Below are 55,833 nucleotides of genomic sequence, written 5' to 3' on the forward strand. Positions count from 1 at the left end.
AGGCGATCGTCGCCGCCGAGGACTCCCGCTTCTACCAGCACCACGGCGTCGACCCGAAGGGCGTGGCCCGGGCCTTCGTGGCCAACACCCGCTCCAGCGGGGTCTCCCAGGGTGCCTCCACGCTGACCATGCAGTACGTCCGGATGGCCCTGCGGGACAGCGCGACCACGCCCAAGGAGGTCCAGGAGGCCACCCAGCAGACCAGCCTGCGCAAGGTCAAGGAAATGCGGATGGCGCTGGACCTGGAGAAGGAGATGAGCAAGGAGCAGATCCTGGAGCGCTACCTGAACTCGGCGTACTTCGGGCACCGGGCGTACGGCATCTACGCGGCCAGCGAGATCTTCTTCTCCAAGACCCCCAAGGACCTCACCCCGGTCGAGGCGGCCACCCTGGCCGGGCTGGTCAAGTCGCCGTCGGAGTACGACCCGGCCGACTCCGACCAGAAGGAGGCCACCGGGCGGCGCAACTACGTGCTGGACCGGATGAGCCAACTCGGCTACCTCTCCCCCGACTCGGCCGCCGCCGCGAAGTCCGAGCCGATCCGGCTGAAGCTGACCAACCCGCCGAACGACTGCGCGGCGGTGCCGGACAAGTACAACAGCTGGGGCTTCGCCTGCGACTACCTGAAGAACTGGTGGAGTGCGCAGCCCGCGTTCGGGGAGAACCGGCTGGAACGGATGGACAAGCTGCGCCGGGGCGGCTACCGGATCGTGCTCAGCATCGATCCGAAGATCCAGGAGGCGGCCGAGAAGAACGTCGGCGCCAAGGAGGGCACCGGCAGCCCGTTCGCCAACGGCATCGTCGTCGCCGAGCCGGGCACCGGGCGGGTGAAGGCGATGGCGGTGAACCGGACGTACTCGCTCGACCTCAGCGAGAACCCACAGAGCTCCAACCCCGAGGCCGGGCCGAAGGTGAAGGCCAACTACCCGAACACGGTGGCGCCACTGCTCGGCGGCGGCGACCTGCCGGGCTACCAGGCCGGATCGACGTTCAAGATGTTCCCGATGCTGGCCGCCCTGGACTCCGGGATGACACTCTCCACCTCGTTCAACGCGCCTTACCGGTACAAGTCAGCGGTCTACGACGGCTGGGCGCCGTCCAACGCCAGCGGCGCCATGACCGGGCAGCAGACCATGTGGTCCGGCTTCGGCAAGTCGGTCAACACGTATTTCGTGTGGCTGGAGGAGAAGGTCGGCGCGGACCGGGCGGTGCGGCTGGCCGAACAACTCGGATTGCGCTGGCGCACCGACGTCGACCGGGAGCAGGCGTCCCCAACGAAGGTGAAGAAGTGGGGCGCGTTCACCCTGGGCGTCTCCGACGCCACCCCACTGGAGATGGCGAACGCCTACGCCGCCGTCGCGGCCGACGGCCGCTACTGCGAGGCGATCCCGGTGTCGGCGATCATGAACCGGGACGGCACGCCGGCCACGTCCGTCACCCCCGGCGGCCTCCACCGTGAGGTGGCCAAGCCGCGCTGCCGGCAGGTGGTCAGCGCGGACGCCGCCCGGGCGGCCACCGACGCCGCCCGCTGCCCGACCGGGGACACCCCGGCGCGCGGAGGCTGCGGCGGCTGGTCCACCGCCGACAGCGTCCGGGGTACGGTCGGCCGCCCGGTGGCCGGTAAGACCGGTACCACCGACAGCACGCGGTCCGCCTGGTTCGTCGCCTACACCCCGGAGTTGGCCGCGGCCAGCTTCATCTCCGACCCGGACAACCCGTTCAACGCGGTGGGTGACGGGCAGTCCCAGATCCCGATCGCGGCGGTCGCGGAGACCCTGCGCGACGGACTGAAGGGCCAACCCACCCGCCAGTTCACCCCACCGTCGGACGCCATCGTCGGGTGACCGGCCCAGGGAGGGTCAGCGCAGGTCTGCCGCCACGAACGACCACAGCTCAAGATCGACCCGGCCGCCGCGGACGAAACCGGCGTTGCGCAGCAACCCTTCATAGCTGAAGCCGGCCTTCTCGGCGACCCGGCGGGAGGCCAGGTTGCCGGGAGCCACCCGCAGCTCGACCCGCTGGAAGTCGTGCTCCAGGATCAACGCGATGGCCACCGCGTCCACCGCCTCGGCGGCCAGGCCGAAGCCGCGCGCGTGCGGGGCCATCGCGTAGGAGACCTCGGTGAGCCGTGCGCCCCAGTCGGTGCGCCGCGTCCACAGCGAGCCCACCACCTGGTCATCCTCACGACGCAGCACCGCGTAGTGGTCCCCCTCGCCACTGTCGCGGCGCTGCCGGGCCAGATCGGTGCACCAGGCGTGGCCGTCGATCGGGCCGGAGTCGTCGGCCAGCGGCAGCCAGCGCCGGGTCAGCTTGTCGGCGAAGATCTCCCCGGCCGCCGACGCATCCGCAGCGGTGAGCCGCCGCACCTCGGTGCGCGGGGTGGAGACGGTCAACGCCGGGAAGCGGCGCACCGCCACCTGACCGATCACGCCGGCACCCCGCCGGGCTGCGCGGGCACGCCCTCGGTCGCCGGGTCGGTCGCCGCCGCGGCGACCAGCCGGGCGGCGGTCGCCGGGTGGGCGGCCCAGTGCAGGGTGAGCTGGGAGGCGTGCACGTTGCGCCAGACGAAGCCCTCCGGCGCGCCACCGTCCCAGCTCCACGCCGGCCGCTGACCGGCACGCGGGGTGAGCACCGCGCGATGCTCCTTGTGCCCGATCAGGATCGTGCCGGTCGCGGCGACCACGCTGTCGGTCTGAGCGGTCGCCTGCCGGTAGCCAGCCACCAGGCCGTCCCGGCTGACACCGACCGCGTCCAGCACCCCGCACATCGGCAGCCCGTCCATCTCCCGGGCCAGCCAGAGCAGACCGGCGCCCTCGGCGACCACCGGACGCCCGGTACGCGCCAACTCGGCCACGGCGATGCAGAGCCGCCGGTTGGCCGACAACTGCTCGGCGTACGCCTCGGGCAGCCCGCCGCCGACGACCAGCGCGCGGGTGCCGGCCGGCAGCGCCTCGTCGCGCAGCGGATCGATCGTGACCACCTCGGCGCCGGCGGCCCGCAGCAGCTCGGCGGTCTCCGGGTGGCTGAAGCTGCCGCCCGGCCCACCGGCCAGCGCCACCAGCGGGCGGTCCGCCAGGACCGGCACCGAACCGAGCGCCTCCTCCGGTGACCATGCCTCGGCGGGCAGCGGCGGGGCGGAGCGGGCCAGACCGAGCAGCCGTTCCAGGTCGACCGTGGCGGCGACCGCCTCGCCCAGCCGGCGGACCGCGCGGGCGGCATCGGCGGACCCGTCGACGACCGGTGCCACACCGTGCCGACGCGACGGCAGCACCGCCGGCAGGTCCTGCCGGCGCAGCGCGCCGTAGACCGGCACGCCCACGTCGTCCAGCGCCTCGCGCAGCATGCCCTCGTGCCGCGAGGACGCCACCCGGTTGAGGATCACCCCGCCGAGCCAGAGCTGCTCGTCGTACGAGCGGAAACCGTGCACCAAGGCGGCAACCGACTGCCCCATCGCGGCCACGTCGACCACCAGCACCACCGGGCTGCGCAGCGCGGCGGCCGCGGCGGCCGTGGACTCCTGCTCCGGGCGGCCACCGACCGAGTCGTACAGCCCCATGCTGCCCTGCACCACGGCGAGCCCGGCGCCCGCGGCGCCGTGCGCGACCAGCGGGGCGAGCCGGTCGACGCCGACCAGCCGGGGATCGATCACCCGACCGGGCCGACCGGCGGCGAGGCCGAGATAGGCGGCGTCGACGTGGTCCGGGCCGAGCTTGAACCCGGCGACGTCGACACCCCGCTCGGCCAGGGCGGCGAGCAGCCCGATCGCCAGCGCGTTCTTGCCGTGCCCGGAGGACGGCGCGCTGAGCACCAGACGCGGCACGACGGTCATCATCGACTCCTCGCGGGGGCGGCGGGTTCGCGCGACGGCCGACCGGGGGGCCGGTCCGTCCGCGTGACGATACCCGCCCGGCCCGACGCGCGAGCGCCGCCAACCGGGGGCGGCTCGACCGTTCCGGCCCGGCCGAGGTCAGTGGCCCCGGTCATACGGGTAGCCTCGGTGCCGTGTACCGGTTCCTGCTGAGCCCACGTTGGCTGGGCGCGTTCGCGCTGACCCTGGTCGCCGCAGCGGTCATGGTGCTGCTCGGCAACTGGCAGATGGACCGCTACCAAGGGCGCACCGAGATCAACGAGCGGATCGACGCCGGCCTGCGGATGGCCCCGGTGCCGCTGACCGACGCGCTGCGCGCCCCCACCGGCGGTGCGGGAACGGCCGGCCCGGCCCCCGCCGAGGACAGGGTCTGGACCCGGATCACCGCCACCGGCCGGTACGACCCGACGAACACCGTCCTGGTCCGCGGCCGGACGGTGGACAGCCGGGTCGGCTTCGAGGTGCTCACCCCGCTGGTGCTCCCCGACGGCACCGCGCTACTCGTGGACCGTGGTTGGATCCCGCCGGCACCGGGTGGGGCGACCGCCCAGCCGCAGGTGCCCGCCGCACCGACCGGCGACGTGACGGTGGTCGGCCGGGTGCACGAGACCGAGAGCGGCGCCGGCGCTGTCGACCGGCGCGACGGTCGGCTGGAGACCCGACGGGTCGGCGTGACGCGGCTGGCCCGCGAGCTGCCCTACCCGGTGTACGGCGGTTACGTGCTGCTGGACGAGCAGACCCCGGCCGCCGACCCCATGTTCAAGGCGGTGCCGGTCGGGCACGCCAACAACTGGCAGAACCTCGGCTACGTCGTGCAGTGGTGGCTCTTCGCCGTGATGTCCCTGTTCGGTTACGGCTGGGTGGCCCGCCGGGAGGCCCGCCGCGCCGCCGGCATCACCCCGGCCCCGCTGGACCGGGCCGCCGAGCCGACGCCGACGCCGAGCCCTTCCGCCTGACCGCCGGTCAGCCGGTGGCCCGGCCGGCGTGGATGGCGCGGACGGCGTCGATGGTGTCCGCCTCGGCGGCGGACTTGTCGTCGCGATACCGCACCACCCGGGCGAACCGGAGCGCCATGCCGCCCGGATAGCGCGAACTCGTCTGCACCCCGTCGAAGGCGATCTCCACCACCTGCTCGGGACGGACCCGGACCACCCAGTCGCCGCGCTCGACGGCGAGGTCGAGGAAGCGTTCGGTCTGCCAGCGCAGCAGCTCGTCGGTGAGCCCCTTGAACGTCTTGCCGAGCATCACGAAGTCACCGGTGCGCGGGTCGCGGGCGCCGAGGTGCAGGTTGGACAGCCAGCCCTGCCGTCGGCCGTTGCCCCACTCCACGGCGAGCACCACCAGGTCGAGGGTGTGCCGGGGCTTGACCTTGACCCAGGCCGCGCCGCGCCGGCCGGCGTCGTACGGGGCGTCCGGCGCCTTGACCACGACGCCCTCCTGGCCGGCGTCGAGGGCGGCGGCGAACGCGGCCCCGGCCTGCTCCGGACCGTCGACCTCCATACGGCCGACCAGCAGCGACGCGTCGACCGCGCCAGCGAGCGCGGCCCACCGCTCCCGGCCGGGCAGGTCGATCAGATCGTCACCGTCGAGGTGCAGCAGGTCGAAGAAGTATGGAGTCAGCACGGCCTGACCGGTGCTGGCGGCGGCCGCGAGCACCGCCGGAGCGACCGGTGTGCGCCCGGTGGTGCTGGGCGTGGTGCGCCGGGCGGCCCGGCTGGAGGTCTGCTGGAACGGCAGCGGGCGGCCGGTCTCGTCCAGGCCGATCGCCTCGCCGTCGAGCACCAACTCTCGACCGGGCAGGGCACGGACGGCGGCGACCACCTCGGGCACCCGGGAGGTGATCTCGTCGAGGCTGCGGGTGAAGACGGCTATGTCGCTGCCGGAGCGGTGCACCTGGATGCGGATGCCGTCGAGCTTCACGTCGACCACGGCCGGCGTGCCGGTCGCGGCCAACGCCTCGTCGACCGAGGGGGCACTCTGGGCGAGCATCGGCGCCAGCGGCCGGCCGACCCGCAGGCCGAACCCGGCCAGTTCGGCGGCGCCCCCGGCCAGCGCGGCCACCGCCACCGCGCGCAGGTCACCGGCGAGCAGTAGGGCCCGACGGACCACCGCGACCGGCACCTCGGCGGCTCGGGCCACCGCGTCGGCGAGCAGCCCGGCCTGGGCGCCCTGGCGCAGCTCGCCGCTGAACAGATTGGTGAGCAGCCGTTGCTCATCGGTGGTCGCCGCTGCGAAGAGGGCGCCAAGCAGCGCCCGGCGCCGGGCCTGCGAGCCCGCGCCCTGCACGGCGGCGATCTGCTCGATGGCCGCGTCGACGGCGGCCACGGTCAACGTCGGCTCGGCGGCCGGCGGTGGCAGGTCACGCAGGCTCGCGTAGCCCACCCCGGTCTGTCGCTGGCGCAGCTCACCGGCGAGATAGCCGGCGCCGGGCTCCACCTCGGCCGGATCGAGCCGGCGCAGCGCGTCGGCGAGCAGCTCCACCTTGGCCCGCCGGCCGCTGGTGGCGCCCACGGCGGCGGAGGTGGCCGCCAGGTCGATGAACCGCACGGACCTCATCCTGCCAGCCACCTCCGACACCGCCCGGGCATTGCCGTGCCCGGGCGGTGTCGGCAGGGTGCCGCCACCCTGCTGGGTGGCGGATCAGGCGGAGACGGGTTCCTCGATGCGCAGCCCCCGGGCGCGGACCTCGCCGGCGACCCGGGAGAGCACCGAGTCGAGGGCGACCAGGGCGGCGGAGAGCTCACCGAGCTGTTCGTTGAGCGTGTCCTCGGACCACGCGGAGACGTCGACGTCCCCCAGCGCGCTGACGGCGGCCCCCAACCGGGCCATCACCTCGTTCGTACTCATGTTCGAAAGGCTATAACAGCCCCGCGCCCGACACACCGCAAACTCCCAGATCAGACCGGAAGTTACGGTTCCGACACCTAGCTCCCGTTCGTGCCCGCCGCGGCCACCTTGCCCAGCAGCAGCGCCTCGGCGAGGCAGACCCGGGCGAATTCCCCGAGGTGCAGGCTCTCGTTCGGCCCGTGCGCGCGGGCGTGCGGGTCCTCCACACCGGTCACCAGGATCGCGGCCTTCGGGAACATCTCCTGGAAGGTGGCGATGAACGGGATCGAGCCGCCGACGCCCATGTCCACCGGATCGGTGCCGTCCCAGGCGGTCCGGAACGCCGAGCGGGCGGCGTCGAACATGGGCCCGGACGCGTCGATCACGCACGGGTCGCCGTCGTGCTCGAAGCTGACCGTCACCTGGGCACCCCACGGCGCGTGCTTCTCCAGGTGTGCGCGCACCGCCGCGTACGCCCGCTTGGGTTCGTCGCCCGGAGCGAGCCGGATGCTCAGCTTCGCCTTCGCGGACGGGACCAGGGCGTTCGGCGCCTCGCCGGTCGACGGGGCGTCGATGCCGAGCACCGCCAGCGCGGGCTTGGTCCAGAGCCGGTCGGTGATCCGGCCGGTGCCGATGAACTGCACGCCCTCGGCCAGCCCGGCCTCGGCCCGAACCCGGTCCTCGGGGTAGTCGACGACGGCGCCCTCGCGGCCCACCAGCCCGTCCACCGCCACGTCACCAGCGTCGTCGTGCAGGGTGGCCAGCAGCCGGACCAGCGCGGTGAGCGCGTCCGGGACGGCACCGCCGAACATGCCGCTGTGCACCGCGTGGTCCAGCGTGCGGACCTCGACGAAGCAGTTGACGATGCCGCGCAGCGAGGTGGTCAGCGCCGGTATGCCGATGTCCCAGTTGCCGGAGTCGGCGATCACGATGACGTCCGAGGCGATCTCGTCGCGGTGCTCGGCCAGCAGCCGCTCCAGCGAGTCGGAGCCGTACTCCTCCTCGCCCTCGATGAAGAGCACCACGCCGACCGGCAGTGCGTCCCCGTACGCGCGCAGCGCCGCGATGTGCGCCATGATGCCGGCCTTGTCGTCGGCCGCGCCCCGCCCGTAGAGCCGGCCGTCTCGCTCCACCGGCTCGAACGGGTCGGACTCCCACAGCGACCGGTCGCCGACCGGCTGCACGTCGTGGTGGGCGTAGAGCAGCACGGTGGGCGCGCCGGGCGGGGCGGCCCGACGGCCGATCACTGCGGGCTGCCCGCCGGAACGCACGATGTTGACGTCCAGGCCACAGCCGCGCAGCAGCTCGGCGACCGCCTCGGCGGAGCGCTCCACGTGCGAGTGGTCGAAGCCCTCGAAGGCGATGCCGGGGATACGGACGAGGCGTTCCAGGTCGGCCCGGACTCCGGGCATCTCCCGCTCGACGGCGGCCCGCACCTCGGACTCGGACATGATCGGTGTGGTCATGACCGGCATCGTATGCCGGCCTTACCCCGACGTGCCGGCCGAGCCCGTACCCTCACCGCCACCCGGCGAGCCGGCACCCGCCGGAGCGCCCGGCGCGGCCCGACCGGCGCGCTGCGCGCGGCCGGCGGCCTCGGTGGCGGCATCCATCCAGGAGCGGGCCCGACCGGCGGTGCCGCCCACCCACTCGCCGACGTCGCTGGCGCCGTCACCGAGCCGACGCAGCAACCCGACCAGCGGGTCGGTGGACCGGCTGAACTCCTCCCGGTACGACTCGGCAGCCGCCTTGATCTCCTCCGAGACGCTGGTCGAGCCGTCGTCGTCGCGGCGCGGGTAGTCCCCGGCCAGCACCCGCCCGTACGCCCCGGAGTCGATCCACTGCCGCAACTGGGCGGCCCGTGCCACCGGTGCCGGATGGGTGCTCCAGGCAGTCATCCGGACCTTGTGCAGGCTGTCCCGCAGGTCGCCGCCACCGGCGTACTCGGCGGCCTGTTCCAGGAAGGCGGTGGTGTCGATCTGGGACAGGTCACCGCCTCCGGCGAGCTTCATCAGCAGCCGCAGCGCGGCGGCCGGGTCCTGCCCGGCGAGCAGACCGGCCCGGTCGGCGGACAGCTCCGCCTTACGCCACCACTCCAGCATCGCCGCGATGATCGCCCGCAGCGCGAACGCACCGACCGGCAACCAGCTCAGGTTGGCCGCCCACCGGGTGAGGATCATCAGCATCGTCTTGTAGACCGCGTGCCCGCTGCCGACGTGCCCCAACTCGTGGCCGAGCAGACAGCGCAGCTCGTCCTCGTCGAACTGCTGGACGCAGGCGGAGTTGAGCACGATGAACGGCCGGTCCAGGCCGACCGCCTCGGCCCCCAGCCAGGGCGACTGGGTCACGTACAGCTCGGGCAGCTCCGCCACGTCGAGCGCCGCGGCGGCCTCCGTGTAGCGCTGCCACACCGCCGGATACTGCCGGTGGTCGACCCGGATGCCGGAGGCCAGCACGGAGAGCCGGAAGCCGCGTTCGTTCCACATGCCGAAGAACGCCCGCAGCACGTCGTCGAACCCGCGCAGCTCCCGCAACGCGACCAGGGCGCCGCGGTCGGCCGGATGCTCCCAGGCCCGTGAGCTGATGCCGGTCAGGGTGATCCGACGCCGTGCGGGCGTGTCCGTTGCCGACATGTGGCTCCCCGTTCGCCGTGCCCGACCTTTCCCGCATCGTGCCCCAGCCGGTGGCCGGCGTCCATGCCCCGCTCGGGTCAACGGGTGCGCACGTAGTACCGCTCGGCGTCGTGCGGCAGCGTCGGCGCACCGTCGACCACCAGGTCGACCCGGGTGACCGTGTCGTCGGCCTCGAAGTGCGCCCGCTCCACGGCGTGCCAGCGGCGCAGCTCGGGCAGGATCTCCGGCCCGTCCCGGGCGACCGCGCGGGCCAGCCGCAACGGCGCGGGCGCGGTCACGAAGACGGCCAGGGTCAGCTCCGGCCGGACGAGGGCGCGCGCGGCGCTGACCCCTTCCAGGACCAGCACCGGTGCGGCCGGCACCGGGACCGGGCGGGGCAGGAAGCAGCGCCGGACCCAGCTGTAGCGCCGGTAGGCACCGGGCCTCCCGGCGCGCAGCGGGCCCAGCACCTGCTCGTCCAGGCGCGGCCAGAAGGTGAGCTGGTCGTCCCAGCCGTCCAGCAGGTCGTCGGTGTGCACCACCGGCGGCCGATCACCGCCGGCCAGCACCGCCAGGGCGTCCGCGAGGTGCGCGGCGAACCGGCTCTTGCCCGCGCCGCTCGGCCCGTCGACCGCCACCAACCGGGTCCGCCCCAACCTCGCCGGGCCCGCGAGCACCCGGCGGGCCAACTCGGCGTACGCCTCGACGACCACCACGGTCGACCTGCCGGTCAAGTGGCCCGATGCCTCCTCGACGTCCTCGGCCCTATCGGACAATCCCTCGACATCCGCGGCCCGATCGGCCATTCCTCCGACGTCCCCGGCCTCATCGGCCAATCCCTCGACGTCCCCGGCCTCGTGGCCTGGTGCCGGCCGGCCGGTTTCGGAGGTCAGCGCGGCCTCGCGTGTTCCGGCCGCCTCAGGGCGGGATGGTGGATGCCGTCGACGAGCGGGCCTCGGCTGGCGAGTTCGTACACGACCGAAGTATGCCGCCGCCGCCACAGGTCAGGGTGATCGACTCCAGATCGCTGACATCGCGGTATCCGCCGTGAGGGATACCGCGATGTCGGGGAAACCGAGTCGATCACGCGGAATCAGCGGCCAGCGTGGGCCGGCCTGACACGTCCGGCTGACGGCCATGGCCGGGCACCGTCACGTCCGGGGGAATTGGGGCGGCGACGGGTGACGCCGCGACCGTTCGCCGCCCGGGGTGGCACCCGAATCGGCATGATCGGGTGGTGCTCCGAGACGTGATGAGCCCCGGCATCGACGCCCTGCTCGAACAGGCCCGCGCCGGGCTGCACCGACTGACTCCGCAGCAGACCGTCGAGGCGGTCCGCGGCGGCGCGCTGCTGGTCGACACCCGTACCGAGATGCAGCGCCGCGAGCAGGGCGACCTGCCCGGGGCGGTCGTCATCGACCGGACGGTGCTGGAGTGGCGGCTCGATCCGGCCAGCGCCTGGCGCATCCCGGAGGCCACCGCCTACGACCGGGAGATCGTGCTGGTGTGCCGGCAGGGTTACAGCTCCAGCCTGGCCGCCGCCAGCCTGCAGACCCTCGGGCTTCGCCGGGCCACCGACATGATCGGTGGCGTCGACGCGTGGCTCGCCGCCGGCCTCCCCACCACCGACCGCCCGGCCGACATCCGCCACTGACGTGGCTGTCGCCGTCGGCGACCCTCCAGACCGCCCAACCAGCAGGCCAAGGCACGCCCGGCCCGGTCAGGCCAAGGCACGCCCAGCCCGGTCAGGCCGGTGGCGGCCCGGGTGGGATGAAGGGGAGGCCGGGGGGTGGCCCGGTCTCGATGAGGCGCCAGAGGGCGTCGGTGTCCAGGTACTCCTCAACCAGGTCACCGAGCAGGTCGAGCGAGCGTTCCCGGGCGGCGGCGAAACTGCTGTCCGGAGCGACCCGGAATCCGGTGCGTCCGGCCAGCCGGGCCGCCTCGGTGAGGAATCGGCGGCGGAACCCGTCGGATTCGAACGTGCCGTGCCAGTGCGTGCCGTGCAGGGCGCCGAGCACCGCACCCTCGCCGGTGCCGTCGGCCACGGTCAGTAGCGGGGCCAGGGCGGGATCAGCGTGGGAGACGTACCCGTGGTGGATCTCGTAGCCGCGCACCGGCAGGTTGTCGCCGGCGGTGCCCACCGACTGCCGGACGGTCTTGCGCGGGTCGAAGGTGATCTCGATGGGCAGCAGGCCGAGGCCCGGGACGCTGCCCTGGCGGCTCTCCACCGTGTCGTGGATCGCCCGGCCGAGCATCTGGAAGCCACCGCAGATGCCGAGCAGCGGCTTACCGGCCGCCGCATGGGTGGCGATCGCGTCGGCGAGGCCGGTCTCGCGGAGCCAGGCGAGGTCCGCCACGGTCGACTTGGAACCGGGCAGGACGACCAGGTCAGCGGCGGCCAGCTCGGCCGGTTCGACGGTGAGGCGTACCCGGACGCCCGGCTCGGTGGCCAGCGCCTCCACGTCGGTGGCGTTGCTGATTCGGGGCAGCCGGACGACGGCAACGTCCAGCCACTCGGTGCCGTGCGGGGCGGCCGGTCGACCGAGCACCCGCCCGTAGGCGAGCGAATCCTCGGCGTCGAGCCACAGGTCGAGCGCCCAGGGCAGCACCCCGTACGTGGGGCGGCCGGTCACCTGCCGCAGCATGTCCAGCCCCGGCTGGAGCAGGCCGAGGTCACCTCGGAACTTGTTGATCACGAAGCCGGCGATCAGCGCCTGGTCGGCAGGGTCGAGCAGGGCCACGGTGCCGAACATCGAGGCGAACACGCCGCCCCGGTCGATGTCGCCGACCACGATGGTGGGCAGGTTGGCGTGCCGGGCAAGCCCCATGTTGACGTAGTCACCGGCCCGCAGGTTGATCTCCGCGGGGCTGCCGGCACCCTCACAGATCACCACGTCGTACGCCGCACGCAACTCGGCCAGCGCCGCGTACGCGGTCTCGGCCAGCCGGGGACGCAGTTGCCGGAAGGTGCCGGCCGTGATCGTGTCGACCGCCTCGCCGAGCAGCACCACCTGGCTGGCCAGGTCGCTGCCCGGCTTGAGCAGCACTGGGTTGAACCGCAGGTCCGGGGCGAGCCCGCAGGCGGCGGCCTGCATGGCCTGGGCCCGGCCGATCTCGCCGCCGCGCCCGTCCGGCCCGACCACCACCGCCGAGTTGTTCGACATGTTCTGTGCCTTGAACGGCGCCACCTTCACGCCCTGCCGGTGCAGCCAGCGGCAGATGCCGGCGGTGAGGACGCTCTTGCCGGCGTCGGAGGTGGTGCCGGCAACCAGCAGCCCGCCGCTCACCGCCCGCTCCCCTGCCTCGCCGCGACGACTCGCCAACCGCGCGGCCGCGCACCGGCACCGCCCGATCCGTGCCCACCAATGGCGGCGGACAGCCCGCGCCCACCGCCGCCGCCCGAGCCACGCCGGCCAACGCCGTCAACCGGCCCGCGCCGGCCAACGCCGTCAACCGGCCCGCGTCGGCCAAGGGCGGCAACCAGGCCGCGTCGACCGATGGCGCCGGCCAGGCGCCCGACGGTCAGCGGGTAAGCGGCGGCCAGCCCGAGGGCGGCCAGGCCGACGGCGCCGGAGATCTGGGCGGCCCTCTTCAGGTGGCGCGCCTCGGGGCGGGGGCCGTCACCCAGGAAAGGGCGCACCTCGGAGCGCCCGAAGTAGACATTGCGGCCACCGAGGCGGACGCCGAGAGCGCCGGCCATCGCCGCCTCGCACTGACCGGCGTTGGGGCTCGGGTGATCGTTGCGGTCACGCTGCCACACGCGCCAGGCCTGCTCCCGGTTGCCGTTCGCGACCGGCGAGACGGCGATGGTGAGCAGCCCGGTCAGCCGCGACGGCACCAGGTTGAGCACGTCGTCCAGGCGAGCTGCCGGGGTGCCGAACCGGGCGTAGCGCGCCGACCGGTGCCCGACCATCGCGTCGAGGGTGTTCGCCGCGCGGTAGCCCAGCAGCCCGGGCAGGCCGGCAACCGCACCCCAGACCAGCGGGGCGACCACCGCGTCGGAGGTGTTCTCCGCTACCGACTCGACGGTGGCCCGGGCCAGCTCCGACTCACCGAGGGTCGACGGGTCCCGGCCGCAGAGATTACCGAGGCGTCCCCGGGCGGCGGGCAGGTCGCCGTCACGCAGCGTCTGCCCCATGACGGTGGCCTCCTGTCGCAGCGTGCGACCGCCCAGCACGGTCCAGGTGCCGGCAGCGACGAGCACTGCCCGGGTGACCGGCCGATTCCGGGTGGCTGCCGCGGCGATCGCACCGAGCAGCACCGGCCCGCCCACCGCCAGCGCGGTGAACGCTGCACCGGCCGTCCGGTCCGGCCGGTAGAGGCGACGCTCCAGCGCACCGGCGGCCTGCCCGAAGCCGGCCACCGGGTGCCACCGGCGTGGGTCGCCGAGCAGCCTGTCCAGCGCGTACCCGGCCAGCAGCCCCACCGCGTTCGCCACCGGCGCTGTCCGTCGCACGCGCACCACCTCCGGCCGGCCAGCCTAGACGAGCACCCCGTGAACCAACCCGGCCCGCCGCATTCCACGAGCCCATCGGCAGGCGCGCCCCAATGCGGGCCGCCGCGCCCACGAGCCGGCCCAGCACGCCCGTGAACCGCCCCGGCCGACGCGGACGAGCCCCCGCCCTTGCGGTCACGCGGGGTGACGACGCCGGTCGCGTCGCCACCCCGCCCCCGTCGTGACGTGCCTGCGAACCACCAGCCCACCGACGCGGCTCTCTCGCACCGGTGGAACCGCCATCCCGGCCACCGTCCGGGACAGCCCGGGATGGACCCGTCCCAGCCGCCGTCCACGACAGGCTGGGACGGTCGAGCCGAAGGTCACGCCGGCTGCGGGACCCGCCCTCGGCCACGCCGCCCCCGACCGGACGGCGCGGGCTCCACCTCGTCCGGCACCGGGCCCAACTCGTCATCCCGCTCGTCGTCCAGGTCGTCGTCGTCCGTTCTGGGCGGGAGGGCCAGTTCGTCGTCGTCGGCCCCGCCCTGCACGCCGCCGCCGCCGACGGGAGCGCCGTGGTCGACCGGGCCGGCATCGGCGAACGGGCTGGTGTCGGCGAACGGGCTGGTGTGCGGCGTGCCGAAGTCGGACAGCTCGAAGTCGTCGTCCAGCGGACGGTCGTCGGGCAGGACGGGCGCCTGCCCGGCCGGTACCGGCTCGGTGGGCTCGCCGTGCACGCGGCTCTCCGCGTCCGCGTCCTCCAACGTGCTGGTCGTCGTGCTCGGCCGGTTGCGCAGGAACCGCGCCCGCCCCCGGGACAGGTCGTGGCCGACGGCGACCGCCTCCAGCTCGTAGAGCGTGCGGTGGTTACCGGCGTCATCGGTCCAGTCGCGGGTGTAGAGCCGGCCGCAGACCACCACCGGGTCACCGACCATCACCGACGCAGCCACCCCTTCGGCGAGCTTGCGCCAACAGTTGACGCGGACCCGCAGCGAGTTGCCGTCAACCCAGCGGCCGGTGTCCCGGTCGAGCCGGCGGGCGGTGGAGGCGACCTTGAAGTTGGCCACCAGGGTGTTGCTCTGGGTGGTACGCCGCCACTCGGGCGTTGTCAGAACATTACCGACAACTGTTACATAGGTGTCGAACATCGTCCCTCCAGGGATCGGGGGCCTGCCAGCGCGAGTCGACTCGGCACGAGCCTGAGCGGTCTGGACCGCCGTCGCCAGCACCCCCACCCGGGCCTGTGGATGACGAAGCCACCTGATGCTCCTGTAACGCAAGCCAGGCTGGTCAGACCCCTGCGAGGGCTGTGGATGACGGGGGTCGGACGCGTAGGGATTCCAGGATCAGCGGATAGACCTGACGTGCGATGTAGCGCTTCAAGCATCGGGAGATGTCTCTGTTGCTGAGCCCTTGCTCCCGGCGTCGCTGGACGTAGGTCAGCGTCTCGGCATGGCAGCGCATCCGGTTGATCGCGACGATGTAGAGCGCCCTGTTGGCCATCCTGTCCCCGCCCCGGTTGAGCCGGTGCCGGTCGGTGCGACCGGAGCTGGCCGGGATGGGAGAGACACCGCAGAGCGCGGCGAACGCGCCCTCGTCGCGGATGCGCTCGGGGTTGTCGCCAGCGGTGATGAGCAACTGCGCGGCGACCTCGGGGCCGACGCCGGGCAACTCCATCAGCCGCGGCGCGGCCTGCTGGAGCAGGACCTGCAGGTCGAGGTCGGCGGCCCGGATCTCACGGTCCAGGTCGATGATCCGACGCGCCAGCCGGCGTATCGCCGTCTTCGTCGCCGCGATCGGATCGGTGAGGTCCAGGGCCGGCCGCAACGCGGCAGCGGTGATGATCAGCTCCGAGTTACGCAGTTCCAGGAACTGGGTCCGCAACGGCTCCGGGGCGGTGCGCACCATACCGACCAGGGCGTTGAGCGCCGCGGTGCGCGACTTCACCGCCGAGGTGCGGGCCACGCGGATAACCCGGATGGCCTCCACCTGCCCGTCCCGGTTCTTCGGGGTGGTGGACGCAGTGCCGGCCAGCACGGCCCGGGCGGCGGCTTCGGCGTCGATCGGGTCGGACTTGCCGCGCTGGCGGCGCATCTTCCGGTTGGGCCGGTCGACCTCCACGATCTGGATACCTTGCGTCCGCAGGTAGCGGGCCAGGCCGACGCCGTAGCTGCCGGTGCCCTCGATCCCGATCGCCCGCACCGGGCCGTGGTCGCTCATCCAGGCCAGCAGGGCCCGGTAGCCGGCCACCGTGGTCGGGAACTCGCGGTGGCCGAGCATCCGGCCGGCCTCGTCGATGACCGAGGCGGTGTGGGTGTCGGCGTGGGTGTCGACGCCGCCGATGACCTCGATGTGGTGATCTGTCATGGTGGTGGAGCTGTCCTTCCAGGTGACCGACCGGGGCAGCACGCACCGTCGGGCGGACGGACAGCACGGTGATGGGACCTCTTCCACAGGCTCCTGTTAAGTCACACCCGTCCGTCCGGCGCGTGCACCCGGCGCGGCCGACAAATCAGGGCGAAGACAGCCGGGGCGTCAGGTGGACAAAGAGTCAAACCAGCGCCGGGAGCACGACGATCATGGCCGGTCGGGTAGGACGAAGCATCTCACCGTGGACAACGCCCTGATCACGGCCCGGTGTGGTACGGCCAACCCACTCGGGCGGCGGACGGCGGTTCCGGGTCCGGCCGAACTGGGTATGGACTTGATCAAGGCACCACCGACAGCTCCACGTCGACGAGAGGTCAGCGCCATGATGATCACCACCATCGGCTCCGCAACCGCTTCCGAGGCGCGGCGATGAGCGCCGTGGCGAACCCGGCCACCGTGGCGGAATGCCTGCGGGTTGGCACCGGGTTCTCGCAGGGCGACCGCACCTGGATCGCCGAGCAGTTCGCCACCCTCGACGCCCGGCTGGCTAGCTTCCACGCCGACGCCACCGAGCTGGAGGTGTCGGTGAAGGACCGGGAGGTCCGGGGGCAGAAGGTCACGCTGGAGTGCTGGGTCGCCGGCCGCCAGAAGATCGTCACCACCTCCGCCGAGGAGGACCTGCACGCCGCGCTCAACGACGTCCGTGACGACCTGCGTCGGCGACTCAACGACGCCAAGACCCGGCAGGAGCCCCGGCACAACAAGCACCTGCGCGACGTCAGTCAGCCGCAGGGCCAGGTCGACCCCGCCGAGGAGCCGGAGGCCCTACCGGCCGCCGACCCGAGCCGCGCCGACGCGGAAACGGCCTAACCTCCCCCCGCCCCGCGATCTTGCACGTCTCGCGCCTTCCGCGCGGAGGCAACAAGTGCAAGATCGCGGGGCGGAGAGGTGCACGCGGGGCGCGGGGCTACCGCTCAGTAGGTTGCCGGCGTAGCGTCGCAAATGTGGAACCGGACGTGTTGGGGCCGCCGTACGAGCGGCAGACGATCGACCTGGGCACCGACGACGAGGGACCGGTCGTCGCGACCCTGGTCCGGCGGCGGGCCGAGCGCCCCACCGGGCGGGCCGTGCTCTACGTGCACGGCTTCGTCGACTACTTCTTCCAGACCCACCTGGCCGACTTCTTCGCCGAACGGGGCTGGGACTTCTACGCCCTCGACCTGCGCAAGTACGGTCGCAGCCTGCTCCCGCACCAGACCCCGAACTTCTGCCAGGACATCAGCGACTACTTCGCCGAGCTGGACGCCGCCGCCGAGATCATCCGCAAGGACGACGGGCACGACACCCTTCTGGCGATGGGCCACTCCACCGGCGGCCTGATCATCTCGCTCTGGGCGGACGCCCGCCGCGACGCCGGCACCGTCGACGGGCTGGTGCTCAACAGCCCCTTCTTCGACCTGAACGCCCCCTGGGCGGTGCGCCGACCCCTCGCGGCCGCCGCCTCCCGGCTGGGCCGCAGGGCGCCGCACCGCATCCTGCCGCTCGGGCTGGGCAAGGTGTACGGCGAGAGTCTCCACGCCGACCACCGCGGCGAGTGGACCTATGACCTGGCGTGGAAGCCGCTGGGCGGGTTCCCGGTCCGGGCCGGCTGGCTGAACGCGATCCGCACCGGCCAACGCCGACTGCGCGCCGGGCTGGACATCCAGGTGCCGGTGCTGATGGCCTGCTCGACCCGCTCGTTCCGGGGCACCAAATGGCACGACAACGCGACCCTGGCCGACGCCGTGCTGGATGTCGAGCACATGGTCCGGTACGCGCCCCGCCTCGGCCGCCACGTCACCCTGGCCCGCTTCGACGGCGGGCTGCACGACCTCACGCTCTCCGGCCCCGCCGTACGCCGAAAGGTCTTCGACGAGGTCGGCCGGTGGGCCGAGGCGTTCCTCGCCGCAGGCCCCACCGCCCCGGCAGGCCCGGCTGACACCGTCTTGACCGACGATGCTTCGCCCGGCGCCGCCCCAACGGACACCGCCTCGCCCGACACCACGTCGACCAGGGACGGAGCCTTGCTGCCGGAAACTCGGCGTCCGGCGTCCGATCCGGCAGGTGCGGCGACGGCCGTCGGCTGACCCGACCGGACAACGGCTCGCTGGCGGCAGTCGTACCCGCCGGCGAGTCGGCGCGGGTCGCGCCTCAGGCGTCGCCCGGCGTGGGCGGGAGGACGGCCCGGATCCGGTCGAAGGTCGCCACCGGGTGACCACCGACGCCGGGCAGCACCAGGCCCAGGCAGTACAGCGACACCTCCCCGGTGGCGTCGGCCTGCACGACGAAGACCGGCGCCCCGACGTACCCCGGTGGAAGCTCCGTGGTGATGCGCATGGTGTCCCCGTCCCGGACCACCCGCTCGATCGCCACCTCCAGGGGCCGCGACCCGTCGTCGCGTACCCCGTGGGCCAGCACGAAGGCGGAACTGGCGTCGGCGCCGAGGCGGGCGACCACCTCGGGCCCGGCGGCGATCCCGGCGGGCACCGGTTGGACCCGCCACGACCAGCCACCGTCGCCGGCGTACCGGTGCAGCCCGCCGGTAGGCAGCACCGCGACGCCGTCGCTCGGGAAGCGTGCCCAGCCGGGCCTGATCTCGCCCTCCATGACGGCGGCCGGGGCGACCCCGGCCGGCTCGGTCACGCTCGGCCGCAGACCCAACTCCCCGCCCGGGGTACCGACGAGGTCGGCGGCCGTCAGCAGCGACTCCCCCACCGGGTCGTCGGTGCCCTGGAAGAAGAACGCGGTGCCGAAGCGATGATCGGTGTCGTCCGACGACCGGTACGGCAGGATGGCGCGGCCGACGATCTGGCACAGCTCGTAGGCGACGTCGTTCTCGGCCTCGGAGTCCAGCAGCACCAGCCGAGGGTACGGTCCAGCGCCGGGTCGGTCCGTGGGAACCCGGATGCCGGCCACCCGTCCTCCGTGAGACCCTGCTCGGCAACGTGGACGCGGGCACCCTTTTCCCCGCCGGCCGGCGGGGCGGCGGTACCCTCTTGGCGCGACATCCACGCCACGCGCCCGTAGCTCAGCGGATAGAGCAGGGGACTTCTAATCCCAAGGCCGCAGGTTCGAATCCTGCCGGGCGCACCACCGTCACCGCAGTTCAACGGCTTCCACTTCCGGTCGAGACGATCACCACGGCCCCCCGTACAGCCATTCGTACAGCCAAGTCAGCCGAAGAGGTGCTTCGCGGCCTCGTCCACGGCGGCCCGCTCGATCTCGGGTAGGACGTGGGCGTAGGTGTTCATCGTCAGCCCGATCTGGCTGTGACCCAGCACTTTCATCACGGTGCGAGGCGAGGCCCCGGAGACGAGCAGGAACGTCGCGCAGGCGTGCCGCAGGTCGTGCAGCCGCAGCCAGTCGAGTCCGGCCGCCGCCCGAATCTTGTGCCACGTCCGGTCGATGTGGTCCGGGTCCATCGGCGTACCGACCTTGGACGAGAAAACCAGGCCGTGATCCTGCCACCGCTCCCCCGCCGCCAACCTGTCCGCGGCTTGCTGCCGACGGTGCGCGCGAAACAGGGCGAGAGTCTGCGCCGGCACCGGAACCGTCCGCCGAGACCGCTCCGTCTTGGGCGCAACGATCTGAAGGCGGCCCTCTGCCCGCTGGACGGTTTGCCGAACGGTCAGGGTGCCGGCGTCGAAGTCGATGTCAGACCACGCGAGTCCGAGCAGTTCCCCGCGACGAAGCCCGACCGTCAAGGCGCAGACGTACAACGCTTCCAGGCGGTGTCCCCGCAGCACGTCGAGCAACCGCTTGGCCTCGTCCACGCCCAGGGCGCGACGCTCGACCTGCCTCATCGCAGGCGGACGGACCGACTTGGCGGCGTTGCGGTGCACCAGCTCCTCCCGCTCCGCGTCACCGAGTGAGTTCCGGATCAGCCCGTGGATGTGCCGAACCGTCGTTGCCGAGAGACCCGCGTCCGTCTTTTCGGCCAGCAGCCGGCGGATGACGGTCGGCGTCAGCTTGTCGAGCGCCAGCCGGCCAAGCGCCGGGCGGACGTGGTTCTCAGTGAGCTTCCGGTAGCCCTGCAACGTCGACGGCCGTGTCCCGTCACGCTCCTTCATCCGCAACCACTCGTCCAGCCACTCCCCGACCGTCCGAGGAGCGGCGGCGAGATTCTGCCCCTGCTCCTGGCGGCGGCGAAGGTCGACCAGCTTGCCGAGCACTTCCCGCTCCGTCCTGCCGTAGACCCACTTCCGCGACCGCTTGCCCTCGCCCCAGCCCACATCGAGCACCGCCGCGAAGCCATCCCGGTACTTGAAGACCGATCCCTCACCGTGAGACCGACGCCGCTTGCCGCTCATGCCGCGTACTCCTCGGTTGCCGAAAGAAGTTCCTCGATCGCGGCGACCGGGATCAGACGAGCCCGCCCCAGCTTCACCGACCGCAGCCGGCCCGATCGCATCAGGACGTAGACGGTGTCTCGACAGACGCCGAGCAGGGCCGCAGCCTCAGCCGGCCGGACGCTCTTCTTCTCGCTCACGCTCCGGTCCCTTCCTGCTCTGCCGACTGATGTGCGGTGGTTGCCGAGACATCGGGCGGGCCGGCGGCGGCCCGTCTCGCGGCGTCGAGCTGGGCGCGCCATTGGATGCGTTCGGAGATCGCCCGCAGGACCCGATGCCCGAGCGGGGCAAGGTCGGGATCTGTGGGCTTGGCCAACTCCCAGGCGTGGCGTTGTTCGCCGCCGAGCGGGGCGGTGTCGGCGCCGGTGGTGACCCCCAGGAGTGCCTTGACCCACTCGCGCCGGTCGGCCCGATGATCGGTCAGCGTCTTGCCCGACCACTGCCGGGAAATGAGGACGCGTCGGCCGCCGATGCCGAGGGTTTCCCGCTTGTGGACCTTGTTCTTGCAGTTCCCCGGCCGCAGGCCCTGCTTGGCTTTCTTGGGTTGGATGCCGTAGAGCAGCCAGTTGGCGCACCGCTCCGAACACGGCGTGTGCCGCAGTTCCAACCACAGGCGTTCCAGGTGCGCCCGTTGCCGGCCGGTGGTCACGTCGTGGCAGTCGGCGGCTTGCTTGGTGAGGTACTTGGTGATGTAGCCGACGCAACGGTCGGCGTCCTTGGTGCCGGCGAGCACGCCCTTGGCGTCGACCTGGGCACCGAAGCGGGCGACGTGCACGGGTTCGGCGTCGGGGTCGGCGTCGACCAGGTCCAGGGCGTCATCCCAGGACGGCAGCAGCCGGCCGGTTTCCGGGTCGGTGTAACCGGCGGCGTCGGCATCCCACTGCGGCACGTTGCCCGGTTCGTAGACGAGCTGCTCGACGGACGGCCACCACACCTGGTGATACGTCGCGGCGGCGACCTGCCGGACCAGAGCCCGGGGAATGGTGCCCCGGATGGCGAAGTGCGCGTGCGGCGCAAGCCGGCGTTGCGGCTCGACGGCACCGGCGTACTGGACGTTCCACCCGACCGCCCGCCTGAGGTTCTGCCAGAACCGGTCGAGCAGCCGGGGGAAGTGCACGGCATCCCAGGCGGCCCGCCGGTAGTCGTAGGCGTCGGGGTCGACCGGTGTGCCGTCGGCGTGAACGCGGCCGTAGGAGCCGAGGGTGAGGGTGAGGAACATCGACGGCCGGAACACCTGCCCATCACGCCCGTTGAAGGTCCGGCCAACGGTTCGGTTCTCGACGGGCAGGCGGGGCAGGTCCGGGGCGTCCTGCCGCCGCTTGGTGGAGCGGACCCGGCGTTTGCCGTCGCCGTCCTCCTGGTCCACGCCGCCGCGCGGTGGAGCGGGGCGACCGCGCATGCCCTCGATGGTGATCTGGCTTTCCAGTTCCTCGATCGCGTCGTCCAGGTCGGCGACCTGATCCCACTGCGAGCTCCGGGCCGCCTCGTCGCGGGCGAATTCGAGGTGAGCGCGAGCGACGATCAGGCCGCGTTGCGCATCGGTGGCGGGCTCCGGCCCGGGGTCGGGTTCGTCGGTACGGTGCCATCCTTCGCGGATCTGCTGCTGGCGCAGCCGGCGGGCACGGGTGGCGCAGGCCGGGCACTTCGCCTCTTGGGTGGCGCCGCACGGCATGTCGACGACTTCCGTCTGGCCGGAGTCGAGGTCGGTGCGGCGCAGGGAGACGGGGCGGGTGCAGACGCCGTAGTCGGCGGCGAGGTCCTTGACCACGTCGACGGAGCGGGGCATGAGCATCCGGGCGGCCCGGGAGCCCGGCCTCGGACCCTCCACCGGAGCGGGGTCGAGGCCGGGCAGCGTCGGGGTGATGGTCATCGGCCCACCTCCGCACCAGCGGGGGTGAGGTCGCGGACCCGGACGGTCGGGCGGGTGTCAGTGGCGTGGTCGTCGCGGTGGCGGTCGAACACGGCCACGCCAGACCGCGTGGTCTTCGCCCGGTACATGGCGGCGTCAGCGTCAGCGAGGGCGGCGGCGAGATCCCCGGTGGTGGGGGCGAGTCCGATGCTGGCCGTCACCGACACGGCCACACCGGAGGGAAGGCGGACCGGGGCGGCGATCGCGGCGGCCAGCTGGCGGCCAGCCGTCACGGGGTCGGGGTCGCAGAGGAGGGCGGCGAACTCGTCCCCGCCAAGGCGAGCGGCTATGCCGTGGACCTGGGCGAGTCGGGCGGCGACGGCGCGCAGGACGACGTCTCCGGCGGCGTGGCCGTGGGTGTCGTTGACGGGCTTGAAGCCGTCCAGGTCCAGCACGGCCACCCACGGACGGGCGGAGGCGAGCTGTTCCCAGCCGGCGGCGAGGCCGGCGCGGTTCGCCAGGCCGGTCAGCGGGTCGCGGACGGCAGCCCGTTGCAGGGCGGCCAGTTCGTAGCGGGCGACGTAGAGGCAGTAGCGGTCCCAGCAGATCAGCACCAGGACGCCGACGAGCAGGAGGCCGGAGAGCAGGGCGTTGGTCATCGGGTCACCTCTCCGATCAGCGAGGTGCCATTGCGGCGGGTGAACGCAGCCGGCGGCACCGGGGCGACCGGCACCGGGCGGGCAGGCTCGACCGGGACCAGGGCGACAGGCTCAGAGACGGCCGAGGCGACGGGGGCAGAAGCCGCCGGGGCGGGCTGCGCGACCGGTCCGGCCGGCGCGTTGTCGGCGGGGGCCGGGGTGGTGGACAGGACGAGCTTGGACAGGCCGATGAACGCCAGCGCGGGCACGGCCGACAGCAGCCACCCGGACAGGCCCGGCTTCGCCACGGCGAGCTGCGCGGCGAGAGAGAGCGTGACGGCGGCGACGAGGAGGAACATCGGGTAGCCGATCGGCCCGCCGGTGCGGCGTCGGCGGCGGATGGTGAGCAGGGCGGCGGCGGGGATGAGTTCGCTGATGACGGCGTTGGCCCAGCCGAACCACTCGCCGGTGCCGGCCGGGCTGTTGTCGAGGGTCCAGTCTTTGACGTGGGTGAACGATGCGGCACCCGCGAAGCCGGCGACGATGAGCAGGATGACGACGAGGACCAGGGCGTCGATGCGGTCGGCGCGCGTGTTGGTGGGGTGGGGTTTCATGCGGCACCGTCCAGGATCTCGCCGTCGATCACGCGCAGCCGGCCGTAGGTCTGGGCCATGGCGCGGATCTCGTCATCGCTGAGGTAGGAGAAGCGGACCCGCATCGGGGTCGGGTCACCGTCGATGACCACGAACCCCACCCCGGGCAGGGACTGCGGGATGCGGTCACACAGCGCCCCGCGATCGCGCATCCCCTCGCCGAGCACGAGGTCGACCTGTGCGGCTTCCGCGAGGCGCAGGCCGATGCGGGTCGGGAACAGGTCCCGGAACGGTAGGACTTCCTTGCGGGGGTCCTGGATCGCGGCGACCACGTGCACACCGACCGCGCGCCCCTGGGACAGGAGGATGGACAGGGCGGCCTTGATGCGGTCCTTGAGTTGCCGGTCGGTGAGGTAGGCGGTCAGGTTCGCCAGCTCATCGATCACCAGGACGATCAGTGGCTCGTCCGGGGTCGGGGTGTGCTGGCGGGTGCGGCCGTAGAGCTTCCCGGCGCGGTCCTTGGCGACCGAAGCGGCTTCCTCGATCAGCTCACACATCGCGGCGTAGTCCTTGCGGGCGAACCGGGTGAACATCGGCGCACCCATGCCCAACTCCATGCCGCCTTTCGGGTCGAGGCCCCACACCTGGACGAGACCGGAGGTGACCCCGGCGGCGAGGGAGCGGACCACGGACCAGATGACCGAGCCCTTGCCCGACCCCGTCGCGCCCACGACGAGGACTTGGGTGCCGAACAGGCGCAGCTCGTAGCCGTCGCCGTCCTCGCGCTTGCCCACCGGCAGGGCGGTGAACTCGGGAACCGCCGGCACCGGGAGCGGGCGAACGAGTTTGGCGAGGGGGTCACCGCGGAACAGGTGCAGCAGCACCACCTCCGGACGCGGCCCCGGTGCGGCCTTGACCTGCCGGACGCCGAACGTGTGGGCGAGGCGTTCGGCGACGCGGGCGAAGTCGTCGGGGATCTGCCCGGTCACCATCCGCACCACCACCACGTCCACCCCGGAGGCGCAGCGGACCTTCCGCAGGACGGGTAGGACGGTGTGCGCGTCGAAGGAGACGGCGAGTTTGGCGGTGACCATGGCGGCGTGCCAGTTGCGGCGGTAGACCATGCGGCGGTAGCGGGACAGGGTCGGCCACCAGCCGAACCGCAGCCACGAGGGCCGGTGTCCGAACGCCCACCCTGTCGAGGCGGCGGCGACCAGGCCGACGACGCCGACCGGGCCAGCCCAGCCGAACCGCAGGTAGAGCCAGCCGAAGAAGACCGCCGGGGCGGTCAGGTACCAGAAGCGCACAAGCACCAGGACCAGGCGGCCCAGGGCCTTCGCGGTCCACCAGGACAGGGCCAGCCACATCGGGATACGCACGAACGGGGTGCGGACGTTGATCGGAGCGCCTTCGATCCGGTCACCCCGGATCACGTTGACCAGCGGCATCCCTCAGCCCTCCCCGACCGTCGCGGCGGCGGCGAACAAGGCGGTCTGTCCCGGCGTGCCGGGACGGCGACGGATCACGCGGCGGCGTACCGGCGTCCGGGCCGGGGCGAGGGCGGTCAGGTCGACCGGCCCGGATTCCGGGGCGGGGACGTGGCGGGTCATGGTCGGCAGCCACCGGCCCCGACCGAGGACCGCGCGCAGGTCGACGCGGTCGGCCACGTGCGGGGCGATCAGGTCCGGGTCGAGGTGACGCAGCTTCACCACCGTCCGGGCCAGAGCGGCAGCAGCGGCGGCGATCTCCACCAGCGCAGCCACCCGGACCGCGTCAGAGGGGACGGTGGTGTAGACCTCGCGGGCGACCCGGATACCGGGACCAGCGAGGCGCATCACCGTGCGGCGATGGGTGCGGCGGTGGGGGGCGGGGCGCGGGTTCCCGGCGATCCGGGCAGCCTTCGATACGGTGGGCATCAGCCCATCTCCTTCCAAGGAATTCGGGTGAGGCGCGGGGCGGGAGTCGTCTTGGCGGGTGAAGCCCGCCCCGCGCGTCCAGATCTGGTCAGGCCGCCTGCTTCACAGCGGCAGCCTCGGTCATCGCCCCGGCGCGGATCGACCACGCCTGACGCGCCCGGCACTTCCCCGAGCCCTTGCACCGCTGCGAATCCACGTACGGCGTCAGGGTCACGTCGGAGAACTGCACCGCCGGCGGGTAGCCCGGGATCTTCGACGCCGGCGGCACCGGCTGGACCGGGGCGGCGATCTTCACCTTGACTTCCTTGGTCCCGCCGAACTTCCCCGCCTCCGGGTCCAGGTCCAGGACCTTGACCACCCACAGCCGCTCGCCCGTGTCCTTGTCACGCGCCTGGTCGTCGCCCTGACCGCGCTTGTCGAAGTCCGTCACCGGCTCCACACCCAGGCACAACGCGCCCTGCGGGAAGACGTACTCGAACGGAACCGGAACCTTGATCGTGTTCGGGACTGCCACTGTCCACTCCTGTCTGCTGCCGCCGGCCTTCGGCCGGCTCTGGCGTTTGGCGCGGCTCGCGCCGCATGCCATCACGCTAGCCGCACTTTTAGTACGGGGCAACACTTTGAGTGCGGGAGATTGAAGATTGGGCATGGAAATCGCCCGCCACCAGCCGTGAAGGGTTGATAACGGGCGATTGGGTTGCAATCGAGGGCCGTCCTGCGTGGACGGTTGAATCAGCTCAGGCCAAGCCGGTCCGCAAGTTCGCGAAGGCCTGGCTCATCTGCCAGATCCGACCGCAGCATGTCCGTCATGAGCCGTTGCACTAGTGGGTGAGCCGGTGCTTGCTCCGGTGCTACCTCGACTGCGCGAGAAAGCGTCTCGACCACGCCGGGCACGTTCCGTCGCTGGGCATGAGCGCGGGCCACATCGATAAGGAAGCGGCCCTGTCGCTCAGGCGAGAGGCCGGACGGATCCACGTTCGCAGCGCCCCGCAGCGCGCGACCCGCGTCCCCCAGTTCGACCGCTACCGCAACGTCGTGAAGCGCGACGTTGGTCGGGCCGAACTCGGTGTTGTAGTCGTTCCGGTCCACGCCGAGCCGTTCCGCTGCACGACGGGCGATCGCAAGCTCTTCATAAGCCGCTTCCGCATCGTTCCGCCGGGCAGCTACCACGGCTAGTTGCAGGTGGAGGGCACCCCAGATCGAAAGCACTTCCGGCTCGCCTGCCTCCGCCCGATCCTCCAGAGCGGCAGCTGCTGTGGCGGCTGTCTGCTGTGCGCGATCGAGCCTCCGAGCAGCCTGAAAGACCAGCGTCAGGCGAAATGCTCCCTCTGCCATGAGGAGCGTGTCCCCGGATCGCTCGGCGGCACTGATCGCCCGGTCGGCGGCCACCCAAGCGGCGCCCGGCTCGGCCATCCTGGCGAGCACAGCAGCGCAGGCGTGGTAAGCCCGCGCGAGAGCCGCAAACACTGCCCGCTGTGCCTCACCCTCCGTCGTCCGCGCCGCAGTTTCCAGGTCCGGCAGCAGGCCCACCAACATCGCACCCACGTGGCTGAACTCGGAGGCGTGCGTGTACGTCCAAGCCTCAGCGACTCTGGCCGACAACTCATCAACGTCAGCCGGCTCGTGGCTCGCGCCGAGCACCGCCGCCAGGGCGTGACTGGAACTGAGCGCAAGGCCCAACTCGGTCGCGGCGGGTGGCTCCTCGTGAGCGGCAGCGACAACTGGCGCCTCAGGGGCCATCTCGGAAAGCGGCACCTCCAAGACGCCCGCAAGACGTTCAAGGACCGTCATCCGGTCGATCTTCCGCACGCCGCGCTCAACCTGGGATAGCCAGGTCTCCGAGCGATCAATCAAGCGGGCGAACTCCCGCTGGGACAGCCCACGACGTTGCCGATAGAAAGCGATCCGCCGACCGACGGCCCGCTCCGAGGGTGTGCCGTCACTCATGACCCACTCACGCCCTTGCTCCCGAGCGGGTCCAAGAACTCCACCCGGACGCCCGACAAGTACTGCTCGCGCTCCGACAGGAACCGCAGGGTGTGAGGCTGACGCTCGTGCGCGTCGAAGGCCGCACGGTCCCGATAGACCTCGTAGAAGACACGCGCCAACGGCTCACCTTCCACCAGATGCGTGGCGTACACGAGCGTGCCCGGCTCGTCTTGCTGAATGCCCGGCAGCGTCTCCGCGGCGAGCCGATCGAAGCCCGCCGCAGCATCCTCATCCTTGAGGTCAAAACGGACTACCAACGCGAACATGGGCAACCTCCTGGGTAGCGAGCCGCACTCTATGTACGCCATGGTACCGGCGATGCTGGGCATAGCTGCCTTGTCCCACCTGACGCTTGACGTTTCCGTCCCAGGACATGCTTTACGGGTGGCCTTGACCGTCGGAGGCGATCGGGATCAGCCTGGCCGCTACGTCCTCGTAGTCGCCAAAGCCACTGGTGGTTCGCAACATGCCGCGGGTCCGGTAGTAGGCGCGCAATGGCTCGACCTGCTTCTGGTAGTCCTCCTGGTAGTGCGAGTGCATCAGCAGGAGCTCCTGGCGTCGCTCGGCCCGCTGGGGGTCCAGTTCTATCTGGCGTTCTACCCGGCGGCGGACCGTGAGGCCGAGTTCGTCCTCCGTCAAGACAAGTTCAATCACCGTGTCGGGTACATGGCCGCTCTGCGCCAACAACTCCGCCTGACCGATCCTGCGCGGGTAGTTGCACAGCAGCCAGCCGCCGTCCACGTTGGCTAGGGCATCAGCGATGGCTTTCGTAGTCAGCTCGTCCGGGACAAGCTCCCCGGCCTGCATATGCCGGTTCATCTGTTCGCCTAGCGGCGTCCGCAGTTGCACGTGCTCGCGCCAGACATTGCCCGGGCTGATGACCTGTAGGCCGGTGGCGTCTGCCAGAACCGCCGCAGGGGAGGACAGGTCGACTACCGGCCCGCCGATGAGGGCAACGTTCGGCATGCGTGCTCCCATGTGCGAGTGGCGCCGAAGGGCGAAGCTAGCAGCACGCGTAAGCATCAGGTGGGACGTATGTGTAAAGCATCAGCCGCGACACGACAGATGCTGGGCATAGCTGGTTGCCGAATTGCCCTCTACAGAATCAAGGCGGCCCGCAAGCGGGCCGCGCCGGCCCGGCCCCGGCCTGCTGGCGACCTTCGGCCGGCATCGGCCGGGCCGGCCGGCCACGCTGACGGACTACACGATCAGAAGACCTCGGGGCTCCGCCCCGAACCCCGGCCCTCCTCAGAGATCTGCCGGGGGGCGGCTCTCCTCGTCGGGCACCACAAGGGCTACCAGCCTCCCCGGACGGGGCCAAGGTCGTTCGTCCGGTAGGGCGCTCCACCTTGGCCCCGTCCGGGGAGGCTGGACGGTCTACGACTGCCCGACGAGGAGATCCGCCCAGGAACACGACGCTCAACACCTGCGCAGCCACCACGGAAGATCGGCGTTCGTTCGCGGGTCATGATGAGTGGGCTGAGTAGCACGTCGTCTAGACGGTCGACGACTGCTCACAACTCCCGTGCGGCAGGTCGGGGGAGCATGTTGGCTCGTGCTGTCAATTGGCCGATGTCTGGCCGCGCTGCCGCCCATCGCCTTGACTGCCGTGTCGGTCTGCCGCGTACCGTTCCTGCGTCCGGGTCGCCTCTCGCGCTGCGGCGGAGTCCTCCGGAGAGGATAGCCGCCTTCGATCGCGCAAACCGACGGCGAGGAAGGCCACCATGATCAGTGCTACAACCGCTCCGAGGAAAATCAGCATCGTCGTCATGGCGCAGACTGTAAGGACACTTGCGCCCTGAGGTCGAGGGCCTACAAGACTGATGGGCTGGTCATGGGCCATCTGCGGGCCAGTACCGGTGACCTACAACGGTCACGAGCGGGCACGGAACCCACCCGTGCCGACCGAATCCGCCAGGCATTTCGGACACCATGTCCGCTTGAGGACACTCTTCCAACCTGACGGTGCTATGCCGCTCAGCATGGGTTCCGCTCAAGGCTTGGGTAACTCACGCCAGAGCCGCAGTGCCCGGTCCCGAATGGGCTGGGTACGTTGAGGCGCATCTTTGAGGGACTGCAACGTGTCGCGGAACGGAGCGGCTGGGTAGCCGTCCTCAAGCCAGTCGAGCGCGAGGCTCGCCCAGTAGTCGGACCAGCAGGACAGGGCGTAACGGACAAGGTCATCCCAAGGAGGCGGATCGGAGGCCTGGTCGATGTTGAGGGTTGTGACGTCCTCGTGGCGCCGTTCCAAGAGTGGTAGCAGCGAGCGGATGTTCTCCGCTGGTGTCCAGTGGCGGCCGTCGTTTGTCGATAGGACTATCCAGTGCCCTCCAGGGTCAACGCCCAGCCTCAGCTCGTGCTTGCCGATCGCCATCACCACGCGGTTGTCGTCCGCCATCAGGTCATTATTCAGGCGTTGCAGTACGTGGCTGTACAGCCATCCGTACAGCCAAGGCCACACGCTGACGCCGACGCCACCCGACAACGCCGGACGGGCTGACCAGGACGGCAGGGGCCTGAGCAGCCATCTGCGATCTTCTTCTAATCCCAAGGCCGCAGGTTCGAATCCTGCCGGGCGCACCAGCATCACCCCCAGGTCAGCGGCTTTCCGCTCCCGGTCGAAGCGATCACTACGGCCCCCGAAGTCCGTATTGAGTTGGTCAACCTTCCGTAGTCCCTCGGCGGTGTCGTTCACGAAACGACGGCTGATTGTTGGCCGGCCGGCGATTACCAAGCGGCGGGTGCGGCACGAAGGTCTTGCTCAACGCGCGCTCGTAGCGCCCTCGGGTCGACGCTGAGGTCACGCAGAATAGCGCTGCCGTCGCCGGCATCGTCCTCGATCAGCGCAAGCAAGAGGTGACTGGTACCCGTGTCGGGGTGCCGGTAGGCAAGCGAGATTTCCATGGCTCGTGCCATCGCGGTGACGACGTCGGTGCCCGTGAACGGGTCGCCTGGGCGCTGGCTGCTCAGTTGCTTGGTGAGCACCTCGGCCGGCGGCTCCTCGGGCCCGCCGCGCCGTGCGGCCAGCAGGCGCAGGCGGTCGGCATCGACACCGTGGATGCGCAGGACGGCCGAACCTTGGTTGCGGCTGGAGTGATGGGCGGGCACCCGGACTCGGGCCGCCTCGAGCGAGGCGTCATGTGTGAGCACCGCGAGCAGGATGTGCAGTGGGCCGATCACATCATGGTCGAGCCGGATTGCCTGGCGTTTCGCCTCGAACTCGACTCCGACCAGGATCGGGCCGAGGCGGCTGAGTCGAGATGCGCGCGCGGAAAACCGTCCCGCGAGTCGGTCGAGCAGCGACCCAGAGCCCGGCCAGAGCGCCAACCTTTCGTCGTCGAGGTCCGGATAGGGCTCGTCGGTCCTGCACATCGTCGGCTCGGCGCCCAACCGGTCAATGGCCGACAGCCGCGCGTACTCATAGGGGAATACATAGTGGGTCCCGTCGCAGCCGCGCAGCTGCAGCATGCCGAGCACGAGATGAGACAGGTTGGCGAACGGTACACGGTTGTCGCGCGCGGCATGCAGCGCGCCGGCCAGGGCCGTACGAACGCCATTCGTCCACGATGGGCGAGGGCGCGTGTCCTGCACGTCAGGCTTTCTGAGCCGCGTGTCCGGCCGGCGGTTGATTCTCCACTCGACCTCGCGCAGAATCGCTTGCACCTCCTGGTCGAACTCGCTGACCGACTCGGACAACAGTTCGCTGACTGATCGCCCGGCTGGGATCCGGCGCGGATCAGCAACCATCCGCATGAGGTTCGCACCGTTTGAGCCCGCAAGCAGCCACGGCGGGACCGACTTGGCGTAAAGCGCCACCCGGCACAGCAGGTCGAGGGTGCCGACGCTGCTCGCTCCGCGCCGCACCGCCGCTGAATACGCCTGCAGCAACACCCTCATCGGCATCGCGCCAAGCGCGATGAACGGTCGCTGCGCCTCGTGCGGCGGCATTGGCCCTCCATGTCCGGGACGGAATGGCGCCTCGATAACTGACTGGCGCAATGGTGCCTCTGCAACGGGATGTAGAAGGCAGGCTCAGGCCGTAGAAGAGAACGCCTACGATCGAGGCTTCCATGATCGTGAACCGTAGACGTCGACTGTCGGTGGCGCTACAGCCATCCGTACAGCCAAGACCACCGCCTCACGCCGCCGATGCCCGACGACAACAGACGTCCTGACCACGGCTGCAACAGCCTGGACAGCAATCCGCAACCCTTCTCTGGTCCCGAGGCCGCAGGTTCGAATCCTGCCGGGCGCACACCATCACCCAGGATCAGCAGCTTGTCGCCCCCGGGCTGTTGGCCGCCTCTTCGCGGTACCGCCTGATCCACTGCCGGTTGAGTTCGTCGGCCTGGCGCTGATGGCGGGCCACGATCGTGCGCCCCGCCGGCAGGGCGAGCCCGAGAAAGTCGAGAACGGGCTGCGTAGTGGCGACCATGTCCGTGTCGAGTTCCTCGTAGCGCACGGCGTGCGGTTGGATCCCCCACGAGGTGAACCACGACTCCCAGGCCGCGTTGTGCTCTTTGATCGTTTCGATGAGGTGCGTGATGCCGTCCGCGTCGAAGCGAGGTGCCTGCCCGTTGCCGGCGTCGCCGCCGATCTCTCCGTTGCCGCCGATGAACCACGTGGCCGTCTGCTCGGCGCGCCTGCACGTAGTCCGCGTAGTTGAACCCACCCTCGGCGGTGCGGCGGATCTGCCAGCGGTCGACCCACAGCGGTTCATCCGGCGCGCGGACCGCCCTGCGGATGACCGGCGACACCCGTGGACTCCAACAACCCGAGCAGTTCTGAGCAGTAGTGAACTGTCCGTGCGCGGGTGCCGCAGATAAACTACAAGTCGACACGATCGGAGAGATCCCGCATGCCGCACATAGTCGCAACCAATGCCCGGCAAATTCGTGGATTGCCCGGCTTGATGTGGTTGGTGTAGACGTGCCTGTGCTGGTGGTAGCAGGCGGGCATGACGGTTCAGATAGTCATCGAGGTCCTGCGCCTTGTTGATCGTCCGAAGTGGAAACGGTTCACCACCGAGACCGTCTACGCAATCACCGATCTGCGCGTGCACCCGCCACTGGCACTAATCGGCATCACCTGACGATTTCGCCGGGCTTGGACTCAGCGGGGAACGTTCGACTGAACCAGGAGCACAGGTATCCGTTGGGGCTAGGGGGCACGCAACTGATCGGATTGGTGAAGCGATGGCCGCACCGGTGTCGGCATCGAAGGCAGCATTCGTGCAGGCTGGGTCAGCCTGGAGAGCTTCAGTGACCCCACCAATGCCGATGCCCCTACTTCACCGAATGCGTGACCACAATGGGGGAGGCAAGTTGGCTACAAGTTTATGTGCGGCGGAAGGAACACTGAGAATCGCCAGGCGGTGCGACGTGCAGGTACTTGTTCAAACCGCACGTCTTTGCGACTTCGCAGCCGTCAACGACCTGCACATGCGCTGCTCGCGAGAAGCCCGGCGAGCCCGCTATCACGGCCCACGCGATGGCCTCCGACCCGCCGAATGGAGGAGGCTGACCGATCCGGAACGAGGCTCGACCGTGTTGCTCAGGGCGAACAATGATCGTGGACGTGTCATAGGCTTCGCCAGTCTGATGCATCTGCCGGATTCCGAGGCCGAGATAGCACTACTAATTGAAGACCGTTGGCAGAACCTCGGTATCGGAACGGCGGTAGTCAACCACCTCGCCTCCATCGCAAGCTCTCTGAGTGTTCAGACTCTGGCAGCCTGGATCGAACCGGGCAACGCACGGGCTCTGCGCATCATGCATGGGTTAGGCGCCAAGGTCGCCCTCACCGATGGCGTTGCTGAGGCGCGAATCCTGTTGCGGAGCCGCGTAGATTCGTCTGTGTGACCTGGGCAGGGCCCCGGCATAGTCGTCAGGTGAGTGCCGAGTAGTGCCAGTGGGCGAGTGCACGCGCAGGTCGGTGATCGCGCTTTGCCGGGTCCTGTAATCGCAATCCAGGCACGCCCGCAACTGAAACGCTGCACGGGCTGACCAGTTCGAGGATGGTCCGATTCCCGGCCGGGCATTAGGTTTGCGCCCCTCTGGGAGGGTGAGCCGGTGAAGAAGCAACGGCGCGTCTCGCTCGCACCGCCTGCCAGCGGCATCCGTCCACGGACGAAGGTGCTGCTGATGGGGCTGGTCAGTCTGTTGGCGGGCCTGGGTCTGGCCGGCGGCGCCTTGGCCTACCGCTGGCACGTGTCGGCGGAGGCGGATCGGTTGCGGTCTGACGGCGTACCGGTCACCGCGTATGTCTCCGACCGGGCCGGGGGTAGCGGTCGGGGCAGCGGCATCGACCGGATCGAGGTCTCCTACCTGTACGAGTCGAGGCAGTACAGCACCTGGATCCCCTGCGCCGGGGTAACCGGCTGCCACAAGACTCCCGGACCGAGGATGGCCGTCTGGGTCGACCCGACCGACCCGGGGAAGTTCGTTGCGGAGAACGGGCACACGTCCGGCTCGCTGTCGTTCCTGATGTCGTGGACCACGATCCCGGGTGGACTGTTCTTCGCCGCGATCGGAACCGTCCTACTCGTGTTGGTCGTCCGGTTCAAGGACGACAAGTGGAAATAGCGACAGCGCGGCCCGAGCTGGGCTCAGCTCGGCCAGCCGATCTCGTCGAGGAAATCCTCCACGGCGACCACGACTCGGCTGAGCACAGCGATCGACTCCGTCAGCGGGCCCGGTATGTACATCCCATGGTCCGCTCCGGGCACCTCCAGCACGTGGGGTGACAGCCGGCGGGCGGCGTCACCGTCCCACAGCTTGTCGGCCGTGCCACCGACAAGGAGGAACGGTGCGGTCGCACGGGCCAACCCGTCAACCACCCACGGCAGGGTGAGCACCGGCGTGAGCCACACCGCGGGCAGGGATCGCTCGGCGGCGACCGCCGCCGCGTTGGTGCCGAGCGACTTGGCGATCAGCAGTGGGCGACCCCCGACAGTGTTGATCAGCGGGGTGATCTCACCGCGTACCCAGCTTTCGATCTCCGGCCGGTCCGGCCTCGACGGGTCCTCCGACCACGAGTGCCTGTGCACCGTCGCGCCGCGCGACTCGGCGACATCCCCCGCGTACATCAGCAGGGGCGCACCTGGTCCGAACATACGGCCGGGAATCACGACTGCGTCAGCCACGCGGCCGACACTACCCAGACCCCCGCCGATGGGCTGCGGCTTTTCAGGCTGAGGTTGCGGCCACGCAGAACTCGTTGCCCTCCGGGTCGGCCATCACCACGTGATGCTCGTCGACTTCCTCCAGGACTCTCCCACCTGCCTTCACCAGGCGCTCCGACTCTGCCGTGATCCGTGCCCACCGCTCGACGGGGTTGCCGTGGCCCGGCACCCGGATGTCGATGTGCAGCCGGTTCTTCGCCGTCTTGGGCTCGGGGACGTTGAGGATGGAGAGGCGAGGGCCGACGCCATCGGGATCGCACAGCCATGCAGCGTGCTCCGGGAGGTCGTCCTCCGGTAGGTCGAATTGCGCGAGCCACTCCTCCCGCGTGGCGAAGGGTGCGGGCGGCGGCTCGTCGACATAGCCCAGGGCCGTCTTCCAGAACGCGGCGAGCACCTGGGCGTCCGTGGAGTCAAGCGTCAGATCAATGCTGGCTGCCATGCCGGGACCGTAGCCCGCACCTCTGACTTTCACCCAAGGCGCGCCTCGCCGGAATAGCGTCGTCTGGCTGGCCTCCCTCGCCGCGCTGAGCACCGCTGAGATTGCGTTGCCGGATCTTTCCCCCGGTGCCATATGCTGCGCGCGTCGGCACGGGGCCACGGGGAGAAACACTTGCGACGCCACACCAGGGCAGCGGTCACGGCTGCGCTCATCACGATGACGCTGGCGGGTTGCGGCACGCCGGCCGGCACGGACGGTGACCTGTCCGACGACTGGAAGCCGATGGCCCAGGCGCAGCAGTTCAGCCCGAAGGCCGGCGAGTGCCACGTGATCCCCGAACCGACCGCGTACCTCGCCAGCTACGCGCCGGTGGACTGCGCGAAGACCCACCTGGTGGAGACGTTCCACGTCGGCACCTTCACCGGCGCCCTGGCGGCGCGGACCGCCCCGCCCAAGGTGGAGTCGGCGGCCATGCGCGCCGTCTTCACCGACTGTGACACCCGGGCCAAGGAGTTCGTCGGTGGCGACTGGCGCACGGCCCGACTGTCGGTGCAGGTCGCGCCCACCTCACCGGCCGGTTGGACGGGCGGCAGCCGTTGGTACCGGTGCGACATCTTCGAGCTGGACGAGGTGGACGGCGCCAACGGCGACGGCGAACGGGCGATCCACCGGGCTGGCACTCTGCGCAATGCGGTGGGTAGCCGCTCGCCGCTGACGTACGGCTGCATGAACGAGGATGAGTGGGGTCGACTTCGCCCGGCGGGCTGCACCACCGCGCACCAGTACGAGTTCGTCGGCATCTGGACCGCCCCGGACCGCTCCTACGAGGACGCCGGCCGGGACGAGGACTCGGTGCACTCGGCCTGCCGCACCGCGGTTGCCCGCTACGCCAAGGTGCCCGTCGACGCCAAGCTGCGCTATCGCACCGGCACCTCGTACCGCTTCCCCTCGCCGGAGCTGTGGGCGCGCGGTGACCGGGGGGTGCGCTGCTACTTCTGGTCCGGTGGTCCCAAGCTCACCCGGTCCATCGCCGGCGGCGGCCCGGCGGTGTTGCCGGTCAACTGAGCCGGGTTCGTCAGCTCTTGAGCGCCTGGGCGGATTTCCAGGCCACGGCACGGTTGATCCGGTCCGGGTAGCGCTCGATGATCGCCGCGTACAGTTCCTCGGCACTTCCCGTACGCTGCGCGGCGGCCTCGACCTCCTCCAGGTAGCGGCGGGTCTCCTCGACGTTGGTCAGATCGTCGTCCGCGCCGTCACGTTTGTGCCCGGCGATCACCACGCACGGCCGCAACGAGTTGACCATCTTGAGGGCCGCGTACCAGCTCTGAATGCCGTCGTTGCCCGCCTCGGCGAGGTACAGGTGGACATCGTTGTAGACCACGTCGCCTGCGACGACGAGACCGAGCGACGGTACGTGCAGCACGGTCGTCCTGTCGGTGTCGGTGTGGCCCGCCTCGACGGCGACCAACTGCTCGCCCTCAAGATCGATCGTGTTACCGGCCAACGGCTCCGCCATCGGTGGATGCTCGGCGAGCTGGTCGGGGAAACCCTTGCGCCAGACACCGTCGAGCCACTGCTCCCCGAGCTGAACGCGCATCTTCTCCACCACGCCGCGAGGTGCCACCATCCGCGCCTGAGGAAAGCGCTCCAGCACGGCTGCCGCGCCGAAGAAGTGGTCGCCGTGGCCGTGCGTGATGTAGATCGTCGTGAGGTTCCTGCCGTTCGCCGCGACCCAGTCGGCCAGGGCCCGGCCCTCGTCGACGGTCAGTAACGCGTCGACCAGGACGGCGTCGCGATCGCCGTAGATCAGCGTCGAGCTGGTGGGCGACCACAGCTCGCGGCTCTCGCCCGGCGGCAGGTTCGTCGACACGACCGGCTTGGCCGGGGCGACATAGGTTGACCAGGCCAACCGTCCCATGGTTGCTCCTCACCGCACCGGCGCGCTCCCCGACACCAGTGCAGCAGACCACCACGGCGCTCTGGGCGGGATCGCGGAAAGAGCGAACCGGAGGTGGCTCAGCGGCGCCCCAGCAGCTCGGCCAGCGCGGCGTCGCCCTGCCCGAGCTGCGACCCACCGGTCGGTGCCACGACCAGGAAGCGCAGGCAGCCGTCGAGTTCCACGTACCGGTCGGGTCCGCCGGTGCCGTCGAGCGGGCGCAGCACGGCGAAGCGGGACGCCGGGGTGGCGCACTCGGTCGCCTGCCGAGCGGCTGCCAGTTTGCCGAGCACGGCGGCCTGCCGGTCCGGCGGTAGCGGCCCGCCGTACGCGAAGTCACCGGCCGGTTTGCCGCCGCCCTGCTGCGACGCGGGTACCTGGTAGACGCAGAAGCGCAGCGGCTCCGCGTCCGGGACCGCAGGTGCGGGCGGTCCGGGCCGCCCGATCGTCGTCTCCACCCACACCATGTCCGCCCACCGCTGCTCGCAGCCGGCGGCCTCCGCCGCCGCGGATTCGACCTCCCCGACGGTACGGGTGTCCACCGTGGTCAGTCGCAGCGCGTCCAGGGCCGCCAGCACCTCGGGACGAGGCTTGCGACATTCATCCACCGGCAGGTACGGCCGCAGCCAGCGGCCCCGCTCGTCCAGTAGTGCCAGCCACGGCGGGATGACCATGTCGAGGGTGCAGGCGATCTCCCCGTCCGCCTGCTGGTCGGGGAGGCGCAGGGCGGCGATCAGCGGACCGATCTCCTCGGCCCGCCGTTCGGTGGCCACCCGCTCCCGACCGCCGCCGGGGCGTGGCCGGACCTCCCGGCCGCACAGCACGGCGGTGACCGGGGTGAACGCCGGGTCGATCCGCCCGATCGCCGGGTCGTCGCCGCCCGGCGCCGGCAGCTCACCGGACTGCGGGGCCGCCTCGGCGCACGAGGTCCACTTCTCGACGATCCGGGCCGGGCCGGGATCCTCCACCACCCCCGGCCCGGCGCTCCGGCCCGCACAGCCGACCAGCGCCACGCCGAGCAGCGCCACCGCCAGTACCGTCCCGCCCGAGCGCACCCGGCTCACCACCTCTCCACAGGCGATGGGACGGGCGGTCACCGCCCCCGGTTCCCTCAGGTGCCGACGTAGGCCGCGAGGTGCTCGCCGGTGAGGGTGGAGCGGGCGGCGACGAGGTCGGCGGGTGTGCCCTCGAAGACGACCCGGCCGCCGTCGTGGCCAGCACCGGGGCCAAGGTCGATGATCCAGTCGGCGTGCGCCATGACCGCCTGGTGGTGCTCGACGACGATGACCGACTTGCCGGAGTCGACGAGCCGGTCCAGCAGGCCGAGCAACTGCTCGACGTCGGCGAGGTGCAGACCGGTGGTCGGCTCGTCGAGGATGTAGACGCCGCCCTTCTCGGCCATCCGAGTGGCCAGCTTGAGCCGCTGCCGCTCGCCGCCGGACAGCGTGGTGAGCGGCTGGCCGAGGCTGAGGTAGCCGAGCCCGACGTCGGCGAGCCGGTCGAGGATGGCGTGCGCGGCCGGCGTGTGCGCGTGGCCGGAGCCGAAGAACTTCTCGGCCTCGGTCACCGACATCGCCAGCACCTCGCTGATGTCACGGCCGCCGAGGTGGTACTCCAGCACCGATGCCTGGAACCGCTTTCCCTCGCACTCCTCGCAGAGGGTGGCGACGCCGGCCATGATCCCCAGATCGGTGTAGATGACGCCGGCACCGTTGCAGGCGGGGCAGGCCCCCTCGGAGTTGGCGCTGAACAGCGCGGGCTTCACACCGTTGGCCTTCGCGAACGCCTTGCGGATCGGGTCCAACAGCCCGGTGTACGTCGCCGGGTTGCTGCGCCGCGAGCCCTTGATCGCGGCCTGGTCGACCGACACCACGCCGTCCCGGCCCGACACCGAGCCGTGGATCAGCGAACTCTTGCCCGAGCCCGCCACCCCGGTGAGGACGACCAGGACGCCGAGCGGGATGTCGACGTCAACGTCCTGCAGGTTGTGGGTGCTGGCGCCGCGTACCTCCAGTGCCCCCGACGGCGTCCGCACCGACGGCTTCAGGGCGGCGCGGTCGTCCAGGTGCTGCCCGGTGCGGGTGCCACTGGTCCGCAGCCCCTCGACGGTGCCCTCGAACACCACCTCACCGCCCTCGGTGCCGGCGCCCGGGCCGAGGTCGACGACGTGGTCGGCGATCGCGATCGCCTCCGGCTTGTGCTCCACGACCAGCACCGTGTTGCCCTTGTCCCGCAGCCGCAGCAGCAGGTCGTTCATCCGCTGGATGTCGTGCGGGTGCAGCCCGATCGTCGGCTCGTCGAACACGTAGGTGACGTCGGTGAGCGACGACCCGAGGTGGCGGATCATCTTGGTCCGCTGGGCCTCGCCGCCCGACAGGGTCCCGGACGACCGGTCGAGGCTGAGATAGCCCAGCCCGATCTCCACGAACGAGTCGAGCGTGTGTTGCAGCTTCGCCAGCAGGGGCGCGACGGATGGCTTGTCCAGACCGCGTACCCACTTGGCGAGGTCGCTGATCTGCATGGCGCACACGTCGGCGATGTTGACCCCGTCGATCTTCGACGACCGAGCCGCCTCGCTGAGCCGGCTGCCGCCGCACTCAGGGCAGGAGGTGAACGTCACCGCCCGCTCCACGAAGGCGCGGATGTGCGGCTGCAGCGTGTCGACGTCCTTGGACAGGAACGACTTCTGGATCTTCGGGATCAGACCCTCGTAGGTGAGGTTCACGCCCTCGACCTTCACCTTGGTCGGCTCCCGGTACAGGAAGTCGTGCATCTCCTTCTTCGTGAACGTGCGGATCGGCTTGTTCGGATCGAGGAGGCCCGACTCGGCGTAGGTCCGCACCGTCCAGAAGCTGTCCGACTTCCAGCCCGGGATGGTGAACGCGCCCTCGGCGATCGACTTGGAGTCGTCGTAGAGCTGGGTGAGGTCGATGTCGGAGACGTTGCCCCGGCCCTCGCAGCGCGGACACATACCGCCGGTGATGCTGAATTCGCGACGTTCCTTGACGGTCTTTCCGGCGCGCTCCAGGGTGACCGCACCCGCCCCGCTGATCGAGGCGACGTTGAAGGAGAAGGCCTGGGGCGAGCCGACGTGCGGCTGCCCGAGCCGGCTGAAGAGGATGCGCAGCATCGCGTTGGCGTCGGTGGCGGTGCCGACCGTGGACCGGGCGTCGCCACCCATCCGCTGCTGGTCGACGATGATCGCGGTCGTCAGCCCGTCGAGCACGTCGACCTCGGGCCGCGCCAGCGTCGGCATGAAGCCCTGCACGAAGGCGCTGTACGTCTCGTTGATCATCCGCTGTGACTCCGCGGCGATCGTGCCGAACACCAGCGAGCTCTTGCCGGAGCCGGAGACGCCGGTGAACACCGTCAACCGGCGCTTCGGCAGCTCGACGCTGACGTCCTTGAGGTTGTTCACGCGGGCGCCCTGCACGCGGATCAGATCGTGGCGGTCGGCAGCGTGCAGCTCAGGCGACTGCGTGGCCTTCCCCGTGGCCTTGCTCATCGTGTCTCCATCTGTTGGGCGGGACCGCCGTCACGGTCTCCGTCGGCGTCCGCTGGCTCAGCCGGTAGGGGCGTCGGACCGACCGGTCACCCGCTCCTGCCGGGCGGTCGGTCTAGCGCAGTTCCTGAATGCGGACCATGTTGCCCGCGGGGTCGCGGAAGGCGCAGTCGCGGACGCCGTACGGCTGCTCGGTCGGCTCCTGGACGACCTCGGCATCGCTGGCCTCCAGTTTGGCGAAGGTGGCGTCGAGGTCGGCGGTGGCCAGGTTGACGCCGAAGTAGCTGCCCTTGGCCATCAGCTCAAGGATGGTGCGCCGCTCGTCGTCGGTGATGCCGGGGCTGGCGGTCGGCGGGTGCAGGACGATGGACGTGTCGGGCTGGTCGGCGGGGCCGACGGTGATCCAGCGCATCCCCTCGTATCCGACGTCGTTCCGAACCTCGAAGCCGAGGGTGTCGCGGTAGAAGGCCAGCGAGGCGTCCGGGTCGGTGTGCGGGAGGAAGCTCGAGTGAATGGTGATCTGCATGACGGTCACGCTAGGCGCGGCCCGGGAGCCGGCGCTTCTCGATTCCTGACCGGTCTGGTCACCTGTTTCGCCACGCAGGACGGCATCCCCGCCGTCGCGGCCGCCGCCTCGCGCCGGTAGGTGCTGGGCGGCACACCGACCAACTCCGTGAAGCGGGTGCTGAAGGTGCCCAGTGACGAGCAGCCGACCGCGAAACAGACTTCGGTGACGCTGAGGTCGCCACGGCGCAGCATTGCCATCGCACGCTCGATACGCCGCGTCATGAGATAGCTGTACGGCGACTCGCCGTAGGCGAGCCGGAACTCGCGGCTGAGGTGCCCGGCGGACATGTGCGCGCCACGGGCGAGCGCCTCGACGTCCAGCGGCTGTGCGTACTCCCGGTCGATCCGGTCGCGGACACGGCGCAGCCGCGCCAGGTCGCTCAGGCGCTGCGCCGCGTCGGGTTTGCTGGTCACCTGCGAAATCGTGCCACAAAGCAGGGGCCAACGGTCGAGCGTGACGCGTCCGGTCGACCAGGATCGGCTTCGCTCGGCTGACCGGCTGCGCGACCCCGCCGAGCGGGAGGACACTGCCGGCCGGGGCCGGCGCGACCGCCGGCATGATGACCGGATGGCACATCTGGGACTGGTCGCGCTGCTGGTACGGGAGTACGACGAGGCGATCGACTTCTACGTCGGCGGCCTCGGCTTCGAGTTGGTGGAGGACACCGCCCGCCCGGACGGCTCCCGCTGGGTGGTGGTCCGCCCGCCGGGCGCCCGGGAGACGGCGCTGCTGCTGGCCCGGCCGAGCAGTGCGGAGCAGCAGGCCCGGATCGGCGACCAGACCGGCGGCCGGGTCGGCCTGTTCCTGTACACCGAGGACTTCGCCCGGGACCATGCCCGGATGGTCGCGGCCGGGGTGCGGTTCCTGGAGGAGCCGCGGCACGAGGCGTACGGCTCGGTCGCGGTCTTCGCCGACCTGTACGGCAACCGGTGGGACCTGCTCCAGCCTCGCAGCACAGGGTGACGCGTCGACGACACTCCGCGCATGGGGGGTGATCGACTGTCACCGGTCATGTTATTCTCCGATGTCGATCTCTGCCGCGCGGACCCGGACCGGGTCGTTGTCGGAAGGACACCTCCCGATGCCGGCCGTTGCCACTCCGACCGCGCCGCCGCCCGCGCTGGACAATCCGGCCGGCGGCGCGTTCGGCCTCATCTTCACCACGTTGCCGGCGCTGCTGCGGCTGACCTGCGGGCTGGTCGGCGCGGTGGTGGCGCTGTCGGTGCGTACCCCGCCGGTCGAGCCGGCCCTGCTGCTGCCCGGCGTGGCCGCACTGACCGGCTGGTCCGTCTGGTACGCCGCCCGCGCCCTGCGCCACGGGATCACCCCGGCCCTGGTCGCCGGTGACGTCGCGGTCACCGCGGTGGCCTGCCTGCTCATCCCCCGCCTGGTGGCGCCCGGGGTGCTGCCCGGCGAGGGCAGTTGGATCGCGGTGCTGGCCAGCACCACAGTGATCAACACGCAGGCCACCGCCCCGGCACGCTGGTCCATCCCGGCCGGGCTGCTGGTCACCGCCGCGTACGCGGCCGGGGCGCAGGGGGCCGGCAATCCCACCGAGGCCCGGGCGCACGCGGCCACCCTGCTGGTGCAGACCGCCTGCACGGCGATGATGACGGCCGTGATGCGCCGCCGGATCGGGCGGGCGGACCAGGCGTTCGCCGAGCACCAGCGGCTGACCCGGGACGCGTTGGTCGCCCGGGCCGCCCGGGAGGCCGAACGCCGGCAGAACCGCGACCTGCACGACACGGTGCTCGGCACGCTGACCATGGTGGGGCTCGGCGCGGTGCCCGGGCGGTCGGCCGTGTTCAGCGAACGGTGCGCCGCTGACCTGCGTGCCCTCGTCGCGCTGACCGACGGCGGCCCGGTGCCGGGCGACGGCCCGGTGCCGCTGGACGGGCGGCTGCGGACGGTGCCCGACCGGCTGCCGGAGCTGCGGGTGAGCCTGGAGCTGGCGTCGTGCGCGGTGCCCGCCAGCGTGGCCGACGCGATCACCGACAGCGCCTACGCCGCGCTGTCCAACGTGGTCCGGCACGCGCCGGGCGCACGGGCCACGCTGCGGTTGACCCGGGACGCTGTCGCCGTCGTGGTCGAGGTGGCCGACGACGGCCCCGGCTTCGACCCGGCCAGCGTCCCACCGCACCGGTACGGGCTACGCGAGTCGGTCCGTGGCCGGATGGCGGCGATCGGTGGGCGGGCCGAGGTGCGCTCGGCGCCCGGCGCGGGCACCCTGATCCGGCTGGAGTGGCCCGGTGTCGGCTGACCTCGGCGCCCCGGCGGAGCGCACCGGAGCACCGGAGGCAACCCTCCGCGCCCCGGGGCCGGCGCTCCAGCCCGGCCTGACCAGCGTTCCGGGGCCCAGAAATCCGGCGCCGACGATGGTGCTCGCCGCGCCGGCGGCAGTGGCACACGCCTCCGACCGGGGTGCCCGGATCGCCGCCGTCGCCATCGCGCTGGCCTGGCATGCCGCCATCGGGCTGCCGGCGGTGCTGGGCGCCCGCACGGAGTTCGCCGCGCCAGCGGTGGTGCTCGGCGGCTGGGCGCTGGTCGCCGTGGCCGGCGCGGTGGCCGGGGTACGGCTGCTGCGCGGCGCGCAGCTGCCGCCATGGCCACTCGCCGCGCTGCTGGTCGTCGTCGACGCGGCGGTCTTCGCCGCAGCCGGCGAACGGCAGCTGTTCACCGCCGGCAACTGGGTGTGGAGCACGCTCGGCTGGTTCTTCCTGCTGGCGATGTGGGGCCGGCGGGTCACCGGGCTGCTCGCGCTGCTCACCACGCATGCGTTGATCGCGTTGGCCGCCGTGCTCTGGCACGGCCCTGACACGGCCGACCTGGCCCGCTACGTGATGTACGTCTACGGCACCTTCTCGCTGCCGGTGGCGGTGTTCATGGGCAGCGCGGCGATCGTCGGCCTGGCCCGGGACCGGGCAGCCACCGCAGCCGCCGGTCACGCGATGGCCGCGGAGCGGGACGCCGCCGAGCGGGCCCTTCGGGAACGCCGCGACCGCCTCGCCCTGGTCGGCGCGGCGGCCGGGCGGGTGCTCGGGGACCTGGCCGCCGGGCAGGCCGATCCGGACGACCCGGAGGTGCAGCGCCGCTGCATGCTGGCCGCGGCCCGGCTGCGCCGCCTCATCGCCGAATCCGACGACGTGCCCGATCCGCTGCTGCACGAGCTGCGGGCCGCCGCCGACCTGGCCGAACGTAACGGACTGCCGATCGATCTGGTCACCATCGGCAGTCCGCCGCCGCTGCCGGTGGAGATCCGCCGCCGGCTGGCCGACCCGCTCACCGGCGTCCTCGCCGACGCGCGGGGCTGGGCCCGACTGACCGTGGTTTCCGGTCCTGACGAGGTGGTGATCAGCCTGGTCACGTCGGACCGGGAGGGGCCTGCAGCGGCCGGCCCGCCGCTCGGGGAGCACGACGACGGGCCGGTACAGCACCTCTACGAGCGGGACGGGGACATCAGATGGGCGCAGACCCGGTGGCGGAAGTGACCGGCGACCGGCCGGTCGGGGTGGCGATCGTCGACGACCACCCGGTGGTGGTCGACGGGGTGCGCGCCTGGCTCGCCACCGAGCCGAGGCTGACCGTGCTGGCCACCGGGGACGACCCGGACGAGGTGCTGCGGGCGGCGCCGGACGCCGATGTGGTCCTGCTCGACCTCCGCCTGCACGGTCGGATGGTGCTGGACAAGCTGGCCGAGCTGAGCGCCACCGGGCGGCGGGTGGTGGTCTACTCGGAGCACACCGACCCGGAGACGATGCTCGCCGCGTTGGACGCCGGGGCGGTGGCGTTCCTGGCCAAGCACGAGGGCCGGGAGCACTGTGTGGCGACCGTGCTGGCCGCGGCGAGCGACCGCGCGTACGTGCCGCCGGCGCTGGCCGGCGCGATGGTCGGCGACCCGCGACCGGACCGGCCGACGCTGTCCGACAAGGAGCGCGAAGCGCTGCTGCTCTGGTTCCAGTCGATGTCCAAGGCGTCGGTGGCTCGCCGGATGCGGATCAGCGAGCACACGGTCAAGCAGTATGTCGACCGTGCGCGGATCAAGTACACCCGGGCGGGGCGGCCGGCCGCCACAAAGGCGGCGCTGCTCGCCCGGGCGATCGAGGACGGCCTTGTCCGCCCGGAGGAGATCGGCATCTACCGGTCACAGGCGACGCACGACCGGCCGACCCCCTAACGGGCGTCATGACAGCGGCTCGCTGATCCACCAGGCTTCACACCACAGCCAGCTGACCGGGAGGTCGTGACGATGCACGCCGACGCGTCCCCGTTCTTCATCGGCCCCCACCGGTTCGATGCGCCGGACGACGATGTCAGGCCGACCCTGGATCGCCGCTACGACCTGCGCCCGGTGCCCGGCGAGCGGGTGCTCGGCCGGTACCGACTGCTGGTCGCGGGTTACCTGCTCGGGCCGACGGAGTCGCAGCGTGGCTGGCGGCTGCCCGGGCCGGTGTCGGTGACCGTCACCGACCAGCGGATGTGCTGGGTGAGCAGCGGCTCGCAGTTTTCCCTGGTCGCCGACGACACGTCCGGCCTTCGGCCGGCGGGCCGGCTGACCGGCCTGATGAGCGGTCAGATCCGCTGGCAGTGGCCGTCCCGGTTGGAGCTGCCCCCGGCCGACCCGGACGGCGTGGCGCAGCTGCTGATCGTCTGCGACGCGCTGCGCACCATTCAGCAGCCGGCGCTGGCCCTCGGCGGGTCGACCGTAGAGGTCATCGCGCTGGCCCGGCAGGTCCGTCGGGCGGTGGCCACGTTCCGGCTCATCCACCCGCAACTGGTCGACCTCTCCGCGCAGGAGCGGGACGTGCTGCTGCTGCGGGCCGGTTCCGGGTGGCTCGCCGGCAACACCCGGGTCACCCTGCCGGGCTCGCTGCCAGTGGAGTTCCGGTCCCGGGACGACTACTACCGTTCGGTGCCGGAGCCGACCTCGTGGAGCGGGCTCGCAGGCGGCGCAGCATCCGGGCGTCGGTGAAGCCGACCGTCCGCGCGGCGGCCTCCACCGTCGCGCCGTGCCCGATCAGGTGCTCGGCGCGTTCCACCCGTAGCAACTGCTGGTAGCCGAGCGGGGTGAGCCCGGTGGTCGCGCGGAACAGCCGGGTCAGCGTCCGTTCCGCCACGCCGCCGGCAGCGGCCAGGTCGGCGAGCGGCAGCGGCTCGGCGTACCGGCCGTCGATCAGGTCCTGCACCCGGTGCACCGCGTCGGACAGGTGCGAGCGATGCCGCATCATCGCGCTGGCCTGCGGCTCGTGCCCGTTGCGCCGGGCGTAGACGACCAGCGTGCGGGCGATCCGGGCGGCGGTCGCCGGGCCGTGCCGGGTGGCCACCAGGTGCAGCGCCACGTCGATGCCGCTGGCGATGCCGGCCGAGGTGACCACCCGGTCGTCGACCACGTACAGCACGTCGCGGGCCACCCGGGCCGCCGGGTACCGGCGGGTCAGGTCGTCCTGCACCTCGTGGTGGGTGGTGCAGCGCCGGCCGTCGAGCAACCCGGCCCGACCGAGGGCGTACGCACCGGCGCAGACGCTGGCCACCGTGCCTCCGGCCGCGTGGTGCTCGGCGAGCCGCCGCAGGTCGGTCGCCGACACCGGTCCCTGCGGGCCGTGCGCCGACGGTCGCCAACCGGGTACCAGCACCAGGTCGTCCGGGGTCAGCTCGGGCCATCGGGTCTCGGCGACCAGCGGTACGCCCTGCACGCTGGGCACCTGCTCCCGTTCGGCGACGTAGTGCAGTCGGTAGTCGTACCCGAGGTCGGCGGCGCTGGAGAAGACCTGGGCTGGCCCGGCGAGGTCCAGCAGGTGCAGCTGCGGGACCAGCAGGAAGACGACCCGGGTCACCCTGGTCAGCCCCGGACGCCGGTCAGGGTCGCACCCGTCAACTCGTCCACCGTGCGGATGGTCGCGAAGCGGCCGGCCAGCGCGTACTCGGTGCGGGTGACCATCTCCTCGGCCGAGAGCGTGCGCGGGTCGGCGAGGATCTCCTCGACGGTGGCGGTCTCCGGCAGGTCCCGGTGCGGGGTGGGGAAGGTCAGCGTGGCGTCGGTGACGAACGTCATCCGGTAGCCGAGGTCCGCGCCGACCCGGGTGGTGGTCTCGACGCACTGCTCGGTCCGGATGCCGCAGACGGTGAGGTCGTGGATGCCGGCCAGGGTGAGCAGTTGCTGGAGGTTGGTGGTGCTGAACGCGTTGTGCGCGGTCTTGACCAGCGTCGGTTCACCCTCGGCCGGGACCAGACCGTCGATCAGCCGCACGTGCCCGAGGGCCGGGTCGAACACCCCGCCCGTGCCGGGCTCGGAGTGCAGGACCCAGACCACCAGGTCGCCGCGCTGGCGGGCGGCGGCGACCAGCCGGTCGACCTGCCGGACCAGGTCGGGGTTGGAGCCGTACGCCCAGATCGGGCGCTGGCGGAAGGACTCCTGGACGTCGACAACGACGAGTGCTGCTCTGCTCATGTCTCTGATCCTGGCCGGATGGCGGCCGCGATGGCAGACACCATCATGCCCGGTTGCGGAACGATCCGGTCACCGCCGCCAGGTCACACGCTGGGGGCGCGGTGCTCACCGGCGGCGTCCAGGGCGGCGGCCTCCTCCAGTGTCGGTGCGCTGCCGCCCAGGTGCGCCGGCTGCCACCAGGTGTCGTCCGGGCCGGCCGGCGAGTCCGGGTACTCCCGCTGCGCCCGGTCGACGAGCGCGCTGAGCCTGGTGGTCAGCTCGGCGGACAGCACGTTCACGTCCGGAAAGTCCGCCGGGTCGATCGGCTCGCCGATCAGGATGGTGATCGGGGTGTGCCGGCGGGTGAGGGTGCGTGGGCGGCCCTTCGTCCAGAGCCGCTGGGTGCCCCACACCGCGACCGGCAGCACCGGCACCTTCGCCGAGCGGGCCATCCGGACCGTGCCGCTCTTGAGCTCCTTGACGGTGAACGACCGGCTGATCGTCGCCTCGGGGAAGACGCCCACCACCTCGCCGCGCTTGAGCGCGTCCACGGCCGTGCGGAACGAGGCCGCGCCAGCCTGCCGGTCCACCGGGATGTGCTTCATCCCGCGCATCAACGGACCGCCGATCCGGTGCCCGAAGACCGACTGCTTGGCCATGAACCGGACCAGCCGGTGCGACGCGTGTGCACCCAGGCCGGCGAAGATGAAGTCGAGGTAGCTGACGTGGTTGCTGGCCAGCACTGCCCCGCCGGTGCGGGGTACGTGATGGGCGCCCTCGATCGTGATCTTCAGGTCGAGGACCCGGAACATCGTCTTGGCGGCGGCGATAACGGGCGGGTACACGAGCTCCGGCATTCGCAGAATCTACCCTGCCCGTTTGTGGATCGCCTGGGTGGAGACCGGGCGGCGACGCCGGGCTGCGCGTCGCCGCCGGTTCACCGGCTCGGCCGGCCGGTCGGGTCAGTCGGCGAGGTTGTGGAGGTCCAGCCGGCCCCGGGCGAACGCGTCCACCCGACCCCAGCGGCCCGGAATATCCAGCACCTCGATCCGGCCCATCCCCACCGGCAGCCGTGGTTCGACCGCGAGGTGCCCCTCGTGCGGTTCCAGGCCGAGCATGGTGCGCAGCAGCAGCAGCGGCGTACCGGTCGACCAGGCCTGCGGGCTGCACGCCGTCGGGTACTCCACCGGGAACTTGGTCAGCTCCCGCGGGTAGCCGCCGAACGCCTCCGGCAACCGGCCGTCGAAGTAGGTGGCGGCGTCCAGGATGCCGCTGGCGATGGCGGCGGCCTCCTCGGCGAAGCCGTACCGGCGCAGGCCCCAGGCGATGAAGGAGTTGTCGAACGGCCAGATCGTGCCGTTGTGGTAGCCGATCGGGTTGTACCGGACCTCCCCCTCGGCCAGCGTCCGCACCCCCCACCCGGTGAAGAGCCGCGGCCCCACCAGGTGCTGCGCGATCTTCTCGGCCCGCTCCGGATCGACGATCCCGCTCCACAGCAGGTGGCCGATGTTGGAGCTGAGGGTGTCGCACTGGCGGCCGTCCGGGTCCAGGGCCAGGGCGAAGTACTCGCCGTCGTCCACCCACCAGTCCCGGTTGAACCGCACCTTCAGCTCTGCCGCCTCCCGCTCCAACTGGTCGGCGAACTCCGGGTCACCCCAGAACAGCCGGGCCATCCGGGCCGCCCGGATCTTCGCGTCGTACGCGTACCCCTGCACCTCGCAGGTGGCCCGGGGGAACGGCGGCAGCGTGCCGTCCCGGTAGGAGATCGAGTCCCAGGAGTCCTTCCAGCACTGGTTCTCCAGGCCGGTGTCGGTGTTGCGCCGCTCGTACCAGATGTAGCCGTTGCCGACCAGGTCGGCGTAGTTGTCGATCCACCGCAGCGCCGCCCGGGACTCCTGCTCCAACTCCTTGACCAGCGCCACGTCACCGGTCCACCGCTCGTACTCGTCGAGCAGCACCACGAACAGCGGTGTGGCGTCCACCGAGCCGTAGTACGGCGAGTGCGGCTGCTCCTCGAACGCGGCGGTCTCGCCGTAGCGCATCTCGTGCAGGATCCGCCCGGGGTCCTCGTCCCGGAAGTCGTCGAACCGGCTGCCCTGCAGGGAGGCCAGGACGCGCAGCGTGGTCTTCGACAGTTGCGGGGTGAACGGCAGCGTCTGCAGGCAGGTGAGAATGCTGTCCCGGCCGAACATCGTCATGAACCAGGGCAGGCCGGCGGCCGGCAGGGTGGCGCCGCCGAGCGACAGCGGCGAGAAGCGCAGCGCCGCCAGGTCGATCAGGCTGCGCTGGTACGTGCTGGATACCCGGCCGTGCTCACTGTTGACCTTGGGGGCGTCCGCGATCCACTTCTCCAGGTCGTGCTGGAGGGCGAGCCGTTCGTTGCCGTGCACCCGCAGTCCGAAGCGCAGGTCCCGGCCGCCGGGCCCGACCGCGTTGGTCTGGACGTCGATCGCCGCTTCCCACTGCTCATTGGGCTCCAGGTGGACGGTGTACACGAATCCCGTGCTGTCGTAGCGGGCCGCCACAGACGAGGAGATGACCGTCTCCCGTTTGAAGTTGCCCCGGCGGTAGCCCAACCGCAGCCGGTCCGCCTCGACCTCGGTGTAGATCTCGCCCTTCTTGTTCAGGATCTCGTCCTTGACCTGGAACAGGTCGGCGAAGTCCGACGCCGCGTCCATTCGGATTTCCAGGTCCACCGGCTTCTCGTCGTGGTTGAGGATGGTGAGCTGCTCGCGGAAGCTCCCGCCGACCGCACGCTCCCGGATGATCGACAACTTGGCGTCGATGTAGTGCGTGGCCATCCCCGGCACCAGGAAGAAGCGCGACTCGAAGTACTGGAGGTCGTCGAAGGAGAGCGAGTTGAGCCGCTCGCCGTTCACGGTCAGCACCCAGGTGGACAGAAACCGGGTGTCGATGGAGAACAGCCCGGTCGGCTCGCTCGGCGTCGCCTCGATGTCACCGGTGTCCTCGCAGACCACGAACGTGTTGCCGTCCAGGATCCGGACCGTGTTGCTCTGGCCCATCAGTGCACCTCCCCCGCGAAGCGCCGGCGCGGCCCGCGGGCGTCCGGGGAACCCGGGAAGACCCGCTCCACCTGCACCACCAGCCGGGCGTCACCCAGCACCGTCATGTCCCCCCGGAACAGGGCGGCCAGTCCGTGCTCGCGGCCCGCGGCGATGTCGTCGAAGAGCGCCGGGCTGGTCCCGAGGACCGTGTCGGCCTCCCGGTCCTCCTGGCTCACGTCCACCCGGCCGTGGTCGATCCGCAGCAGCCAGTGCCTGGTCTGCGCCCCCTCCTGCAGGTCGATGCGCAGTGTCCCGGATGCCTTCGCCAGCAGGGGTTCGTACCCCCGCCGGTCCAGGTCCTCGAAGAACCTCGTGGTCGCGTCCACCATCGGGTCCACTCCTCCCCAGTTGGCCGGGCCGGGATCCCACCCGGCGTGCTCGCGTCGCACGCGCGGCCGGCTTCGCACGTCCCCGCACGGGTCCCCGCCGGTCCTCCGGTCAACCTCGCCCGGATCGGGTGAGCCGCCGGGGGTTGTCGGACGGGCCGGGTAGCGTGCCGGGCACCGGGGTGGGCGCGACGGGACGTCCGGGACGGAGGGGCAGATGACGGTGCAGACGCCAGAGGTCGACCGCCGGCAGGTGCTCGCCTACCGGGTCGGGGCCCAGCAGCTCGACCGCTCCGGCGGCCGGCGTCCGGGCGACCTGGCGGTGCTGGCCCTCGGCGTGCAGGACACGCCCTACGGCTCGGCCCGGCAGGCGCTTGCGGCGCGCGGCGCGACCGAGCCGGACGACCGGCTGGAGCTGGTCTGGTCGATGCGGGGCGCCCCGCATCTGCACCGGCGTGCCGAGCTGCCGACGCTGGCCGCGGCCATCTGGCCGCTCAGTGACGCCGACGCCACCCGGCGGATCCCCGGGCAGATCGGCGCGGGTGCCCGGCTCGGGCTGGCCGCGTTCCGGGCCACCGCCGAGGCGTTCCAGGCGGTGGTCACCACCGAGTTGGAACGCGGCGTGGTCAGCCGGGCGGTCTCCGACCGGGTGCCTGCGGAGTTGACCTACGACTGCCGGACGTGCCAGGCGCGGCACATCTCCGGGGCGGTGTTCCAGCAGGTCGGGCTCGCCGGCGGGGTGCGCCTGGTGGTCGTTGGGCGGGCCGCCCGGCTCGCCCCGCTGCCCGACTGGCCCGGCCCACCCGCCGAGGCGGCGCACACGGCCGAGCTGATCACGACCTACCTGCGGCTGCTCGGCCCGGCCACCCCCGCCGACGCGGCCGGCTTCCTGGGCTCCACCGCGACGGAGCTGCGCCGGGTCTGGCCGGCGGGCCTGGCCGAGGTACGGGTCGACGGCCGGGCCGCCTGGCTGCCGGCCGACGCGCTCGACGCGTTGACCGGCGCTGCCGCGTCACGGCTGGTGCGGCTGCTGCCGCCGGGCGACCCCTTCCTCGCCGGCCGCGACCGTGACCTGCTGGTGCCGGAGCGGGAGCACCAGCAGCAGCTGTGGCGGGCGATCGGCAATCCCGGTGCCCTGCTGGTGGACGGCGAGGTGGTCGGCACCTGGCGGGCGCGGCAGGCCGGAAAGGGGCGGCTGGAGCTGACGGTCAGCCCGTGGTCGGCGTTGTCGGCCCGGGTCCGACGGGAGGTCGACGCCGAGGCCGCGACGGTGGCCGCCGCTCGCGCCGCCACCGACGTGCGGGTCCAGGTCGAGCCGATCTGACGTCCCGGAACGGCGCAGCGCCGGCCCTCCCGTGCGGGGAGAGCCGGCGCGCCCGCGGCGGACGGTCAGTTGTTCGGATCGTCGGCGCTGATGTCGGCCAGCACCGACTGTGGTTCGCGCTCGACCGCGAGGTCGCCCATCGAGACCAGGCCGACCAGCCGCCCGTCGTCGATCACCGGCAGCCGGCGTACGGCGTAGGTGCGCATCAGGTCTGCGGCGGCCACCGCGTCGTCGTACTGGCTCACGGTCACCACATCTCGGGTGGTGACCTGGTTCAACCGGGTCGAGCCCGGGTCCATGTTCTCGGCGACACCCCGGACCGTGATGTCCCGGTCCGTGACGATGCCGACCACACTGTCGCCGTCGGTCACCACCACATCACCAATCGCGCTGTCGCGCATCTCCTGCGCGGCTGCGATGAGCGTGTCGTTGCCGTCCATCGTCACCAACCGGGTCGTCATGAACTCTCCGACCGTTGTCATGGTGCTCCCCTCTCGGTGTCGGCACGGCCCGTCTACCCGCCGCCCGGGGCGGGGTAACGCGGGGTGGCCGGCCGACCGTAGGACGACGGGCGAGCGTCAGCCTCGGGGCGGCGCGCCGTAGATCCGCTCCACGGGCAGGCGCAGCACCAGCCGCCGCTCGGCGACCATGGCTTCGCGGTATTCGTCCCAGTCCGGGTGTTCGCCGCGCAGCGACCGGTAGACCGCCACCAACTCCTCGACGGTCTCGTCGCCGGGCTCGCTGGCCGGGGCGGTCAGCTCGGCGTGCCCCTCGACCACCGCGTACGCCCAGCCGTCCTCGCTGCCGACGTGGAAGCTGGCCCGCGGGTCCCGGCGGAGATTGGCGGTCTTGGCGCGGCCGTCGGTGACCGAGACCCGGATCAGCCCCGCCTCCCGGTCGAACGAATAGACCACTGTGGACAACTGTGGCCGCCCGTCCCGCTTGAGCGTCGCCAGCACGCCCATCGAGCGGCCGGCGATCAGGTCGGTCAACGCCTGCTGGGTGCGGTCGTCCGGCACGGCTTCCTCCAGGTGGCACGGTCAGCTTCGTCCATCCAAGCACGACCGGCTGCCCGTCGCGCCCGATGGCCGACCGGCGACATCCCCTGAAACGAGCCGAGGCCCCCGCCGGTTGCCGGCGGGGGCCTCGGGTGACGGCGACGGTCAGCGAAGCTCGGCGGCGACCAGCTCGGCGATCTGCACCGCGTTGAGCGCGGCGCCCTTGCGCAGGTTGTCGTTGGAGCAGAACAGGGCCAGCCCGTACTCGACGGTCTCGTCCGCGCGGATCCGCCCCACGTAGCTCGGGTCCTGCCCGGCCGCCTGCAACGGCGTCGGGACGTCGGTCAGCGCCACCCCCGGCGCGTCGGCGAGCAGTTCGTGGGCACGCTGCGGGGTGAGCGGCCGGGCGAACCGGGCGTTGATCTGGAGCGAGTGGCCGGTGAACACCGGCACCCGGACGCAGGTGCCGGAGACCTTCAGGTCGGGAATCTCCAGGATCTTGCGGCTCTCGTTGCGCAGCTTCTGCTCCTCGTCGGTCTCGAACGAGCCGTCGTCGACGATCGAGCCGGCCAGCGGGAGCACGTTGAAGGCGATCGGCTCGGCGAACGAGCGCGGCGCGGGAAACTCCACGGCCGACCCGTCGAAGGCGAGCGCGGCGGCGTGCTCGGCGACCTTGCGGACCTGCTCGTCCAGCTCGGCGACGCCGGCCAGCCCGGCGCCGGAGACCGCCTGGTACGTCGAGACGACCAGGCCGACCAGGCCGGCCTCGGCGTGCAGCGGACGCAGCACCGGCATCGCGGCCATCGTGGTGCAGTTGGGGTTGGCGATGATGCCCTTGGGGCGCTCGGTGACGGCGTGCGGGTTGACCTCGGCGACCACCAGCGGCACCAGCGGGTCCATCCGGAACGCCGAGGAGTTGTCGATCACCACGGCACCGGCCTCGGCGACTCTGGGGGCCAATTCCCGGGCCGTCCCCTTACCGGCCGAGAAGAGCACGATGTCCAGACCGGCGTAGTCCGCGGTCGCGGCGTCCTCGACGGTCACCTCGCCGTCGCGCCAGGGCAGCGTCCGCCCGGCGGACCGCGCCGAGGCGAACAACCGCACCTGCTCCGCCGGGAACTCCCGTTCCGCCAGCACCTGCCGCATCACGCCACCGACCTGGCCGGTGGCCCCCACAATGCCGATCCTCATGCCCGCGAGGCTACCCAGCCCGCCCCCACAACCGGGAGCCCTTTCCCACCCCCCGGGTCCCGCATCACACTGCAACCCCAACCCGACCCCCGGACCCCCGGCCCTCCCGGCCCCGGCCCGCTCCCGTGATCATGGGGTTGGCGGGGTGTTCGGTGATCGAACTCCCCGTCAACCCCATGATCACCGCGGAATCAGGGGTGGGTGATCAGTTCGCCGAGGTTGGCGGCGGTTAGCTCGTCGCGGATGATGGCGGCGTCGCCCTCGACGACCAGGGTCAGCGCGTCCGGGTGCAGGTGGGTGGCCGCCGCTGCGGAGACCTGGTCCACGTCGGCGGCGAGCAGCGCCTCGCGCAGCCGTGCGTGGTAGTCGTCCGGCAGGTCGTGGACCACCAGCGTGGTCAGCGCGGAGGCGATCGCCCGAGGGCTCTGCAACTCGACCGAGAGCTGCCCGGCCCGCCAGGAACGGGCCACCGCCAGCTCGTCCTCGGTCACCCCGGCGACCTGGGTACGGGTGATCTCGCCGACCGCCTCGACCAGGGCCGGCGTGGTCACCGCGGTCTGCACGCCGGAGCTGACCGCGAACCGGCCGAACCGCCGCGACGAGGCGAAGTCGCCCCGAATGCCGTACGTGTAGCCGCGCACCTCGCGGATCAGGTGGTTGAGCCGGGAGGTGAACGCCCCGCCGAGCACCGTGCCGGCGAGCGTCATCGGCACGTGGTCGGGGTGCGCCCGGTACGGCGACGGGTGGCCGAGCCGCAGCGTGGACTGCACCGAGCCGGGGCGGTCCACCAGGATGATCCGCCGACCGCTGTGCAGCGGCACGTCGATCGGGCCGCCCCGGTCGGCCGCGCCCCCACCGGTGCCGGCGAACGCCGCGGCGGCCAGCGCGTCCAGGTCGATCCGGTCCAGGTCACCGGCGACGATCAGGGTGCCCGGCCGCAGGAACCACTCGGAGTGGAAGACCGTCACGTCCTCCACGTCCAGCCCGGCCACCGACTCCGGGTCGCCGTACATCGGGCGCCCCCAGCGGTTCTCCGCGCCGAACAGGTCCGCGCGCAGCGCGGCGTCGGCGCGCGGGCCGGGGTTGGCCCAGTCCATCCGCAGCGCGGTCGCCTCGTCGTCACGGACCCGGCTGACATCGGCCGGGTCCAGGCGGGGCGTCCGGACGGCCTCGGCGAGCAGCTGCACCGCGGCGGTCAGCCGGTCCACCGGCACCTGGACGCTGACCTGGAACGAGTCCCAGTCCAGCCCGGTCACCAGCTCGGTGCCGAGCGCCTCGATGGCCAGCGCGAACGCGGTGGCGTCCCGCTGCGCGGTGCCCTCCTCCAGCGCCTTGGCCAGCACCCCGCCCAGCCCTTCCTTGCCGGTCGATTCCCGGCCGGCGCCGGCGTCGA

General features: G+C 71.6%; 57 protein-coding genes, 1 tRNA gene and 1 pseudogene (2 of these 59 running past the window's edge). 16 read left to right on the forward strand and 43 right to left on the reverse strand.

The window, feature by feature from the left end; genetic code table 11:
• On the forward strand, nt 1-1,844 hold the 3' portion of the coding sequence (locus OG470_RS00280) for a transglycosylase domain-containing protein (RefSeq protein WP_328419563.1). It extends 289 nt beyond the left edge of the window; 1,844 of the gene's 2,133 nt are visible here — the last part of the coding sequence; the start codon falls outside the window, past its left edge; it ends in the stop codon at nt 1,842-1,844.
• A gap of 15 nt (nt 1,845-1,859) precedes the next feature.
• On the opposite strand, the gene OG470_RS00285 is transcribed toward OG470_RS00280, so the two are convergent.
• Nucleotides 1,860-2,429: a GNAT family N-acetyltransferase gene (locus OG470_RS00285; RefSeq protein WP_328419565.1), complete on the reverse strand. Its 570-nt coding sequence runs from the start codon at nt 2,427-2,429 to the stop codon at nt 1,860-1,862.
• Nucleotides 2,426-3,829 carry a cobyrinate a,c-diamide synthase gene (locus OG470_RS00290; RefSeq protein ID WP_328419567.1) on the reverse strand — a complete coding sequence of 468 codons (1,404 nt, stop codon included), beginning with the start codon at nt 3,827-3,829 and terminating at the stop codon, nt 2,426-2,428. The genes OG470_RS00285 and OG470_RS00290 overlap by 4 nt, the downstream gene beginning before the upstream one ends.
• Before the next feature lie 173 nt (nt 3,830-4,002).
• Between OG470_RS00290 and OG470_RS00295 the strand changes: the two genes are divergently transcribed.
• Complete coding sequence (locus OG470_RS00295; RefSeq protein ID WP_328419569.1) at nt 4,003-4,824, forward strand: SURF1 family cytochrome oxidase biogenesis protein; 822 nt, start codon at nt 4,003-4,005, stop codon at nt 4,822-4,824.
• A gap of 7 nt (nt 4,825-4,831) precedes the next feature.
• Here OG470_RS00295 and OG470_RS00300 read toward each other — a convergent pair whose 3' ends face one another.
• The 5 genes from OG470_RS00300 to OG470_RS00320 form a co-directional block, all read right to left on the reverse strand.
• Entirely contained in the window at nt 4,832-6,424 is a 1,593-nt protein-coding gene (locus OG470_RS00300) for an ATP-dependent DNA ligase (protein ID WP_328419571.1), read from the reverse strand.
• Nucleotides 6,425-6,508: 84 nt separating this feature from the next.
• A complete protein-coding gene (locus OG470_RS00305) occupies nt 6,509-6,715 on the reverse strand; it encodes a hypothetical protein (protein ID WP_030333429.1) in 207 nt (68 codons plus the stop codon).
• A 77-nt stretch (nt 6,716-6,792) separates the two neighbouring features.
• Nucleotides 6,793-8,145, reverse strand: a complete 1,353-nt coding sequence (locus OG470_RS00310; protein WP_328426041.1) for a dipeptidase — start codon at nt 8,143-8,145, stop codon at nt 6,793-6,795.
• 36 nt (nt 8,146-8,181) lie between these two features.
• A complete protein-coding gene (locus tag OG470_RS00315; protein WP_328419573.1) occupies nt 8,182-9,327 on the reverse strand; it encodes a M48 family metallopeptidase in 1,146 nt (381 codons plus the stop codon).
• Between the two features lie 77 nt (nt 9,328-9,404).
• Nucleotides 9,405-10,040 (reverse strand): uridine kinase family protein, encoded by a 636-nt coding sequence (locus OG470_RS00320; RefSeq protein ID WP_328419575.1) that lies wholly within the window; start codon nt 10,038-10,040, stop codon nt 9,405-9,407.
• Nucleotides 10,041-10,558: 518 nt separating this feature from the next.
• Here OG470_RS00320 and OG470_RS00325 point away from each other — a divergent pair.
• Nucleotides 10,559-10,960 carry a rhodanese-like domain-containing protein gene (locus tag OG470_RS00325; RefSeq protein ID WP_328426043.1) on the forward strand — a complete coding sequence of 134 codons (402 nt, stop codon included), beginning with the start codon at nt 10,559-10,561 and terminating at the stop codon, nt 10,958-10,960.
• Nucleotides 10,961-11,051: 91 nt separating this feature from the next.
• Here the strand turns inward: OG470_RS00325 and OG470_RS00330 are convergent, their stop codons facing one another.
• The 4 genes and pseudogenes from OG470_RS00330 to OG470_RS00345 all read right to left on the reverse strand — a co-directional run bounded on the left by OG470_RS00330 (nt 11,052) and on the right by OG470_RS00345 (nt 16,108).
• On the reverse strand, nt 11,052-12,593 hold the full coding sequence (locus tag OG470_RS00330; RefSeq protein WP_328419577.1) for a cobyric acid synthase: 1,542 nt from the start codon (nt 12,591-12,593) through the stop codon (nt 11,052-11,054).
• A 176-nt stretch (nt 12,594-12,769) separates the two neighbouring features.
• A pseudogene (locus OG470_RS00335) lies at nt 12,770-13,744 on the reverse strand (cobalamin biosynthesis protein); the annotation flags it as partial.
• 380 nt (nt 13,745-14,124) lie between these two features.
• Nucleotides 14,125-14,889: a single-stranded DNA-binding protein gene (locus OG470_RS00340; RefSeq protein WP_328419580.1), complete on the reverse strand. Its 765-nt coding sequence runs from the start codon at nt 14,887-14,889 to the stop codon at nt 14,125-14,127.
• Between the two features lie 142 nt (nt 14,890-15,031).
• Nucleotides 15,032-16,108 carry an IS110 family transposase gene (locus tag OG470_RS00345; protein ID WP_328419582.1) on the reverse strand — a complete coding sequence of 359 codons (1,077 nt, stop codon included), beginning with the start codon at nt 16,106-16,108 and terminating at the stop codon, nt 15,032-15,034.
• A 432-nt stretch (nt 16,109-16,540) separates the two neighbouring features.
• On the opposite strand from OG470_RS00345, the gene OG470_RS00350 reads away from it, so the two are divergent.
• Entirely contained in the window at nt 16,541-16,981 is a 441-nt protein-coding gene (locus OG470_RS00350; RefSeq protein ID WP_328419584.1) for an HPF/RaiA family ribosome-associated protein, read from the forward strand.
• Nucleotides 16,982-17,115: 134 nt separating this feature from the next.
• On the forward strand, nt 17,116-18,237 hold the full coding sequence (locus OG470_RS00355; protein WP_328419586.1) for an alpha/beta hydrolase: 1,122 nt from the start codon (nt 17,116-17,118) through the stop codon (nt 18,235-18,237).
• A gap of 64 nt (nt 18,238-18,301) precedes the next feature.
• Here the strand turns inward: OG470_RS00355 and OG470_RS00360 are convergent, their stop codons facing one another.
• Nucleotides 18,302-19,009, reverse strand: coding sequence for a hypothetical protein (locus tag OG470_RS00360; protein WP_328419588.1), 708 nt, complete (start codon nt 19,007-19,009; stop codon nt 18,302-18,304).
• Between the two features lie 158 nt (nt 19,010-19,167).
• Between OG470_RS00360 and OG470_RS00365 the strand changes: the two genes are divergently transcribed.
• Nucleotides 19,168-19,243, forward strand: a tRNA-Arg gene (locus tag OG470_RS00365).
• A gap of 80 nt (nt 19,244-19,323) precedes the next feature.
• Here OG470_RS00365 and OG470_RS00370 read toward each other — a convergent pair.
• From OG470_RS00370 to OG470_RS00440, 15 genes are all read right to left on the reverse strand, one after another.
• Entirely contained in the window at nt 19,324-20,460 is a 1,137-nt protein-coding gene (locus OG470_RS00370) for a tyrosine-type recombinase/integrase (protein ID WP_328419590.1), read from the reverse strand.
• Nucleotides 20,457-20,639, reverse strand: coding sequence for a helix-turn-helix domain-containing protein (locus OG470_RS00375; protein WP_112737506.1), 183 nt, complete (start codon nt 20,637-20,639; stop codon nt 20,457-20,459). Before OG470_RS00375 ends, OG470_RS00370 begins: the two co-directional genes overlap by 4 nt.
• The gene (locus OG470_RS00380; protein WP_328419594.1) at nt 20,636-22,369 is read right to left on the reverse strand and encodes a replication initiator; all 1,734 of its coding nucleotides are present in this window, start codon (nt 22,367-22,369) and stop codon (nt 20,636-20,638) included. Before OG470_RS00380 ends, OG470_RS00375 begins: the two co-directional genes overlap by 4 nt.
• Nucleotides 22,366-23,007 carry a GGDEF domain-containing protein gene (locus OG470_RS00385; protein WP_328419596.1) on the reverse strand — a complete coding sequence of 214 codons (642 nt, stop codon included), beginning with the start codon at nt 23,005-23,007 and terminating at the stop codon, nt 22,366-22,368. Before OG470_RS00385 ends, OG470_RS00380 begins: the two co-directional genes overlap by 4 nt.
• On the reverse strand, nt 23,004-23,600 hold the full coding sequence (locus tag OG470_RS00390) for a DUF2637 domain-containing protein (RefSeq protein WP_328419598.1): 597 nt from the start codon (nt 23,598-23,600) through the stop codon (nt 23,004-23,006). Before OG470_RS00390 ends, OG470_RS00385 begins: the two co-directional genes overlap by 4 nt.
• The gene (locus OG470_RS00395; protein ID WP_328419600.1) at nt 23,597-25,027 is read right to left on the reverse strand and encodes an FtsK/SpoIIIE domain-containing protein; all 1,431 of its coding nucleotides are present in this window, start codon (nt 25,025-25,027) and stop codon (nt 23,597-23,599) included. The genes OG470_RS00390 and OG470_RS00395 overlap by 4 nt, the downstream gene beginning before the upstream one ends.
• A gap of 3 nt (nt 25,028-25,030) precedes the next feature.
• The gene (locus OG470_RS00400; RefSeq protein WP_328419603.1) at nt 25,031-25,495 is read right to left on the reverse strand and encodes a hypothetical protein; all 465 of its coding nucleotides are present in this window, start codon (nt 25,493-25,495) and stop codon (nt 25,031-25,033) included.
• A gap of 88 nt (nt 25,496-25,583) precedes the next feature.
• A complete protein-coding gene (locus OG470_RS00405; RefSeq protein WP_328419604.1) occupies nt 25,584-26,009 on the reverse strand; it encodes a hypothetical protein in 426 nt (141 codons plus the stop codon).
• A gap of 218 nt (nt 26,010-26,227) precedes the next feature.
• Nucleotides 26,228-27,442, reverse strand: coding sequence for a helix-turn-helix domain-containing protein (locus OG470_RS00410; RefSeq protein WP_328419606.1), 1,215 nt, complete (start codon nt 27,440-27,442; stop codon nt 26,228-26,230).
• The gene (locus tag OG470_RS00415; protein WP_328419608.1) at nt 27,439-27,750 is read right to left on the reverse strand and encodes a putative quinol monooxygenase; all 312 of its coding nucleotides are present in this window, start codon (nt 27,748-27,750) and stop codon (nt 27,439-27,441) included. The genes OG470_RS00410 and OG470_RS00415 overlap by 4 nt, the downstream gene beginning before the upstream one ends.
• Nucleotides 27,751-27,862: 112 nt before the next feature.
• On the reverse strand, nt 27,863-28,450 hold the full coding sequence (locus OG470_RS00420) for a nucleoside monophosphate kinase (RefSeq protein WP_328419610.1): 588 nt from the start codon (nt 28,448-28,450) through the stop codon (nt 27,863-27,865).
• 595 nt (nt 28,451-29,045) lie between these two features.
• Nucleotides 29,046-29,255, reverse strand: coding sequence for a hypothetical protein (locus OG470_RS00425; RefSeq protein ID WP_328419611.1), 210 nt, complete (start codon nt 29,253-29,255; stop codon nt 29,046-29,048).
• A gap of 222 nt (nt 29,256-29,477) precedes the next feature.
• A complete protein-coding gene (locus OG470_RS00430) occupies nt 29,478-30,179 on the reverse strand; it encodes a hypothetical protein (RefSeq protein ID WP_328419613.1) in 702 nt (233 codons plus the stop codon).
• 32 nt (nt 30,180-30,211) lie between these two features.
• A complete protein-coding gene (locus tag OG470_RS00435) occupies nt 30,212-31,432 on the reverse strand; it encodes a Clp protease N-terminal domain-containing protein (protein ID WP_328419615.1) in 1,221 nt (406 codons plus the stop codon).
• Nucleotides 31,433-31,754: 322 nt separating this feature from the next.
• The gene (locus tag OG470_RS00440) at nt 31,755-32,204 is read right to left on the reverse strand and encodes a Stf0 family sulfotransferase (protein ID WP_328419617.1); all 450 of its coding nucleotides are present in this window, start codon (nt 32,202-32,204) and stop codon (nt 31,755-31,757) included.
• A gap of 237 nt (nt 32,205-32,441) precedes the next feature.
• Between OG470_RS00440 and OG470_RS00445 the strand changes: the two genes are divergently transcribed.
• The 3 genes from OG470_RS00445 (at nt 32,442) to OG470_RS00455 (ending at nt 34,068) form a co-directional block, all read left to right on the forward strand.
• Nucleotides 32,442-32,576: a hypothetical protein gene (locus OG470_RS00445; protein ID WP_328419619.1), complete on the forward strand. Its 135-nt coding sequence runs from the start codon at nt 32,442-32,444 to the stop codon at nt 32,574-32,576.
• A 289-nt stretch (nt 32,577-32,865) separates the two neighbouring features.
• On the forward strand, nt 32,866-33,345 hold the full coding sequence (locus OG470_RS00450; protein WP_328419621.1) for a GNAT family N-acetyltransferase: 480 nt from the start codon (nt 32,866-32,868) through the stop codon (nt 33,343-33,345).
• Between the two features lie 210 nt (nt 33,346-33,555).
• Nucleotides 33,556-34,068 (forward strand): DUF3592 domain-containing protein, encoded by a 513-nt coding sequence (locus OG470_RS00455; RefSeq protein WP_328419623.1) that lies wholly within the window; start codon nt 33,556-33,558, stop codon nt 34,066-34,068.
• A gap of 23 nt (nt 34,069-34,091) precedes the next feature.
• Here OG470_RS00455 and OG470_RS00460 read toward each other — a convergent pair whose 3' ends face one another.
• Nucleotides 34,092-34,628 carry an alpha/beta hydrolase gene (locus tag OG470_RS00460; protein ID WP_328419625.1) on the reverse strand — a complete coding sequence of 179 codons (537 nt, stop codon included), beginning with the start codon at nt 34,626-34,628 and terminating at the stop codon, nt 34,092-34,094.
• Between the two features lie 43 nt (nt 34,629-34,671).
• Nucleotides 34,672-35,106 (reverse strand): VOC family protein, encoded by a 435-nt coding sequence (locus tag OG470_RS00465; protein WP_328419627.1) that lies wholly within the window; start codon nt 35,104-35,106, stop codon nt 34,672-34,674.
• A 216-nt stretch (nt 35,107-35,322) separates the two neighbouring features.
• Here OG470_RS00465 and OG470_RS00470 point away from each other — a divergent pair, with 216 nt between their 5' ends.
• Nucleotides 35,323-36,171: a septum formation family protein gene (locus OG470_RS00470; RefSeq protein ID WP_328419629.1), complete on the forward strand. Its 849-nt coding sequence runs from the start codon at nt 35,323-35,325 to the stop codon at nt 36,169-36,171.
• Nucleotides 36,172-36,181: 10 nt separating this feature from the next.
• Here OG470_RS00470 and OG470_RS00475 read toward each other — a convergent pair whose 3' ends face one another.
• From OG470_RS00475 to OG470_RS00495, 5 genes are all read right to left on the reverse strand, one after another.
• A complete protein-coding gene (locus tag OG470_RS00475) occupies nt 36,182-37,024 on the reverse strand; it encodes an MBL fold metallo-hydrolase (protein ID WP_328419631.1) in 843 nt (280 codons plus the stop codon).
• 98 nt (nt 37,025-37,122) lie between these two features.
• Nucleotides 37,123-38,139, reverse strand: a complete 1,017-nt coding sequence (locus tag OG470_RS00480; protein ID WP_328419633.1) for a hypothetical protein — start codon at nt 38,137-38,139, stop codon at nt 37,123-37,125.
• Between the two features lie 14 nt (nt 38,140-38,153).
• Nucleotides 38,154-40,547, reverse strand: coding sequence for an excinuclease ABC subunit UvrA (locus OG470_RS00485; RefSeq protein ID WP_328419635.1), 2,394 nt, complete (start codon nt 40,545-40,547; stop codon nt 38,154-38,156).
• A gap of 112 nt (nt 40,548-40,659) precedes the next feature.
• On the reverse strand, nt 40,660-41,070 hold the full coding sequence (locus tag OG470_RS00490) for a VOC family protein (protein ID WP_328419636.1): 411 nt from the start codon (nt 41,068-41,070) through the stop codon (nt 40,660-40,662).
• A gap of 5 nt (nt 41,071-41,075) precedes the next feature.
• On the reverse strand, nt 41,076-41,525 hold the full coding sequence (locus tag OG470_RS00495; RefSeq protein WP_328419637.1) for a helix-turn-helix transcriptional regulator: 450 nt from the start codon (nt 41,523-41,525) through the stop codon (nt 41,076-41,078).
• Between the two features lie 154 nt (nt 41,526-41,679).
• On the opposite strand from OG470_RS00495, the gene OG470_RS00500 reads away from it, so the two are divergent.
• The 5 genes from OG470_RS00500 (at nt 41,680) to OG470_RS00520 (ending at nt 46,081) form a co-directional block, all read left to right on the forward strand.
• A complete protein-coding gene (locus OG470_RS00500; protein ID WP_328419639.1) occupies nt 41,680-42,075 on the forward strand; it encodes a VOC family protein in 396 nt (131 codons plus the stop codon).
• 118 nt (nt 42,076-42,193) lie between these two features.
• Complete coding sequence (locus tag OG470_RS00505; RefSeq protein WP_328419641.1) at nt 42,194-43,372, forward strand: sensor histidine kinase; 1,179 nt, start codon at nt 42,194-42,196, stop codon at nt 43,370-43,372.
• A 115-nt stretch (nt 43,373-43,487) separates the two neighbouring features.
• On the forward strand, nt 43,488-44,600 hold the full coding sequence (locus OG470_RS00510) for a hypothetical protein (RefSeq protein WP_328426045.1): 1,113 nt from the start codon (nt 43,488-43,490) through the stop codon (nt 44,598-44,600).
• Nucleotides 44,573-45,286, forward strand: a complete 714-nt coding sequence (locus OG470_RS00515; RefSeq protein ID WP_328419643.1) for a response regulator transcription factor — start codon at nt 44,573-44,575, stop codon at nt 45,284-45,286. Before OG470_RS00510 ends, OG470_RS00515 begins: the two co-directional genes overlap by 28 nt.
• A gap of 72 nt (nt 45,287-45,358) precedes the next feature.
• Nucleotides 45,359-46,081, forward strand: a complete 723-nt coding sequence (locus tag OG470_RS00520; protein ID WP_328419645.1) for a hypothetical protein — start codon at nt 45,359-45,361, stop codon at nt 46,079-46,081.
• Here OG470_RS00520 and OG470_RS00525 read toward each other — a convergent pair.
• From OG470_RS00525 to OG470_RS00545, 5 genes are all read right to left on the reverse strand, one after another.
• Complete coding sequence (locus tag OG470_RS00525) at nt 45,963-46,943, reverse strand: GlxA family transcriptional regulator (protein ID WP_328419647.1); 981 nt, start codon at nt 46,941-46,943, stop codon at nt 45,963-45,965. The genes OG470_RS00520 and OG470_RS00525 overlap by 119 nt on opposite strands.
• Nucleotides 46,944-46,948: 5 nt before the next feature.
• Nucleotides 46,949-47,557 (reverse strand): isochorismatase family protein, encoded by a 609-nt coding sequence (locus OG470_RS00530; protein ID WP_328419649.1) that lies wholly within the window; start codon nt 47,555-47,557, stop codon nt 46,949-46,951.
• Between the two features lie 83 nt (nt 47,558-47,640).
• Nucleotides 47,641-48,393, reverse strand: a complete 753-nt coding sequence (locus OG470_RS00535; RefSeq protein ID WP_328419651.1) for a lysophospholipid acyltransferase family protein — start codon at nt 48,391-48,393, stop codon at nt 47,641-47,643.
• Nucleotides 48,394-48,498: 105 nt separating this feature from the next.
• Nucleotides 48,499-50,559 (reverse strand): amylo-alpha-1,6-glucosidase, encoded by a 2,061-nt coding sequence (locus tag OG470_RS00540; protein ID WP_328419653.1) that lies wholly within the window; start codon nt 50,557-50,559, stop codon nt 48,499-48,501.
• Complete coding sequence (locus tag OG470_RS00545) at nt 50,559-50,930, reverse strand: SCP2 sterol-binding domain-containing protein (RefSeq protein WP_328426047.1); 372 nt, start codon at nt 50,928-50,930, stop codon at nt 50,559-50,561. Before OG470_RS00545 ends, OG470_RS00540 begins: the two co-directional genes overlap by 1 nt.
• A 214-nt stretch (nt 50,931-51,144) precedes the next feature.
• Here OG470_RS00545 and OG470_RS00550 point away from each other — a divergent pair, with 214 nt between their 5' ends.
• Complete coding sequence (locus OG470_RS00550; protein ID WP_328419655.1) at nt 51,145-52,251, forward strand: DNA glycosylase AlkZ-like family protein; 1,107 nt, start codon at nt 51,145-51,147, stop codon at nt 52,249-52,251.
• Nucleotides 52,252-52,316: 65 nt separating this feature from the next.
• On the opposite strand, the gene OG470_RS00555 is transcribed toward OG470_RS00550, so the two are convergent.
• The 4 genes from OG470_RS00555 to OG470_RS00570 all read right to left on the reverse strand — a co-directional run.
• On the reverse strand, nt 52,317-52,733 hold the full coding sequence (locus OG470_RS00555; RefSeq protein ID WP_328419657.1) for a CBS domain-containing protein: 417 nt from the start codon (nt 52,731-52,733) through the stop codon (nt 52,317-52,319).
• A gap of 96 nt (nt 52,734-52,829) precedes the next feature.
• Complete coding sequence (locus OG470_RS00560) at nt 52,830-53,270, reverse strand: PPOX class F420-dependent oxidoreductase (RefSeq protein ID WP_328419659.1); 441 nt, start codon at nt 53,268-53,270, stop codon at nt 52,830-52,832.
• A 144-nt stretch (nt 53,271-53,414) separates the two neighbouring features.
• Entirely contained in the window at nt 53,415-54,440 is a 1,026-nt protein-coding gene (locus OG470_RS00565) for an aspartate-semialdehyde dehydrogenase (protein WP_328419661.1), read from the reverse strand.
• A gap of 191 nt (nt 54,441-54,631) precedes the next feature.
• Nucleotides 54,632-55,833 carry the 3' portion of a M16 family metallopeptidase gene (locus tag OG470_RS00570; RefSeq protein WP_328419663.1) on the reverse strand. The gene runs 142 nt beyond the window's last position, so only the last 1,202 of its 1,344 coding nucleotides appear in the window; its start codon lies beyond the right edge, outside the window — the gene reads right to left on this strand; it ends in the stop codon at nt 54,632-54,634.

The sequence above is a fragment of the Micromonospora sp. NBC_00389 genome (genome assembly GCF_036059255.1).
Taxonomy (GTDB): Bacteria; Actinomycetota; Actinomycetes; order Mycobacteriales; family Micromonosporaceae; genus Micromonospora.

Bases quoted from the DNA above. Each gene is read 5' to 3' on its own strand.
- OG470_RS00385 (WP_328419596.1), bottom strand. From the start codon at position 23,007: ATGACCAACGCCCTGCTCTCCGGCCTCCTGCTCGTCGGCGTCCTGGTG.
- OG470_RS00390 (WP_328419598.1), bottom strand. From the start codon at position 23,600: ATGAAACCCCACCCCACCAACACGCGCGCCGACCGCATCGACGCCCTG.
- OG470_RS00410 (WP_328419606.1), bottom strand. From the start codon at position 27,442: ATGAGTGACGGCACACCCTCGGAGCGGGCCGTCGGTCGGCGGATCGCT.
- OG470_RS00470 (WP_328419629.1), top strand. From the start codon at position 35,323: ATGACGCTGGCGGGTTGCGGCACGCCGGCCGGCACGGACGGTGACCTG.
- OG470_RS00505 (WP_328419641.1), top strand. From the start codon at position 42,194: ATGCCGGCCGTTGCCACTCCGACCGCGCCGCCGCCCGCGCTGGACAAT.
- OG470_RS00415 (WP_328419608.1), bottom strand. From the start codon at position 27,750: ATGTTCGCGTTGGTAGTCCGTTTTGACCTCAAGGATGAGGATGCTGCG.
- OG470_RS00540 (WP_328419653.1), bottom strand. From the start codon at position 50,559: ATGGGCCAGAGCAACACGGTCCGGATCCTGGACGGCAACACGTTCGTG.
- OG470_RS00305 (WP_030333429.1), bottom strand. From the start codon at position 6,715: ATGAGTACGAACGAGGTGATGGCCCGGTTGGGGGCCGCCGTCAGCGCG.
- OG470_RS00395 (WP_328419600.1), bottom strand. From the start codon at position 25,027: ATGCCGCTGGTCAACGTGATCCGGGGTGACCGGATCGAAGGCGCTCCG.
- OG470_RS00485 (WP_328419635.1), bottom strand. From the start codon at position 40,547: ATGAGCAAGGCCACGGGGAAGGCCACGCAGTCGCCTGAGCTGCACGCT.
- OG470_RS00420 (WP_328419610.1), bottom strand. From the start codon at position 28,450: ATGCCGAACGTTGCCCTCATCGGCGGGCCGGTAGTCGACCTGTCCTCC.
- OG470_RS00350 (WP_328419584.1), top strand. From the start codon at position 16,541: ATGAGCGCCGTGGCGAACCCGGCCACCGTGGCGGAATGCCTGCGGGTT.
- OG470_RS00290 (WP_328419567.1), bottom strand. From the start codon at position 3,829: ATGACCGTCGTGCCGCGTCTGGTGCTCAGCGCGCCGTCCTCCGGGCAC.
- OG470_RS00465 (WP_328419627.1), bottom strand. From the start codon at position 35,106: ATGGCAGCCAGCATTGATCTGACGCTTGACTCCACGGACGCCCAGGTG.
- OG470_RS00555 (WP_328419657.1), bottom strand. From the start codon at position 52,733: ATGACAACGGTCGGAGAGTTCATGACGACCCGGTTGGTGACGATGGAC.
- OG470_RS00545 (WP_328426047.1), bottom strand. From the start codon at position 50,930: ATGGTGGACGCGACCACGAGGTTCTTCGAGGACCTGGACCGGCGGGGG.
- OG470_RS00500 (WP_328419639.1), top strand. From the start codon at position 41,680: ATGGCACATCTGGGACTGGTCGCGCTGCTGGTACGGGAGTACGACGAG.
- OG470_RS00510 (WP_328426045.1), top strand. From the start codon at position 43,488: ATGGTGCTCGCCGCGCCGGCGGCAGTGGCACACGCCTCCGACCGGGGT.
- OG470_RS00490 (WP_328419636.1), bottom strand. From the start codon at position 41,070: ATGCAGATCACCATTCACTCGAGCTTCCTCCCGCACACCGACCCGGAC.
- OG470_RS00435 (WP_328419615.1), bottom strand. From the start codon at position 31,432: ATGCCGCCGCACGAGGCGCAGCGACCGTTCATCGCGCTTGGCGCGATG.
- OG470_RS00325 (WP_328426043.1), top strand. From the start codon at position 10,559: ATGAGCCCCGGCATCGACGCCCTGCTCGAACAGGCCCGCGCCGGGCTG.
- OG470_RS00550 (WP_328419655.1), top strand. From the start codon at position 51,145: ATGACGGTGCAGACGCCAGAGGTCGACCGCCGGCAGGTGCTCGCCTAC.
- OG470_RS00440 (WP_328419617.1), bottom strand. From the start codon at position 32,204: ATGAACCGCTGTGGGTCGACCGCTGGCAGATCCGCCGCACCGCCGAGG.
- OG470_RS00425 (WP_328419611.1), bottom strand. From the start codon at position 29,255: ATGACGACGATGCTGATTTTCCTCGGAGCGGTTGTAGCACTGATCATG.
- OG470_RS00300 (WP_328419571.1), bottom strand. From the start codon at position 6,424: ATGAGGTCCGTGCGGTTCATCGACCTGGCGGCCACCTCCGCCGCCGTG.
- OG470_RS00315 (WP_328419573.1), bottom strand. From the start codon at position 9,327: ATGTCGGCAACGGACACGCCCGCACGGCGTCGGATCACCCTGACCGGC.
- OG470_RS00535 (WP_328419651.1), bottom strand. From the start codon at position 48,393: ATGCCGGAGCTCGTGTACCCGCCCGTTATCGCCGCCGCCAAGACGATG.
- OG470_RS00520 (WP_328419645.1), top strand. From the start codon at position 45,359: ATGCACGCCGACGCGTCCCCGTTCTTCATCGGCCCCCACCGGTTCGAT.
- OG470_RS00530 (WP_328419649.1), bottom strand. From the start codon at position 47,557: ATGAGCAGAGCAGCACTCGTCGTTGTCGACGTCCAGGAGTCCTTCCGC.
- OG470_RS00565 (WP_328419661.1), bottom strand. From the start codon at position 54,440: ATGAGGATCGGCATTGTGGGGGCCACCGGCCAGGTCGGTGGCGTGATG.
- OG470_RS00445 (WP_328419619.1), top strand. From the start codon at position 32,442: ATGACGGTTCAGATAGTCATCGAGGTCCTGCGCCTTGTTGATCGTCCG.
- OG470_RS00310 (WP_328426041.1), bottom strand. From the start codon at position 8,145: ATGTCCGAGTCCGAGGTGCGGGCCGCCGTCGAGCGGGAGATGCCCGGA.
- OG470_RS00475 (WP_328419631.1), bottom strand. From the start codon at position 37,024: ATGGGACGGTTGGCCTGGTCAACCTATGTCGCCCCGGCCAAGCCGGTC.
- OG470_RS00370 (WP_328419590.1), bottom strand. From the start codon at position 20,460: ATGAGCGGCAAGCGGCGTCGGTCTCACGGTGAGGGATCGGTCTTCAAG.
- OG470_RS00400 (WP_328419603.1), bottom strand. From the start codon at position 25,495: ATGCCCACCGTATCGAAGGCTGCCCGGATCGCCGGGAACCCGCGCCCC.
- OG470_RS00345 (WP_328419582.1), bottom strand. From the start codon at position 16,108: ATGACAGATCACCACATCGAGGTCATCGGCGGCGTCGACACCCACGCC.
- OG470_RS00515 (WP_328419643.1), top strand. From the start codon at position 44,573: ATGGGCGCAGACCCGGTGGCGGAAGTGACCGGCGACCGGCCGGTCGGG.
- OG470_RS00380 (WP_328419594.1), bottom strand. From the start codon at position 22,369: ATGACCATCACCCCGACGCTGCCCGGCCTCGACCCCGCTCCGGTGGAG.
- OG470_RS00340 (WP_328419580.1), bottom strand. From the start codon at position 14,889: ATGTTCGACACCTATGTAACAGTTGTCGGTAATGTTCTGACAACGCCC.